The 52,166-nt window shown below is 33.1% G+C and carries 48 protein-coding genes and 3 tRNA genes; 23 read left to right on the top strand and 28 right to left on the bottom strand.

Translation table 11 applies throughout. The features are described from left to right. Positions 1–212 precede the first annotated feature (212 nt). Complete coding sequence (locus IV513_RS06105; RefSeq protein WP_317196402.1) at positions 213–1,250, top strand: aldehyde dehydrogenase family protein; 1,038 nt, start codon at positions 213–215, stop codon at positions 1,248–1,250. Positions 1,251–1,392: 142 nt separating this feature from the next. Here the strand turns inward: IV513_RS06105 and IV513_RS06100 are convergent. From IV513_RS06100 to IV513_RS06090, 3 genes are all read right to left on the bottom strand, one after another. Further along, positions 1,393–1,468: transfer RNA gene (locus IV513_RS06100), tRNA-Met, on the bottom strand. 39 nt (positions 1,469–1,507) lie between these two features. Further along, positions 1,508–1,580 (bottom strand) — tRNA-Met (locus tag IV513_RS06095). Positions 1,581–1,612: 32 nt separating this feature from the next. After that, positions 1,613–1,685 (bottom strand) — tRNA-Met (locus IV513_RS06090). A gap of 100 nt (positions 1,686–1,785) precedes the next feature. Here IV513_RS06090 and IV513_RS06085 point away from each other — a divergent pair. From IV513_RS06085 to prmC, 4 genes are all read left to right on the top strand, one after another. Next, entirely contained in the window at positions 1,786–2,397 is a 612-nt protein-coding gene (locus IV513_RS06085) for an L-threonylcarbamoyladenylate synthase (RefSeq protein WP_209389718.1), read from the top strand. A 15-nt stretch (positions 2,398–2,412) separates the two neighbouring features. Further along, positions 2,413–3,114: a CPBP family intramembrane glutamic endopeptidase gene (locus IV513_RS06080; RefSeq protein WP_209389717.1), complete on the top strand. Its 702-nt coding sequence runs from the start codon at positions 2,413–2,415 to the stop codon at positions 3,112–3,114. Positions 3,115–3,181: 67 nt separating this feature from the next. Then, a complete protein-coding gene (gene yaaA, locus IV513_RS06075; protein ID WP_209389716.1) occupies positions 3,182–3,940 on the top strand; it encodes a peroxide stress protein YaaA in 759 nt (252 codons plus the stop codon). Then, positions 3,937–4,788, top strand: coding sequence for a peptide chain release factor N(5)-glutamine methyltransferase (gene prmC, locus IV513_RS06070; protein WP_209389715.1), 852 nt, complete (start codon positions 3,937–3,939; stop codon positions 4,786–4,788). The genes yaaA and prmC overlap by 4 nt, the downstream gene beginning before the upstream one ends. A gap of 1 nt (position 4,789) precedes the next feature. On the opposite strand, the gene IV513_RS06065 is transcribed toward prmC, so the two are convergent. Continuing rightward, positions 4,790–6,070 (bottom strand): replication-associated recombination protein A, encoded by a 1,281-nt coding sequence (locus IV513_RS06065; RefSeq protein WP_209389714.1) that lies wholly within the window; start codon positions 6,068–6,070, stop codon positions 4,790–4,792. Positions 6,071–6,244: 174 nt separating this feature from the next. Here IV513_RS06065 and yidD point away from each other — a divergent pair, with 174 nt between their 5' ends. Both yidD and lgt read left to right on the top strand, forming a co-directional pair. After that, positions 6,245–6,490: a membrane protein insertion efficiency factor YidD gene (gene yidD, locus IV513_RS06060; protein WP_209389713.1), complete on the top strand. Its 246-nt coding sequence runs from the start codon at positions 6,245–6,247 to the stop codon at positions 6,488–6,490. 424 nt (positions 6,491–6,914) lie between these two features. After that, positions 6,915–7,763: a prolipoprotein diacylglyceryl transferase gene (gene lgt / locus IV513_RS15920; RefSeq protein WP_317196403.1), complete on the top strand. Its 849-nt coding sequence runs from the start codon at positions 6,915–6,917 to the stop codon at positions 7,761–7,763. 34 nt (positions 7,764–7,797) lie between these two features. On the opposite strand, the gene IV513_RS06050 is transcribed toward lgt, so the two are convergent. Beyond that, on the bottom strand, positions 7,798–9,315 hold the full coding sequence (locus IV513_RS06050) for an NAD(P)H-hydrate dehydratase (RefSeq protein WP_209389712.1): 1,518 nt from the start codon (positions 9,313–9,315) through the stop codon (positions 7,798–7,800). A gap of 134 nt (positions 9,316–9,449) precedes the next feature. On the opposite strand from IV513_RS06050, the gene mscL reads away from it, so the two are divergent. Further along, positions 9,450–9,890 (top strand): large conductance mechanosensitive channel protein MscL, encoded by a 441-nt coding sequence (gene mscL, locus IV513_RS06045; RefSeq protein ID WP_209389711.1) that lies wholly within the window; start codon positions 9,450–9,452, stop codon positions 9,888–9,890. A gap of 74 nt (positions 9,891–9,964) precedes the next feature. Here mscL and IV513_RS06040 read toward each other — a convergent pair whose 3' ends face one another. Together IV513_RS06040 and IV513_RS06035 are read right to left on the bottom strand one after the other, a co-directional pair. Further along, positions 9,965–10,924 (bottom strand): D-2-hydroxyacid dehydrogenase, encoded by a 960-nt coding sequence (locus IV513_RS06040; protein WP_209389710.1) that lies wholly within the window; start codon positions 10,922–10,924, stop codon positions 9,965–9,967. Between the two features lie 95 nt (positions 10,925–11,019). Continuing rightward, positions 11,020–11,421 (bottom strand): phosphoheptose isomerase, encoded by a 402-nt coding sequence (locus IV513_RS06035; protein WP_209389709.1) that lies wholly within the window; start codon positions 11,419–11,421, stop codon positions 11,020–11,022. A 239-nt stretch (positions 11,422–11,660) separates the two neighbouring features. Between IV513_RS06035 and idi the strand changes: the two genes are divergently transcribed. The 3 genes from idi to gcvT are packed head-to-tail and all read left to right on the top strand — an operon-like array spanning position 11,661 to position 13,788. Continuing rightward, positions 11,661–12,179 (top strand): isopentenyl-diphosphate Delta-isomerase, encoded by a 519-nt coding sequence (gene idi, locus IV513_RS06030; protein WP_209389708.1) that lies wholly within the window; start codon positions 11,661–11,663, stop codon positions 12,177–12,179. After that, the gene (locus IV513_RS06025; protein ID WP_209389707.1) at positions 12,176–12,652 is read left to right on the top strand and encodes a hypothetical protein; all 477 of its coding nucleotides are present in this window, start codon (positions 12,176–12,178) and stop codon (positions 12,650–12,652) included. The genes idi and IV513_RS06025 overlap by 4 nt, the downstream gene beginning before the upstream one ends. A 59-nt stretch (positions 12,653–12,711) precedes the next feature. Beyond that, positions 12,712–13,788 carry a glycine cleavage system aminomethyltransferase GcvT gene (gene gcvT / locus IV513_RS06020; protein ID WP_209389706.1) on the top strand — a complete coding sequence of 359 codons (1,077 nt, stop codon included), beginning with the start codon at positions 12,712–12,714 and terminating at the stop codon, positions 13,786–13,788. Between the two features lie 359 nt (positions 13,789–14,147). Here the strand turns inward: gcvT and IV513_RS06015 are convergent, their stop codons facing one another. Then, positions 14,148–14,501: an arsenate reductase family protein gene (locus tag IV513_RS06015; RefSeq protein ID WP_209389705.1), complete on the bottom strand. Its 354-nt coding sequence runs from the start codon at positions 14,499–14,501 to the stop codon at positions 14,148–14,150. A gap of 98 nt (positions 14,502–14,599) precedes the next feature. Between IV513_RS06015 and IV513_RS06010 the strand changes: the two genes are divergently transcribed. Then, entirely contained in the window at positions 14,600–15,067 is a 468-nt protein-coding gene (locus tag IV513_RS06010; protein WP_209389704.1) for an acyl-CoA thioesterase, read from the top strand. A gap of 65 nt (positions 15,068–15,132) precedes the next feature. Here IV513_RS06010 and rimO read toward each other — a convergent pair whose 3' ends face one another. The 15 genes from rimO to IV513_RS05935 form a co-directional block, all read right to left on the bottom strand. Next, positions 15,133–16,434: a 30S ribosomal protein S12 methylthiotransferase RimO gene (rimO, locus tag IV513_RS06005; RefSeq protein ID WP_209389703.1), complete on the bottom strand. Its 1,302-nt coding sequence runs from the start codon at positions 16,432–16,434 to the stop codon at positions 15,133–15,135. A 129-nt stretch (positions 16,435–16,563) separates the two neighbouring features. Then, on the bottom strand, positions 16,564–17,967 hold the full coding sequence (locus IV513_RS06000; RefSeq protein WP_209389702.1) for an exopolysaccharide biosynthesis polyprenyl glycosylphosphotransferase: 1,404 nt from the start codon (positions 17,965–17,967) through the stop codon (positions 16,564–16,566). Between the two features lie 78 nt (positions 17,968–18,045). Beyond that, positions 18,046–18,591 (bottom strand): dTDP-4-dehydrorhamnose 3,5-epimerase, encoded by a 546-nt coding sequence (gene rfbC, locus IV513_RS05995; RefSeq protein WP_209389701.1) that lies wholly within the window; start codon positions 18,589–18,591, stop codon positions 18,046–18,048. A 66-nt stretch (positions 18,592–18,657) separates the two neighbouring features. Next, positions 18,658–19,626: an NAD(P)-dependent oxidoreductase gene (locus tag IV513_RS05990; protein ID WP_209389700.1), complete on the bottom strand. Its 969-nt coding sequence runs from the start codon at positions 19,624–19,626 to the stop codon at positions 18,658–18,660. A 14-nt stretch (positions 19,627–19,640) separates the two neighbouring features. Beyond that, positions 19,641–20,732: a glycosyltransferase gene (locus tag IV513_RS05985; RefSeq protein WP_209389699.1), complete on the bottom strand. Its 1,092-nt coding sequence runs from the start codon at positions 20,730–20,732 to the stop codon at positions 19,641–19,643. Positions 20,733–20,872: 140 nt separating this feature from the next. Further along, positions 20,873–21,832 carry a glycosyltransferase gene (locus tag IV513_RS05980; RefSeq protein ID WP_209389698.1) on the bottom strand — a complete coding sequence of 320 codons (960 nt, stop codon included), beginning with the start codon at positions 21,830–21,832 and terminating at the stop codon, positions 20,873–20,875. Continuing rightward, entirely contained in the window at positions 21,829–22,875 is a 1,047-nt protein-coding gene (locus IV513_RS05975; protein WP_209389697.1) for an EpsG family protein, read from the bottom strand. The genes IV513_RS05980 and IV513_RS05975 overlap by 4 nt, the downstream gene beginning before the upstream one ends. A 69-nt stretch (positions 22,876–22,944) precedes the next feature. Then, a complete protein-coding gene (locus IV513_RS05970; RefSeq protein ID WP_209389696.1) occupies positions 22,945–23,274 on the bottom strand; it encodes a glycosyltransferase in 330 nt (109 codons plus the stop codon). A gap of 3 nt (positions 23,275–23,277) precedes the next feature. Then, on the bottom strand, positions 23,278–25,626 hold the full coding sequence (locus tag IV513_RS05965; protein WP_209389695.1) for a polysaccharide biosynthesis tyrosine autokinase: 2,349 nt from the start codon (positions 25,624–25,626) through the stop codon (positions 23,278–23,280). 168 nt (positions 25,627–25,794) lie between these two features. Next, entirely contained in the window at positions 25,795–26,439 is a 645-nt protein-coding gene (locus tag IV513_RS05960; protein WP_209389694.1) for a DUF3575 domain-containing protein, read from the bottom strand. A gap of 4 nt (positions 26,440–26,443) precedes the next feature. After that, positions 26,444–27,013, bottom strand: coding sequence for a sugar transferase (locus IV513_RS05955; protein ID WP_317196401.1), 570 nt, complete (start codon positions 27,011–27,013; stop codon positions 26,444–26,446). 162 nt (positions 27,014–27,175) lie between these two features. Then, positions 27,176–28,876, bottom strand: a complete 1,701-nt coding sequence (gene lysS / locus IV513_RS05950; protein WP_209389693.1) for a lysine--tRNA ligase — start codon at positions 28,874–28,876, stop codon at positions 27,176–27,178. Positions 28,877–29,236: 360 nt separating this feature from the next. Continuing rightward, the gene (gene rlmF / locus IV513_RS05945; protein ID WP_209389692.1) at positions 29,237–30,166 is read right to left on the bottom strand and encodes a 23S rRNA (adenine(1618)-N(6))-methyltransferase RlmF; all 930 of its coding nucleotides are present in this window, start codon (positions 30,164–30,166) and stop codon (positions 29,237–29,239) included. Positions 30,167–30,169: 3 nt separating this feature from the next. Then, positions 30,170–30,535 (bottom strand): c-type cytochrome, encoded by a 366-nt coding sequence (locus IV513_RS05940; RefSeq protein WP_209389691.1) that lies wholly within the window; start codon positions 30,533–30,535, stop codon positions 30,170–30,172. Beyond that, a complete protein-coding gene (locus tag IV513_RS05935; RefSeq protein WP_209389690.1) occupies positions 30,535–30,741 on the bottom strand; it encodes a hypothetical protein in 207 nt (68 codons plus the stop codon). The genes IV513_RS05940 and IV513_RS05935 overlap by 1 nt, the downstream gene beginning before the upstream one ends. A 211-nt stretch (positions 30,742–30,952) precedes the next feature. On the opposite strand from IV513_RS05935, the gene IV513_RS05930 reads away from it, so the two are divergent. The 7 genes from IV513_RS05930 (at position 30,953) to lipB (ending at position 40,596) form a co-directional block, all read left to right on the top strand. Further along, complete coding sequence (locus tag IV513_RS05930) at positions 30,953–31,276, top strand: hypothetical protein (RefSeq protein ID WP_209389689.1); 324 nt, start codon at positions 30,953–30,955, stop codon at positions 31,274–31,276. 42 nt (positions 31,277–31,318) lie between these two features. Then, positions 31,319–33,283, top strand: coding sequence for an LTA synthase family protein (locus IV513_RS05925; protein ID WP_209389688.1), 1,965 nt, complete (start codon positions 31,319–31,321; stop codon positions 33,281–33,283). 235 nt (positions 33,284–33,518) lie between these two features. Continuing rightward, positions 33,519–36,677, top strand: a complete 3,159-nt coding sequence (locus IV513_RS05920) for an efflux RND transporter permease subunit (protein WP_209389687.1) — start codon at positions 33,519–33,521, stop codon at positions 36,675–36,677. A gap of 47 nt (positions 36,678–36,724) precedes the next feature. Further along, positions 36,725–37,942 (top strand): TolC family protein, encoded by a 1,218-nt coding sequence (locus tag IV513_RS05915; RefSeq protein ID WP_245168872.1) that lies wholly within the window; start codon positions 36,725–36,727, stop codon positions 37,940–37,942. A gap of 35 nt (positions 37,943–37,977) precedes the next feature. Further along, a complete protein-coding gene (locus tag IV513_RS05910) occupies positions 37,978–39,105 on the top strand; it encodes an efflux RND transporter periplasmic adaptor subunit (RefSeq protein WP_209389686.1) in 1,128 nt (375 codons plus the stop codon). Between the two features lie 61 nt (positions 39,106–39,166). After that, on the top strand, positions 39,167–39,736 hold the full coding sequence (locus IV513_RS05905; RefSeq protein WP_209389685.1) for an aminodeoxychorismate/anthranilate synthase component II: 570 nt from the start codon (positions 39,167–39,169) through the stop codon (positions 39,734–39,736). A gap of 122 nt (positions 39,737–39,858) precedes the next feature. Further along, the gene (gene lipB / locus IV513_RS05900; RefSeq protein WP_209389684.1) at positions 39,859–40,596 is read left to right on the top strand and encodes a lipoyl(octanoyl) transferase LipB; all 738 of its coding nucleotides are present in this window, start codon (positions 39,859–39,861) and stop codon (positions 40,594–40,596) included. A gap of 68 nt (positions 40,597–40,664) precedes the next feature. Here the strand turns inward: lipB and IV513_RS05895 are convergent, their stop codons facing one another. Beyond that, a complete protein-coding gene (locus IV513_RS05895) occupies positions 40,665–41,360 on the bottom strand; it encodes a hypothetical protein (RefSeq protein ID WP_209389683.1) in 696 nt (231 codons plus the stop codon). Positions 41,361–41,537: 177 nt separating this feature from the next. On the opposite strand from IV513_RS05895, the gene IV513_RS05890 reads away from it, so the two are divergent. Continuing rightward, positions 41,538–43,655, top strand: coding sequence for a type IA DNA topoisomerase (locus IV513_RS05890; protein ID WP_209389682.1), 2,118 nt, complete (start codon positions 41,538–41,540; stop codon positions 43,653–43,655). Between the two features lie 5 nt (positions 43,656–43,660). Here IV513_RS05890 and IV513_RS05885 read toward each other — a convergent pair whose 3' ends face one another. Then, positions 43,661–44,950, bottom strand: coding sequence for a hypothetical protein (locus tag IV513_RS05885; RefSeq protein WP_209389681.1), 1,290 nt, complete (start codon positions 44,948–44,950; stop codon positions 43,661–43,663). 81 nt (positions 44,951–45,031) lie between these two features. Next, positions 45,032–45,376 (bottom strand): MerR family transcriptional regulator, encoded by a 345-nt coding sequence (locus IV513_RS05880; protein WP_209389680.1) that lies wholly within the window; start codon positions 45,374–45,376, stop codon positions 45,032–45,034. Positions 45,377–45,459: 83 nt separating this feature from the next. Between IV513_RS05880 and IV513_RS05875 the strand changes: the two genes are divergently transcribed. Further along, the gene (locus IV513_RS05875; RefSeq protein ID WP_209389679.1) at positions 45,460–46,353 is read left to right on the top strand and encodes an SMP-30/gluconolactonase/LRE family protein; all 894 of its coding nucleotides are present in this window, start codon (positions 45,460–45,462) and stop codon (positions 46,351–46,353) included. Positions 46,354–46,357: 4 nt separating this feature from the next. Here the strand turns inward: IV513_RS05875 and IV513_RS05870 are convergent, their stop codons facing one another. Beyond that, positions 46,358–47,887 carry a S41 family peptidase gene (locus IV513_RS05870; RefSeq protein ID WP_209389678.1) on the bottom strand — a complete coding sequence of 510 codons (1,530 nt, stop codon included), beginning with the start codon at positions 47,885–47,887 and terminating at the stop codon, positions 46,358–46,360. A 193-nt stretch (positions 47,888–48,080) separates the two neighbouring features. Between IV513_RS05870 and IV513_RS05865 the strand changes: the two genes are divergently transcribed. Then, positions 48,081–49,172 carry an MBL fold metallo-hydrolase gene (locus tag IV513_RS05865; protein WP_209389677.1) on the top strand — a complete coding sequence of 364 codons (1,092 nt, stop codon included), beginning with the start codon at positions 48,081–48,083 and terminating at the stop codon, positions 49,170–49,172. 3 nt (positions 49,173–49,175) lie between these two features. Here IV513_RS05865 and IV513_RS05860 read toward each other — a convergent pair whose 3' ends face one another. After that, positions 49,176–49,463, bottom strand: a complete 288-nt coding sequence (locus tag IV513_RS05860) for a GNAT family N-acetyltransferase (RefSeq protein WP_209389676.1) — start codon at positions 49,461–49,463, stop codon at positions 49,176–49,178. A gap of 262 nt (positions 49,464–49,725) precedes the next feature. Between IV513_RS05860 and IV513_RS05855 the strand changes: the two genes are divergently transcribed. Continuing rightward, complete coding sequence (locus tag IV513_RS05855) at positions 49,726–52,062, top strand: adenylate/guanylate cyclase domain-containing protein (protein WP_209389675.1); 2,337 nt, start codon at positions 49,726–49,728, stop codon at positions 52,060–52,062. The last annotated feature ends 104 nt before the right edge of the window (positions 52,063–52,166 follow it).

Genomic DNA, 52,166 nt, shown 5'->3' with positions numbered 1-52,166 from the left:
CATCTACAAGCTAAATCGAAGATATTTTGGAGATAGCCTCTTTGAAAGGCTTATTATTGCTAACATTACAGGGTTATGATTAAAAACGGATAATCAAAAAATATTATCTTAAAAATTTAAAATCGCTTTCTAAACCCAAAAAAGTAAAAACAAATTTTACCAATCTATTTGGAAAAAGCCGAATTTACGCTGAACCACTTGGCAATATTCTTGTGATTGGAGCATGGAATTACCCTTATCAGCTTTCGCTCTCACCAATCATCGCTGCCATTGCTGCCGGAAATTGCTGTATTCTGAAGCCTAGTGAAATTGCAGAAAATACAATGCACACAATGGCAAAATTGATTAACGAAAATTTCCCTCCCGATTATCTTTATGTATATGAAGGTGGAATTGAAGAAACCACAGAACTTCTAATACATAAATTTGATAAAATATTTTTTACAGGAAGCAGTCACGTAGGAAAAATTGTATATAAGGCTACCGCAGAAAACTTAACTCCGATAACCTTAGAACTAGGTGGAAAATCGCCTACTATTATTACCCAACACGCAAATTTTGAAGTTGCCGCACGAAGAATTGTCTGGGGGAAATACCTTAATGCCGGACAGACTTGTGTTGCTCCAGATTATCTCTTAGTGGAAGAATCAGTTCGGGAAAAATTTCTTGAAATTTTAGTAAAATATATTAAAGAGTTCGACTATAAGGCAAATTCAGAACATTATACGAAAATTATTAACCACAAAAATTTTCTTCGGCTTACTAAATTAATTGATAAGAATAAATTAATTTTTGGTGGAAATTATGATGAAGAACAATTATATATTCAGCCCACTGTTCTATCAAATATAAATTGGAATGATGAAATTATGAAAGAAGAAATATTTGGCCCCTTACTGCCTGTAATTTCTTTTGCTAATTTCAATACAACTTTGGATAATATCGTTGACAAAGACAAACCTTTAGCGGCTTACCTTTTCAGTGACAATCAAGATGAAAAAGAGAGTTTTCTGGAAAAAATATCTTTTGGCGGAGGTTGTATTAATGATGTGGTAATGCATTTGGGAAATGAAAACCTTCCGTTCGGAGGAGTTGGAAATTCCGGAATGGGCAGTTATCATGGTAAATTTGGTTTTGAAACATTCTCACACCAAAAATCCGTGTTAGAAAAAGCAACTTGGGGAGAGCCTAAAATAAAGTATCCTCCTTATTCTGAAAAGAAATTCAATTGGATTCGAAAATTATTTTGATTTTTTATCATTTAAGGTATGCCTAAAAGTATGCCTCCAAATGCTCAATTTTTACCAAATTGCAAGAATTTTGAATTTCCTGAAAAAGATAATTTATTGATTATCAAACACAAAAAAGGAGAACCGTTTCTGATTCTCCTGTTGGTAGCGGGGACACGACTCGAACGTGCGACCTCCGGGTTATGAGCCCGACGAGCTACCTACTGCTCTACCCCGCGGTATATTTTTTTGAACGTTTACCGAAAACGTTAAATTAGTAGCGGGAACCGGACTCGAACCGATGACCTTCGGGTTATGAGCCCGACGAGCTACCTACTGCTCCATCCCGCGATGTATTGTTATTTCACTAAAAGTGAACTTTGTAGCGGGGACACGACTCGAACGTGCGACCTCCGGGTTATGAGCCCGACGAGCTACCTACTGCTCTACCCCGCGATATTGGACTGCAAATATACGAATTTATTTTACAACTGCAAGTTTTTCTTTTAAATAAGGCATATTCTTTGTTTCAGAGTAAATATTCGTACATTTGTTTATGGCAAAAATTCTAAAAATATACCCCGATAATCCTCAGGAAAGCCTCATTAATGAAGTTATTAAAACATTAAATAACGGAGGATTAATTATTTATCCGTCTGATACGGTTTATGCTTTAGGTTGTAATATTTTTGACATTAAAGCAATGGAAAAACTTGCCCAGATAAAAAAACAAAAACTCGAAAAAGCAAAATTTTCGATTATCTGTAATAATCTCAGCCATCTTTCTGATTTTACAAGACCCATAGACACTTCTGTTTTTAGATTTTTGAAAAGCCATCTTCCGGGACCATATACTTTTATTCTCGAAGCTAATAAAAGTTTGCCGTTAGCTTATAAAAACCACAAAACAATAGGGATAAGAGTTCCCGACCACCCTATACCACAGTTAATTGTTGAAAAATTAGGGCATCCAATAGCTTCAACATCTATTAAAGATGATGATGAAATTATTGAATATTCTACAGATCCCGAATTGATTGCCGAAAAATATGATCATTTGGTGGATATCGTCATAGATTCCGGATATGGAGATAACATGGCATCTACAATTGTAGATTTAACATCTGGAGAACCCGAAATTATCCGTCAGGGAAAAGGAGAAATATAGACTGTTCTGCAAAAAATGAGTGTAAACGGAAGGTATTCTTTAGGAATTATATTGGCATTTGTAATGCTTGCAGCTTCAATGTTGTATTCAATTCCTTTAATTAATCAGTTTTTTCATTATAAAACATTAACTGTAGATTTATTTTTTTACAACAGACTTTCTTTATGGTTGGTTTTAATTATGGTTTTAATCTATAATTTCACCTTTGAGAATCGTTCTTTTTTCGTTTGGGAAGATAAAAAATATTCTATTGTATTTTATTTCGGTGCTGTAGTAGTGCTTTATTTAATATGCGCTTTCGGAGGAGCATTTCTGAATATCATTATTAAACTTTTAACCAAGGAAAAATTTAGCGACAGGCTTTTAGAATTTAAAAATCTGCTTCAAAATAACTATCTTCTCATTGCTTTTACGTGTTTAACTGCCGGTGTAATTGAAGAATTATTGATGAGAGCTTACATTCAGCCAAGAATTGAAAAAATATACAACAGTCCGGTATTGGGTATCGTAATTTCTGCATTGTTATTTGGGATTTTACACAGCACTTACGGAACGGTTAGTCAGGTCGTGATTCCATTTTTTATCGGTATTGTTTTCTCTATATTTTATAAATTATATTCGAATATTAAAATACTGATTATCTGCCACTTTCTTATAGATTTCATCTCATTAATGGCTATGAATCTGTTGGATGCAAAACATTTAACTGTATTCTGAATAAGTAAAACAAGCACAATAATCTCAAAATTTTAAAAATTCAAATAAAATATCCTTCATAAAAACTATGAAAATTGTAACTTCTCCCGCCAAGTTAATGAATATTGATTATACAACGGATTTTTTCAGATCCACAACTCCAAAATTCATTGATGATTCTGCACTCATACAATCTCATCTGAAAGAAAAGTCACCAAAATATCTTTCAGAATTAATGGAGATTTCGCCAAAACTTGCAGACGAAAACTGGGAAAGAAACCAAAAATGGAAAGCAAAACCCTCAGCAAAAGAATCCTGTCCCGCTTTATTCGCCTTTACAGGAGAGGTTTACAGAGGTTTAGATGCTAAAAGTTTAGATAAAAAAGCAGTAGAATATCTTCAAAAGAACTACAGAATGCTTTCGGGTTTGTATGGTCTATTGAAACCTTCGGACAAAGTAATGCTTTACCGATTAGAAATGGGTAGAAACTTCGAATTTGAAGGTCACAAGAATTTATACGAATTCTGGACGGAAAAAGTAACCGACCAACTCAATTCTGAAATGAAAAAGAATGAAATCCTGCTTAATCTGGCAAGTAATGAATATGTAAAAGTAATCGACAGAAAAAAACTTAATCACACAGTTATTGATTTTGATTTTTATGAACTGAAAGACGGAAAACCAAAAACCATCGTAGTTTATACAAAACACGCACGCGGTTTGGTGACAAGATTCTGTGCAGAAACCAATGCTAAAACACTTAATGATGTAAAAGCGTTCAACTACGAAGGCTATAGAATAGATGAAGAGAAATCCACAGAAAAAAAATTGGTTTTTGTAAGATGAAATTCAAGGAAATAAAGGCAATTTTTTCGCAGCAAATTTCAGGTTTATATTCGGAATCTGAAAGTAATTTTATGTTTCAGATTTTTGCTGAAAATATTTTAGATTTAAATGCATTTCAGCAAAGACAATTCCTCAATGAAGAAATTTCAGAAAAAAATAAAGAAAAATTTCTCGAGATTATTTCAGAATTAAAAACAGGAAAACCTTACCAACAAATTTTGGGAGAAACAGAATTTTACGGAATGAAAATTTTTGTTGATGAAAATGTTTTAATTCCACGCCCAGAAACCGAAGAACTTCTGGAGTTCGCCATAAAAACAATTCAAAACACTGACTTTTCTGCTCATAATTTTAAAATATTAGATATCGGAACGGGCAGCGGAATTATTCCTTTGGTTTTAAAAAAACATTTTCCTAATGCCGAGATAATTTCTATTGATTTTTCAGCAAAAGCTTTAGAAATAGCGAAAAAAAATGCCGAATACCATCATTTAAACATCAATTTTATCCATGCAGATTATCTGAATTTACACTTAGATCAAAATTTTGAGGTAATTATCTCCAATCCGCCTTACATCGGAATAGATGAAGAAACCGAAATTGAAGATTCTGTAAAAGAATTCGAGCCCAAAATGGCATTGTTTTCACCAACTTCCGATCCGCTTATTTTTTACAGAAAAATCGCACAAGACAGCAATCATCACCTCATCAAAAACGGACTTGTTTTTTTAGAAATCAATCAAAAATTAGGTAAGGAAACTTTAGCTTTGTATCAAAATAATTTCAGCAATGCAGAACTTATTCAGGATTTAAGTGGAAATGACCGTTTTATTTTCGCCGTAAAGTAAATTACTCGTACTTATTTTGCCATTTCTTCTTCAACTCGTCATAAATCTTTTTTTCGGTAGCATTATTTCCGGGTTGATAAAATTTTACTTCTTTTATTTCTTCAGGTAAAAAATCCTGATCCACAAAATTGCCATCGTAAGAGTGTGCATATTTATAATCTTTTCCGTAGTCTAAATCTTTCATCAGCTTGGTTGGAGCATTCCTAAGATGCAACGGAACCGGAAGATTTCCAGTTTTCTTTACAAACGCCAAAGCTTCATTAATGGCTGCATAAGCAGAATTGCTTTTAGGTGAAACCGCCAGATAAATTGCAGTTTCGCTCAGTAAAATTCTTGCTTCAGGATTTCCGATAACATTAATTGCCTGAAAACAATTGTTAGCCATTATAAGTGCATTCGGATTTGCCAAACCAATATCTTCTGAGGCTAAAATTAGCATTCTTCGGGCGATAAATTTAATATCTTCACCTCCCGCTATCATTCTGGCAAGCCAATATACAGCTCCGTTGGGATCGCTGCCTCTCATAGATTTTATGAATGCCGAAATAATATCATAATGCTGTTCTCCATTTTTATCATACAACGCCATTGTTTCTTGAAGCACAGACATAACATCTTCATTATCAATCTCATTTTTGCCAGAATTTTTAAACTGATTAAGAACCAGCTCAACAGAATTTATCAGTTTTCTGCCATCACCACCCGAATATTGTATAAATGCAGCTTTATCTTTAATGAGAAAACGGGAATTTTCATCATTATTGAATTTTGTAACAGCAATATCAATCAGTTCTTCCAATTTCTCGTAGCTTAATGCTTTCAAAATATAAACCTGACTTCGGGAAAGCAATGCAGACACCACTTCAAAACTCGGATTTTCTGTAGTTGCACCGATTAAAACAACCCAACCTTTTTCTACTGCATGAAGCAAAGAATCTTGCTGAGATTTATTGAAACGGTGAATCTCATCAATAAAAAGAATAGGCGATTTTCCGGAAAAAAGATTTTGTTTTTTGGCATCTTCAATTACATCCCGAACATCTTTAACGCCTGAAGAAACTGCAGAAAGTTTAAAAAATTTCCTCCCCGATTGTTCAGAAATAATTTCGGCCAAAGTGGTTTTACCTGTTCCCGGCGGTCCCCATAAAATAAGAGAATTTAGGGTATCATTTTCCAGCATTTTTCTAATTGTACCTTTTTCTCCGGTAAGATGTTCCTGCCCCAAAACCTCATCCAAAGTTTTTGGTCGTAATCGTTCTGCTAAAGGTATATTCTGAGCCAATTTTTTTTTGAATTTGAATTAAATATAATTAAAGAATGAGTTAGCGGAATAATTATATAACAGACTTGCCTCTGCAAATACAGATTTTGTGTAAAAGGCAAACATTATTCCTTCCCCGAAACTTCTAACAAAATTAAACTAATTTTAAATTTTTTACCCTATTTTTGCAATGTTTTGAAACAAAAATTCAACAAAATAATCACTTTTCCTCTGGTAATTCTCATCAGGTTTTATCAGTGGTTTATCTCGCCTTTACTTCCCAAAAGCTGTCGGTATGAACCCACCTGTTCCCATTATATGGTAGAAGCTTTGCAGGTTCATGGGATTTTTAAAGGGTTTTGGCTGGGTGCGAAGAGAATTTCAAAATGTCATCCTTGGGGAGGAAGCGGTTATGATCCTGTTCCTCATAAAAAAAATTAAGTTTAAAACATTTTTAATAATGAATAATATAATCTTTCGAGTTTATCTTTTAATTCTTGCATTTTTTGTGCAGAATATTTTCGCCCAAAGTTATCCGGATGGCGTTTCTGATGCGGATTTGATGGTGAATAATCAGGCAGTTCCTGTAAAAGTATTCTCCACTACCGATGCAAAAACGTTTGCCGATTTTGCAGGAAAAAATGCTCCTAACAGTCTTGTTATCGTAAATTCTGCCAATCTGGAATCTAAAAACGGTTGGGGTGCTTTTTATGATAATTCTTTTTCTATTCTGAAACAAAATGGGTATCAGTTTTTAGACAAAAATTTTAAACCGACAGAAAACAAATCAGATTACAAATACGTTATTAAAAGCAAACAGCCATTAAAAGAAAGTGACCAGATTTCTTTAAAAACCAGCTACAAAATTTGGGATCCTTCTTTAGGAATACAATTAGGACCTTTTACGCTGCATTTCTACAGTCTTATGTTTGTTTTTGCATTCGGTTTCGGATATATGCTGATGAAAAAAATATTTGATATCGACCACGTAAACCAAAAATATCTGGATCCTCTTTTTACATGGACTTTAATAGGAACCATTCTAGGAGCAAGATTAGGACACGTAATTTTTTATCAGCCAGAGCTTTTCAAGCAAGATTTTTTAAGTGTATTTCTACCGATAAGAACAAAACCGGAATTTGAATTTACAGGGTTTTCAGGGTTGGCAAGTCATGGTGCAACCATTGCGTTAATTCTAACTACGCTTTATTATTCATTTAAGATCATCAAGAAAAATCCTTTTTGGGTTTACGATAGATTAGGAATTGTAGTTGCTTTAGGAGGTGCTTTTGTAAGAATGGGAAATTTTTTCAATTCTGAAATTGTAGGTAAACCTGCAGATCCCAATTCACCGTTTGCGATACTTTTCCCACAGATGAGTGATGAATACGGAGTTACCGTCCCAAGATTCCCAGGACAGTTATTTGAAGCCACCGGATATGTATTATTATTCGTTCTTTTATGGTTTTTGTACAGAAAAACAGACAAAAAATACCAACAGGGATGGCTTTTCGGATTGTTCTTTATTATCCTTTGGGCAATAAGATTTTTTGTTGAATTTTTAAAAGAACCTCAAGGAAAAGAATTTATTTCTATTGCTGGACTTAATACGGGACAGGTATTATCTATCCCTTTCATGATTGCGGGAGTTATCATCATGATTTACTCTAAAAAAATGAAAATTACAGAAGCAGAAAATGCTAAACCCGAATAAGCATTAATGTTTTTTTCATAGAAAATATTTAAAGTCACAACCAAGTTGTGGCTTTTTTATTGAGTTCCAGAAAAACATTTCCCAATTCTGAAATTACATCGGTTGGCTGCATAGATTCTTTAGAATACTTTTCAGCAGCCAAATCGGCAGCTTTTCCATGAAGCCAGACTCCTAAAATGGCTGCTTTTTCCTGAGAATATTTTTGTGCTAAAAGTGAGGTGATAATGCCCGTTAAAACATCTCCACTGCCTCCCTTTGCCAATCCGGAATTTCCTGTAATATTATAAAAAACCTTTTTTTCTGGTGTTATTACCTGAGTATGATGATCTTTGAGCACAATGTAAATATCTAGTTCTTCGGCTTTATTTTTTGCCAAATCTAATCTCTCAAAAGAATTTTGAGTTCTCCCAAAAAGCCTCTCAAATTCTTTGGGATGCGGCGTTATAATAGATCTTGAAGGAATATTTTGAAGATTTTCAGGGTTTTGAGCCAGAATATTTAATGCATCTGCATCTAAAATTAAAGGTTTAGAATAATTTTTCAGAAACTGAATCAATGCTTTAGCTGTTAACGAATCGATATCAAGACCAGGGCCAATTCCATAGATTGCATCATCAACAATATTTATTTCGGTAACATTTTTCTCTCCTCCTTCTATAAACATTGCTTCTGGAGCAAGAGTCTGTAAAATTTCAACTCCACATTTCGGAGCAAGAGCAAAAGTAAGACCTGAACCAGATTTTAAAGCCGATTTTACAGCGAGAGAAATAGCTCCTATTTTACCGTAACTTCCGCCAATCAGAATAGATTTTCCATACGTACCTTTATGAGAAAATTCTTTTCTTGGCTTGAAAATACCATTGATTAGCTCATCATCTATCACAAAATCATCACTTGGAGTTTTAAAGATGAAATCTTCGCTTAATTGGATGTCCAAAACAATAACTTTTCCAGCAAAATTGCCCGATTCGGGATGTAAAAATGCTTTTTTCCAAAACTGAAAACTTAAAGTAACATCAGATTTAAAAATCACATCATTTTCTTCATTCCTAGTATCCGCAAACATTCCGGAGGGAATATCTATGGATATCTTAGTGTTTTTTATCTTATTTAAGTCTTCAACCAGTTTTTGATATTTCCCTTCAAGTTTTCTCGACAAACCTGTTCCGAAAAGGGCATCTATAATAATAACATGACTTTCTAACGTCATTTTTTCAAATTCATCAAAATCTTTGAGTTGAATTTCACTAATATTTTTCAGCCTCTTAAAATTAATTAAAGCATCGTCAGAAAATTTATTTGTTTTCTCATCTGTATAAACCTGAACATTAAAACCTTGAGAAGAAAGTAATCTTGCAATAGCAAAGCCATCGCCTCCATTATTACCATTGCCACAAAATATTGCAAATTTTGTATTCAGCTTAAAATTGATAGAAATCCATTCTGTGCAGCTTATTGCTGCCCTTTCCATTAAATTAACTGATGAAATGGGTTCGTTTTCTATAGTGAATAAGTCTGCTTTTCTGATTAATTCTGCTGAAAAAAATTTCATAGATATTGATTTTCAATAAATTTAAACATAATTATTATGCATAACTAAGGATTTAGATGAAAAAACAGATAAAAAATACAATTTTTTATTTTTATAATAATATTTTTGCACAAAACATTATAAAAATATAAATTATGGGAATTGTAAAAGAGTTTAAGGAATTTGCAATCAAAGGTAATGCTTTTGATTTAGCAGTGGGTGTTATCATCGGAGGTGCATTTGGTAAAATTGTAACCAGTATTATCGATGATTTAATCATGCCAATTGTTGCTGCAATTGTAGGAAAACCAGACTTCAGCAGCATTTATTTTGCAATGGGAAAAGGTGCAGAAAATATTCCTGCAGGTGCAACACTTGCAAAAGCTAAAGAAATTGCTCCTGATGCAGCTATTTTTGCTTACGGAAATTTTATAACTGTTGCGATCAACTTTTTATTGTTGGCATTGGTTGTATTTATGCTTGTAAAAACCATCAATAAAATGAAAAAAGCAGAAGTTGCAGAAGCTCCGGCTCCGGCTCCAACTGCAACAGAACAATTACTTGCTGAAATTCGTGATGAATTGAAGAAAAAATAAGTATTTTGTATCAACAAAAAATAAATCCGCTACAGTTTTTTCTGAAGCGGATTTTTTATTATGAAATAAAAATATTAATGAATTTGCAAAATACTTGAAATCTGTTCTGCCAAAGAAAGACCAATTCTGTCCTGAGCTTCTAACGTAGATGCACCGGTATGCGGCGTTAAAGAGATTTTGGAATGCTGCAAAATTTCTTTTGAAGGCGTAGGTTCTCCCACAAAAACATCCAGCCCTGCAAATCTTACTTTACCAGAATTTAAAGCTGCAATTAATGCATTTTCGTCTATAACTCCACCTCTTGAACAGTTTACGATTGCCACACCGTCTTTCATCATATCAAACTCATTGGTAGAAATCATGTAACCACTTTTTTGAGCAGGAACGTGTAAAGTAATAAAATCTGCATGTTTTAAAACATCGTGTAATGGTTCTGTTTCAATATCTACATTAATAAACTGATTATTGTAAAAGGTTACTTTTATACTCGCTTTCCCAATCATGTTATCCGCTGCAATAACTCTCATACCCAATCCTAAAGCTATTTTTGCAACTTCCTGACCGATTCTTCCCATTCCGACTATACCGATGGTTTTTCCTTTAAGTTCAATTCCGGCAGCGTATGCTTTTTTAAGACCAGCGAAATCTGTATCACCAGATATAGGCATTTTTCTATTAGAATCCTGTAAGAATCTGGCTCCCGAAAACAAATGTGCAAAAACCAATTCGGCTACCGACTCGGAAGACGCAGAAGGTGTATTGATGACATGAATGCCTTTTTCTCTTGCATAATCAACATCAATATTATCCATACCAACTCCTCCTCTACCGATAATTTCCAAAGACGGGCAATTATCTATAATATCTTTTCTTACCTGTGTTGCACTTCTCACTAAGAGAGTACGGATTTTATGCTCGTTAATATAATCCAAAAGCTCTTCCTGAGGTACTTTTGTGGTAATTACTTCAAATCCTTTTTCTGTTAATGCATCAATTCCTGACTGGTCTAAACCATCATTCGCTAAAACTTTCATAAACGTAATACTATTTAAAAATTGAAAGATTTAAAAATTAAAAAACTGAGCGATAAACTTAGCATTCTTAATTTTTAAATCTTTTCTATTAGATTTTAATCTTTAAACACTTCAATGGTTACTTGTTTTTCTACCAAATCTGTAAATTTTCCTTTGTATCTGGTTGCTCTTACAAGGTGGTTATCTATCCAGTGATAATTTCCTCCCCTTGGTTTTCCGCATAATACACTATGGTATTTGAAGCCATGCTTATCGAGCCAGTCGATCGTAATCTGCTTTAAATTTTCTGTACGAGAAGTAAAAAAGCAAATCTGGTGACCTTCATCATACCATTTATTAATGGTTGCCAATGCATCTGGATAAGGCTCGCAAGTGACCATTCTTTCAGGTTCTTCATTGGGAACATCATCCGTAATTGTACCGTCTATATCTATAAGATAATTTTTAGTTCCGTCCTTGAGAATCGGACTGATGTGCTCAATATATTCCAGTTCCATCGTTAAAATTTTTAAAGTGCAAAGTTACGCTTTATCAGGAAAACATAGGTAGTAAAAGTAGTTTATGTTAATTTTTTAACGAAAAATTCATTTTAAAGTTAATAAAACACAAGCAACCTTTATATTTTTCGCAATTTTCATTAAAAATTTCCACTTTTATAATTTATAAATTTCCATTAAAAATAAAAAAACTAAACATTTATTTTACAAAATCGTGTAATAAACTTAAATTTGTAGGAATGGAAGAAATGGTAGTACTGGTAAATCCTAATGATGAAATTTTAGGTTTAATGGAAAAACAACAGGCACATCTCAATGGCTTACTTCATCGTGCTTTTTCGGTATTTTTATTCAACAAGAAAGGCGATATGCTTTTGCAGAAGCGTGCTTCAGGAAAATATCATTCTCCGTTAAAATGGACCAATGCCGTATGTTCTCATCCAAAATCCGGAGAAACTTATCTGGAAGGAGCACAGAGAAGACTTCGAGAAGAGCTGGGAATAGATGCAGATATTTCGGAGAAATTTCATTTTATTTACAAGGCAGATGTAGGAAATGGTTTATGGGAACACGAACTGGATTATGTTTTTACCGGAATTTACGATTCTGAATTTAACCTTAATACCGAGGAAGTAGAAGAAGTTCGGTTTATTTCTCCGGAAAATTTAGATCGAGAAATATCCGAAAATCCTGAACATTTTACAGAATGGTTCAAAATTATTCTTGAAGAATACAAACATCATTTTAAACACAAATGAAAAAATACCTTTTTATTTTCACCATTTTATGGAGCGGATTTACCTTTTCGCAGCAATTACGCACCGAAATCTATGAAACCGAAAATTATTCTATAGAAACACCAGATACCTGGAAGATAACCAATGATGAAGGAATTGTAAACATTTTCCCGACCAATCAAATTGGTGCTATTACTATTTCAGAATATCATCATCTGGATCTTCCTAAAAGTGAAGTTAAAAATTTTATTCTTGCCCTTTATCACTCTTCGGATGATGAAAAAAAAGTAAAAAATACAGGAAGTAAAAAAGGATTTTCAGAATATCAATACGAATATTTTGATGAGAAAGAAAAACTATTCTGGTTCACAAAAGTATATCAAAAGAATACGGATTTATTCCTTCTAACCATCAACTGTCAGCAAAAACACTGGAACGGAAACTATATGAAGTTGTTTAAAGAATCTTTCGACAGTTTCAAAATAAAAAAATAAACGGCTATTAAAATTTCAGTAGAAAATAGAAATAAATAATTCAAAATAAATATCCATATATGAAAAAAACAGCTTTATATGACAGGCACGTTTCTTTGGGAGCGAAAATAGTACCATTTGCAGGATTTGAAATGCCTGTACAATATTCCGGAGTAACGGAAGAGCATTTTGCCGTAAGAGAAAAGGCAGGGTTGTTTGATGTTTCTCACATGGGACAGTTCTTTATTGAAGGAGCTGGTGCAAAAGATCTTTTGCAATATGTAACTACCAATAATGTAGATACTTTGGAAAACGGAAAAGCTCAGTATTCTTGTCTTCCGAACGAAAATGGAGGTATTGTAGACGATCTTATCGTTTACAAAATGGCAGACGAAAAATATTTCGTGGTCGTAAATGCTTCTAACATCGAGAAAGACTGGGATCATATCTCAAAATACAACACTTTCGGAGCAAAAATGACCAATGCATCAGACGAGATGTCTTTATTGGCTGTTCAGGGACCAAAAGCTACCGAAATTCTTCAGAAATTAACTGAAACAAATCTTTCAGAAATACCTTATTATCACTTTACAGTAGGTTCTGTGGCGGGTGTAAATGATATCATTATTTCTAATACCGGTTATACAGGAAGTGGAGGTTTTGAAATTTATTTCAAAAACGAATCTGCAGAAAAACTTTGGGATGCTATTATTGAAGCAGGAAAAGAAGAAGGAATTATCCCTTGCGGACTTGCTGCAAGAGATACTTTGAGATTGGAGAAAGGATTTTGCCTTTACGGAAACGACATCGACGATACTACTTCTCCAATAGAAGCAGGTTTGGGATGGATTACCAAATTCGATAAAGATTTCGTCTCTAAAGAAACTTTCGCTAAGCAAAAAGAAGAAGGTGTAACAAGAAAATTAGTGGGATTCGAACTTACCGATAAAGGAGTTCCTAGACACGATTATCCTGTTGTAGATGCAGAAGGAAAGGTTATAGGAAAAGTAACTTCAGGAACTCAATCTCCAATGAAAAAAATAGGTTTAGGATTGGCTTACGTAGATAAACCACGCTTTAAATTAGGTTCTGAAATTTTTATTCAGATAAGAAATAAAAATATTCCTGCAAAAGTGGTGAAAGCTCCTTTCGTGTAAATATTGCAAAATACTCATAAGATTTATTCAGTTTGATGAATTAAGAATATACTTTTAAAACCTGCACCGTTGCAGGTTTTATTTTTTTAGGAGCTTAATCCGGCTATACACTATATCTTTTTTGTTTTTAGTTATTTTTTGCATTCAATATCAATTTTCATCAAAAAAAACAAAAAAGGATGCCTTTTCTATCCGGGCTAAACTAAGAAAACCTAACGGGTTTCAGAAACCCGTTAGGTTTAGCTCCCCCGCAACTACAGTTTGTTTTCTAATAACTGTTTGGGACTTCCTGCAATTGTATTTTGTTTCTCTCAATCTGTTTGAGACTTCCTACGTACGTAATTTGCATCAATTAGTTTCTAGTGGTAAGATAACAATACTTTCAAAGCTTCTACATTCTTCTTGTCATTTCCTAGAAAAATTGCACTATCAGTAATAAAAACCGGGCGTTTCAAGAAAGTATAGTGATCCAACAGCAAATCTTTAAAATCATTTTCAGTTAACGCTTTTACATCCAAACCTCTTAATTTAATCTGTGTAGATTTTTTGCTGAACAAAGCCTCATAAGATTTTGTTTGCTTGTACATTTCTTCCAATTCTTCAACGGTAATTGGCTGTTTCTTAATTTCACGAAGTTCCCAGTCTGTAAGATCAAATTGGGCTAAAATTTTTCTGCAGGTATCACAGGTATTCAGATAAAATACTTTTTTCATTATAACTTAGACGTTTAATTGCCTATTTCAATTTTCAAAATTAAGATTTAATCTAAACTTTTAAAAATTATAAATACCTTTATTCAAATTTTAAAATAATGGAAAACAAACCGGTTACCTTTCAGTTTATCTCAGAACCTTCAGATGTAAATTATGGAGGAAATGTACATGGCGGAAGTGTAATGAAATGGATTGATCAGGCAGGTTACGCCTGTGCAACAACATGGAGCGGAAATTATTCTGTAACCGTTTATGTTGGCGGAATACGCTTTTACGATCCTATAAAAATTGGAGAAATCGTTAAAGTTGAAGCTCAGGTAATTTATACAGGATCTTCGAGTATGCATATATCGATTAATGTATTTTCCAGAAACCTGAAACAGCCTAATTTCGATAAAAAAACACATTGCATTATCGTTTTTGTCGCAGTAGATGAAAATGGAAAGAAACTTCCTGTTCCAAAATGGATTCCTGAAACCGAAGAGGAAAAACAGAAAGAAAAATACGCCATTCGTCTCATGGAACTGAGAACTCAGATTGAAAACGAAATGAAACCGTTTTTATAGCAACATATTTATAAAAAAAGCCAAAATCTTGTGATTTTGGCTTCATTTATTGAGTTACTCTTTTTTTAAACCAATTCTCCGTAAAGGTCAAATTCCTCGGCAGAAGTAATCTTCACGTTGGCAAATTCACCAATAGAAATATAGGTATTTTCGGCAGAAACAAGTACGGTATTATCTACATCCGGAGAATCGTATTCGGTACGTCCTACGAAATAGTTACCTTCTTTACGGTCGAAAATACATCTGTAAACCTCACCAATTTTTGCTTGATTCTTTTCCCATGAAATCTGCGACTGCAACTCCATAATCTCTTCTACTCTGGCTTCTTTTACTTCTTGCGGAATATTATCTTCCAACACATACGCTGTTGTATTTTCTTCGTGAGAATACGTGAAGCAACCCAATCTATCAAACTTCTGTTCTTTTACCCATTCTTTCAGTTCTTGGAATATTTCTTCAGTTTCTCCAGGATAACCAACAATTAAAGTAGTTCTAATCGCCATATCCGGAACTTTTTCTCTGAATTTACCCAAAAGAGCATCTGTTTTTTCGTGAGTAGTTCCTCTTTTCATCGATTTCAACAAATCTGAATTGATGTGTTGCAAAGGAATATCAATATAATTACAAACCTTTGGTTCTTCACGAATGATATCTAATACATCTTCCGGGAAACCGCTCGGAAATGCATAATGAAGACGAATCCACTCGATTCCTTCTACTTTTACCAATTCTTGAAGAAGGTCTGCCAAAGCTCTTTTTTTGTAAATATCCAGTCCGTAATAAGTAAGATCTTGTGCAATAAGAATAAGTTCTTTTACCCCAACTTTGGCTAATTTCTGTGCTTCCAGTACCAGTTTTTCAATAGGTGTAGAAACGTGACCACCTCTCATTAAAGGTATCGCGCAGAAAGAACATGGTCTGTCGCATCCTTCAGAAATTTTAAGGTAGGCATAATGCTTTGGTGTTGTAGTAAGCCTTTCTCCAACTAATTCGTGCTTATAATCTGCTCCCAAATGCTTTAATAAAATAGGCAAATCTCTAGTCCCGAAATATTGGTCTACATCTGGAATTTCTTTTACCAAATCTGGTTTATATCTTTCTGAAAGACATCCTGTAACGAAAACTTTCTCTACTTCTCCCCTATTTTTAGCTTCAACATAATCTAAAATGGTATTAATAGATTCTTCTTTAGCATTATCTATAAAACCACAAGTATTGATGACTACAATATCTCCTTTATCTTCATGCACAACTTCTTTTCCATTGGCTTTAAGCTGGCTCATCAGTACCTCAGAATCATAGACATTTTTGGAGCAACCCAATGTTACGATATTTATTTTTTTCTTTCCTACAGATTTTGTGCGCATTTTATATAGAATAATAAGTAATTAGTAATCAGCAATTTTTGTGGGTGCAAATTTATGAATAAAAAAAAGAACCGAAGGGATTCGATTCTTTTTATTTGCAAATAAATTTATTAATATCAATTAAGAAGATTAATACGCTTGTTCATCTCCCCTAACTATATTATATAAAGTAAGAAAAATAATTTTCATATCTAAAAAGAAAGACCAATTCTGGATATACCAAATATCTTTTTCTATTCTTCTTTCCATATCTTTATCCGTGAATATTTCTCCTCTCGCACCCATAACCTGAGCCCAGCCTGTAATACCCGGCTTCACCATATGTCTCGTCATATATTTTTTGGTAATTTTTGAATACATATCTGTTTGAGAAAGCATGTGTGGTCTTGGTCCCACCACCGACATATCGCCAAAAAAAACATTAATAAACTGGGGTAATTCATCGATACTCGTTTTCCTCATGAATGCACCAAACTTGGTAACTCTGGCATCATTTTTTTTAGCTGTCTGAAAATCTGCCTGCTTATTGGAAGCCATACTTCTGAATTTAATGCAATTAAAAGGTATATTTTTGTATCCTGACCTTTTTTGAAGAAAAAAAACAGATTCATTACTTTCTATTTTGATAATTATGGCTACCAAAGGAATGAGCCATGACAATAAAAAAACAATAACCAATAGAGAAAATACAATATCAAAAGTTCTTTTTAAAATTTGTTTTTTTGGATCCGAAAGTGGTTCTTTCATTAATTTTAAAAACGGAATATCCTGAACCATTTCAACATAGTAAGAACCTAATTTCGCATACTTAAATTCTGGAACCATATAAATTCTAATCATTTTTTGCTCTGCCGCCTCTACAATATTTTTATATTGTTCAAGATCAATTTTATCATCACAAAAAATAATGCTGCTGATTTTGGTATTATCAAAATCATTCAGCATTTGATGGACATCTCCTAAATATTTATTACAGGTGATTTTTTCTCCACAGGAATAGACTCCTCTTATTCCCATAAGTCTTTTTAAACTTTTGTTGGATAAAAGATAGCCCGACAATTTATTTTCGCCAATTAATACCGTATTGTAATTGTACAGCTTTCTGCCCAATCTTACTCTGTTCTTTTTTCGGTAAAGAAACAGTGTAAATCTTACCAAGGTCATAATAATTCCAATTACAAGAAAATATCTTAATACATTTCCATAATTAATTTTAATGGATAAAATCTGGCTTAAATAAATAGCTGTGAAGACAACTAATAAAGAATAAGCTTTAAGAAGAGCATTAAAATGAAGTGAAGATTCTTTTATTTTAATGCTTGTATATGGCTTTGTAATAACGGTAGCAATAAACCAAGAAAGATTGAGAAGTACAAATTGAGCTTTGTAATCTTGGTAAAAATAATTCTCGTCTGCTTCAAAAAAATAATATTTACCAATAAAAAAAACAAAATTGATAGTAAAATAATCTACTATCCTAAAAAACCTCGACAAATGTTTAATAAGATATACCAGCATACCTTCCGCAGTCATTTATAAATCTATCTAATATGCTATCTAAAATTAACATGGTTATAGGAGAAATCTTAATAATTTCATTTTCTAAATATATTAAAAATTTCTTAAAGCAAAAGTTTCTAAAACTTTATCTTTATCAGAAAGTATTATATCTTCTACAGGAAGCTGCCAATCTACATTTAAGTCTTTATCATTCCATAAAATACCTCCTTCAGAAGATTTGTCATAAAAATTATCACACTTATATGCAAAAACAGCAGTCTTGCTGAGCACAGCAAATCCGTGAGCAAACCCTCTTGGAATATATAATTGACGTTTATTTTCTCCAGATAATTCAATCGAAAACCACTGACCAAAAGTTGCTGAATTTTCTCTTACATCTACTGCAACATCCAAAACATTTCCTTCAATACAAGAAACCAATTTCGCCTGAGCACTATCTCCTTTTTGCAAATGCAGACCTCTTAAAACGCCATAAGATGATTTTGAAATGTTATCCTGAACAAAATGACCATTCATGCCGGTTAATTCTTCAAACTTTTTTTCATTGAATTTTTCAAAAAAATACCCTCTTTCATCTTCAAATATTGTTGGTTCTATAATGTAGCAGTCTTTTAAAGGTGTTTCAATTATTTTCATGGAGTTTCGTAATCGTTTTTAAGCAAATATTTTTGAAAATTTATCCTTAGAATTTTATATTGGTGACTATTCTAAATGCAAATTATTATTATCGTTATACCAATCTTTCAGAGCTTCGCTAAATGTATAATGAAACTGGTATCCACTATTATGCATTTTTTTTCCGCTGACGTTGGTTGAAGTCATTAGTTTTTTTACTCTGTCGGGATGAATTCCGATAGATTTACCACCCATCATTCCAATTATAGTAGCTGCAAACTGAAGCAAACCACCGGGAATCATGTAAATTTTACGCTGTACCTGAATGGTTTTCATCATTTGGTCTGCTATATTTTCTATTGTGAAAGCAGGTTCGTAAGTACAGTTGAAAATTTCGTATCGCGGTTCTGAAATAGACAATCTAAAGAGCATAAAACGTATCAGTTCTTTTACATAGATACTGGCTTTAACCGTATCCTTTCTTCCCGGATAGAAAAATCTGTTTTTCTTAATTCCCCAATAGAGTCTTGTAAAATTTCCGTTTTCTCCCTTTCCAAAAACAACACCGGGTCTTAAAATCGTTAGTTGTCTTTTATTTCTTTCTTTAACCTGCCAATTGATATGAATTTTCTCTGCTACCAGTTTAGAAATCCCGTAAGGAGTATTTGGCATCGGAAGTGTTTCTTCATCCTTCAAATCTTCTGACGCTCCATATGGTGCGATGGAGGAAGTAAATATCAATTTTTCAATTCCAAACTTTTCGGCAAAAGCCGTTACGTTTTCTGCACCTTTCATATTGGTTTCGAAATATTCGTGATCTGGATGTCCCGGTGTAGTATGAACAGCCGCAAAATTAAATATAACGAAATCGTTATTTACAGGAATATTCAGTTCTATTGCCAATCTTACATCACAATAAATAAACTCAGATTTTCCCTGATGATTATTTTCAACAATATCGAGATTATAAATCTTAGATACAGCATCAATATCATTCAAATGCTCTATTAAATGGGTTCCTATAAAACCTGAGCCACCAAATATTAAATAATTCATATTTATGCCTAAAATTATGCTCGTTTATAAATTTTTACTAATTCATCAAAATTTTTGTCTTTATCAAAAAACTCTTTGCAATGTTTATAGGAGGCTTTTCCCATTTGAGCTCTAAGGGAATTATCCTGTAATTTTTTAATTGCTAACACAGCCTCATCCATACTATTGACCAAAAATCCAGTTTTACTGTCTACAACAGAATCTTTGTTGCCAACAATATTACTAGCTACAATTGGTTTACCAAGAGCCATTGCTTCAAGAATCGCAATAGAAAGTCCCTCCCATAAAGAAACTTGTAAATAAACATCAAATGTTGATGTGATGGATAACAATTCTTCTCTTGATCCGATCCATCCAGTAATTTTTACATTGGGTGCCGTAATCTGATTCCTCAATTCACCGTCACCAATCCAAATAAAATTGACTTCCGGCAATTTTTGAGCAATTTCATTAAAACCAGACGGATTTTTTTGAGCGTGCAAAACCCCAATTGTCCCAACAGTAAAATTATTTTTTAAAATACTATCTTCAATGAATTTTTGATTTTTAAAATCGATACCATTTCGTACAAAATAGGTTTTACCAATTTTTCTTGCAAATTCTAATTCTGTTTCGCCAGAGCCTATTGTAGTTCCACCGAAGAAAAACTGAACATACTTCTCTATTAACTGGTATATCTTTTGTGCAGTTGGAGATATATCCTGACGAAGAAATGCATAGCCATGAGGCGAATAGAAAATATGACTTTTTTTAACGATTCCTGTGGCAGCAATTCTCCCCAAAACGCCAGCTTTTGAAGAATGCAAATGTAGAATATCAGGACGCTCCATTTTCAATATACCTCTAAGCTTTAACAAAGACTTAAAATCACTTTTAGGGCTTATGTTACGAGTCATCTGAACTTTTATAAATCTTACATTTTGTGAGAAATCATTTGCAATCTTAGATTCATCTAAAACATCTCTTTTACTATAAATAATAACAATTTCAAAATCATCAGAATTAGGCAATCCTATCATATAAGACGTCAAATCTTTGAGATAAGTATAAATCCCTGTACTGAAAGCTTCAGCGATATGTACTATTTTTATTTTTTTCTCAACCAAAATAATTGTATTTAATTGATATTGCTAATATACAAAGTACTGAATTTTTAACCACAATTCCCATATAATACTCAATTCCGTATCTATTTTTTTTAACAGTTTTATTTACACTTTACACTCTCTATAAAAACCTTTTTAGTTTAAGCTCTTGATTTTCCAAATCTATAGAAAAACCTAAGTACATCTGTCCCAAAATACGAAACAAACGCGGCTAATCTAGCTTTTTTTCTAGCTTTATTATCTACTAAAACTTCTTTGCGATATTTTTGTGCTAATAGAAACAGTTCTTTTTCTTCTGAACTTTTCACTTTCGTTTCTACCAAAAGATGAAAAATAAAACTGAGCAATCTGCAATTAATACCTTTAGCCAAAACAGGATATTGCTTCTTTGTATTCTCGAAATCGTCTACAATAAAACGCATACTGTTCATTTTTTTTGCAGAAAATGGAGCTCCTTCTATACTATCAGTTCTAATTAAGTAATAATATGTCTTTTTACTAGAAATTGCCACGTCCGAATCTGATGAAAGCAAAATTTTGTATGTGGTAAACATATCTTCATAAAGCAAATCTACGGGAAATTTTAAACTATCAAAAAGGCTTCTGTGAAATAATTTTGCAGTCGCATTATGATCGAAATAATCTTGATAAAACATATTCTCTAATGCCTCAAGAGTTGGCAAAAAAAAGTCTTTTTCATTATCGTTATCATCCTTTTCAATATGTTCATTAGAAACATATCTAAATTGAGAAACTGCAATTTTCACATTATAGTTCAGCACTAAATCCAGTAAAGTCTGTACATAATCTGCTCTTACATAATCGTCGCTATCTACAAAAGTAACATACTCCCCTTTAAATATTGACAAACCAGAATTTCTTGCTTCAGACAAGCCTCCATTGGTTCGGTGAACAACTTTTATTCTGGAATCTTTTTCCGCAAACTCATCACATATATTTGCTGAATGATCCGTAGAACCATCATTTACCAAAATAATTTCTAACTGATTATAGCTCTGATTCAGTAAGCTATCTACACACTTATGAAGATATTTCTCCATATTATAAACCGGAACAACAATCGAGATCAATGGTCTCATAAATTAAGGATTTTAGATTGATATGGATATGTTTCTCCAAGATTTGCGTAAGGTATTGTAAGTCCCCAATACAGAATAAATAAAACAGCACAGATAAACCCCGTTACCAACTGTATTTTTTTATCTTCTATCGAATTAATCAATAAAGGAATAATGATAATCGAAAGATAAGAAAAGTAATACATTCCTCTAATAGCAAAGGTAGACTGTATAGCCGCAAAACATAAAATTATAGAAATGAGAAAAACTGTCTGGAAAAGGTTTTTTTGAGAAGTTTCTAGCTGCGAAAATTTTCTAAAGGTGATTAATAGAGAAAAAAAGACTATACATAGAAATAAATCGGACAATGGAAGATTAGACCCATAAAGTCCTCCAGATTTATAGTTTTCAAAACCTTCTTTTACCGCTCCTAGACCTACAATCCCAATAATAATGTAATCTAATAGAAAAACCACCAAAATAAAGGAAACTCCAACAATGAACTGAAACAACCAAAAGTTTTTAATAAATTTTGATGTATAAAAGTATATAGGAAAAATTGCAAAAAAGATAAATGCACTAAAGTGAAATGTACTTGCTAATCCAACTAAAATTAATGCTTTAATCCTGTTTCCCGTTATTAAATTCGAGAATGAATAGAGACATACAGCTAACGCCATCATCTGTCTGGTCATATTTAGCGAATTTGAAAAATAAAGCAGAAAATAAACTAAAAAAGCCCAAGTCAGAAGATTAGTTTTTTTCAGCTGAAGTATCGCTAATGCTATAAACGTAACAATAAAAGCCTGAATAAAAAAGAGTAAAAAAGAAAAATCGTTGAAGATTTTTGTAATAATATAATTAAAATAAGAATAACCCACATCGGTACTCACATCTTCATTATATCTGAAAAAGGATTTTGCCTGTCTTGCTTCTCTGAAATAATCCCGAACGTATGAGCTTGTATCGGTACCAATATTCAAATCTCTGCAACCTGCAAAAATACTGGGTATAAGAATCGCTATAATCAGAAATAAAATCCCCAATACTTTTTTTTTATCCAAGAAAAAATCTGATAACTTAAAAAATATTAATGAAACAAAAAATACAAATAGATAGATCATATTATTTTCTCAACTAAGGCTACTCCCAACTTTATTGTTTTGGTTATAAATAGATTCTATTGCATTAAAAAATAATTCGCCAGAATGTTTCCAGCTTTTTATTCCTTCAAAATATTCTTTATTGATAGCTTCACTCATATTCTCCAACAATTTAGGATTATTATACAACATAAGAAAAGCATTTTTTAATTCATCTTGATTATTTTTCTCAATGATAATTCCTGTTTCCATGTGGGTAACCATTTCCGGCAAACCACCTACATTGGTTGCTATAACGGGTTTTTTAAATGCAAATGCAGACATAATTACCCAACTTTGGGTAGCGTCTGTAATTTTCAACTGTTATTTTCTCTTCCACCAGCTGGTTTTTGTAGCTTGATAGCCATATCCGAATTTATTTCCATATCCGAAATTAGATTCTTCAACCCCATTCAGTACAATTCCTACATTAGCGATTTTTTTATCTTCAACAGCATTTTTCAAGAATTCCAAATAATCTTTTTCTGTAACACCGGCTCTTGTAACGTAAACAATAACGTCAGATTTATTGGCAATAAGAATAGAATCTGTCACAAGCATTAATGGAGCGGTATCTAAAACAATAAATTTATATTTATTCTGATTTTTAAGTTGAGAAAACAATTCGTCTAATCTTCCATTCTGCAAAAGTTCTGTCGGATTAGGCGGTATAGACCCTGAATATATAAAATCGCAGTTTTCATTATATCCGCTTGGATGTATGATATTTTCAAGGGTTGCAGAATCATCACCTGCCAAAAATTCTGTTAATCCTTTAGCAGTTCTCATCGATGGATTATATCTCTGCAACTGCGGGTTTCTGATATCGGCTCCAATTACCAAAACCTTATCTCGTGAAGATGCTAAAATTAACGATAGGTTGGATGAGATAAATGTCTTTCCTTCACCTTTTACAGAAGAAGTTACCATAATAATTTTCTGTGCATCTTTTACAGGTAAAAGGAATTTCAGATTCGTTACAAAAATCCTGAATGCCTCTGCCATAGGCGAAACATCGTTAAAAGAAAGTAACGCATTTTCAGATTTCTTCAAAATAGGTATTTCGGCCAAAACAGGTACATCTGTAAGTTTTGTAATATCTGATCTTCTGGAAATCGTAGTGGTTAAAATATTCTTTAAATAAATTATTAAAAAAGGAATAAAAACCGCAAAAACAAGGCAAACTGCTAATATTAATGGTTTTTTAGGAGCTACAGGATTGCTGAATACAAATGCTTTATCTATAACTCTTGCTTTGTCTGCTGTAATTTCCAAACTAATTGCAGCTTCTTCACGTTTCTGAAGTAATAAAAGATAAAGATTTTCCTTAATCTGTTGTTGACGTTCTATGCTTCTGAATAATTTTTCCTGAAAAGGAATTTTACTAATCATAGATTCGGATCCGCCTAACTGAGTTTCTACTTTTCTTCTTGCTAATTCCAGACTGGTAACATTTCTTTGTAAAGATTCAGAAAGAGAAGATTTCATCTGATCTATCTGCTCATTCATATCTTTTACAATAGGGTTATTTGGAGTTGCTTCCTGCAAATATTTGTTACGCTGAACCACCAATGCATTGTATTGCTGAATAGCATTTAAAGCTGCTTCATTCTCCAATCCTATATTAAGTGGCAATACATCACCCGTACCCTTTTTATTCAGGGAACTTCTTAGGAATTTACTCAACTCCATTTGGGTTGCCAGTTCAAGCATCTGAACTTTACTCTGTTCCTTGGTCTGAAGGTTGATTCTGGCTTCTGTAGGAAGATCTACAATATTATTTCCGGATTTAAAGTCTTGTTTCTGAGATTCAACATCTCCAAGTTCTTTGGATATTAAAACAATTCTTTGATCTATAAAATCTTTTGTCTTCTTAGATTCTATATTTTTATCATTAATTGCATACACGTTATATTGTCTTACCAAACGATCAAGAAAATCTTTTGCTTTCGCAGTATTTTCGAAATCTACAGATAATGTAATTATAGTTCCATCTTTATCCAACAAATCTACTTTTAAAGCGCGTTGATAACCGTCTACAGCACCATCAAAACTCGTGTAGTAGAATATAATATCCGACATATCTACTTTAAAAGGAGCTTTATATTTAGGATTTTTTGAGATGATAATAATCCCAAATGGCAGACTTGTGGTTTTATTAAAAGAAGTAACAATGTCTTTGTCGAACTCTTCCGAAGATAATGTTATTGTATTTCCTTTTGTTTTAATGGAAATAGGCTTTTTCGGAAGGAGAACATTTTCTTTTTCCTGAACTACATTTATTATATATGGATTTGTTTCTCCGTACAGTTCGATATCTTTCAGAGTCTGCCTTGCATAAAATACAGTTTGAAAATTAAGTTCTTTCAAAACATCCTCTACAATAGTTTTGGATGCAAATACGCCAACTTCATTTTCAATACTGTTGGTTCCCATTCCACCAAATCCTCCGAGACTTTGCAAAACACCAACATCTCCCGATGCGGCAGACATTTTTTTCGCATCTTTTATAAGAACTGAGGTCTGAACTTTAAAAACAGGAGACTTAGATTTTATGTAAAAAACAGCACCAACTAAAGCTAAAAAAACAGTCGTAACGAAATACTTCCAGTTTCTTAAATATGGTGATAAAAGTTCCTTTATATTGATTTCCTTCTTGCTATTATGATCCATTTTTTTGGATTAATTATATTTTTGTAAACGATTGCAAATATATCTATTATTTAGTTAAAAAGGCAGTTTTTGAGTATCTATATTTTGTTAAAAGTCGGTTTTGAAGTACATTTTTTATCAGCAAAAGAACAAAAAAACAAGTATATATAGAATAATTTATTTTTAGATTTATAATTTATAGGTAAACATAACTCCTACTCGCGTTGGTATCATTTCTCCGCTTTTATTCCATTTTTTTGCGCCATCATATCTCTCATAATTATCTTTAAGATATCCTTTATAAATCGATTGTGATGTTCCAATTCCTGCAAAAACATCTAACCCTAGCTTTGAATTAATCTCAAAACGATAACCACCACTTATCCCAAATATAAAAGACACACCTTTTTGAAATCTCTCTGTCATTCTAATACTTCCATCCGGTAATCGTTGTGGATTTCCATTTTCATCCGGAACCGTAGAGGCATTATAATAATTCCATTTTTGAAGATTAAATAATGCTATTGATCCGTAGGCTCCCACATACCATTTCTTCATCACTTCATCAAAATAGTACCGCCCTTCCAATGTCCCCATATATATCTGAAGATTTTTTCCAGCAAATGATTTCCAGGGGGAAACAAAAACTTCAGCCTGAACCGATATTTTCTCAGATATTGCTTTTTCTACTGCACCATTGAAAATCCCTATTGGAATAAATGGAGCATTAATTTTAACTTCAGTTTGAGCAGAACACCACAAAAAACAAAATGAAACCGCTACTATTAAAACTTTAAATGTTAAATATCTGAAAATCTGTTTATAAACTAACATAAAATTATTTGCTTAATACGAAAAAGGTTTTAAGCAAAATTTGTGCATCTTTTTTGAAAGATAGGTGATAATAGTAATCCAGATTCATTTTTACTTTTTCTGGAAAGAGAATATTATCATTGTAAGATAAAGGATCTTCCTGCTCTTCAAGCAATTTCTCTTCATTTCTGAATTTAATTCCAGCTTCACTCGTAAGTCCAGGTTTTAATTCTAAAATCAGGCGATTTTCTCCTTCCAATAAATCATAATAACCTGGCAAATCGGGTCTCGGACCTACAAAAGACATATCGCCATTCAGAACATTGAATAATTGTGGAAGTTCGTCTAATTTTGTTTTACGCATCCAGTTGCCCACAGATGATTTTTGTGATGTTTCAGAATGATAAGTTCGGAATTTATAAATTACAAACAATTTCCCGTTTCTTCCAACCCTTTTTTGAGTAAAAATCCCCGGAAAACCAGTATCGAAAGATGAAACGAGTAGAAGAATCAGGAACAGTGGTAACAAAAAAATAATGGCTGCAGAGCTTAGTCCAAAATCAATTAAAGCTTTCCACCACGGGTATTTTTTCACGTTGCATTTATTGTCTTGTAAATATAGGTAAAGATATTTTAATTAAAAATTTTCTATCGTTATGAATATCCTATAAATTCATAAACACAATGTAAATTGCTATAAAACAAAAAAAACTGCTTTATAATTATAAAACAGTTTTTCTATATACTTTTTAAAGGCTTATGCCATTTTCATCCATAGAACTTCATCAATTTTTTCCACTTTAGCTATTCCGGCTTTAGTTAAAGTTTTTGATGCTTTATCCCATTTTTTACCCGAAAGGTGAGAACGGTTTTTCACTTCATTCAACTCCATTGGCTCTTCCTGCGAGCCTATAATTTCTAAAATCACCTTTTCATCATCACCCAGTTCAATTTGCGGAGTTGCTTTTTCCGGCTTCATTTGAGGGAAAAATAACACTTCCTGAATGGAAGGATTATTGGTTAAGAACATAATCAATCTATCCATCCCAATTCCTAAACCAGAAGTTGGCGGCATACCATATTCTAAGGCTCTAAGGAAATCTTCATCAATAAATCCGGTAGCTTCATCATCTCCTTTTTCAGATAATTTCAGCTGCTCTTCAAAACGCTCTCTTTGGTCGATAGGATCATTCAACTCAGAATAGGCATTGGCAATTTCTTTACCACAAACCATCAATTCAAAACGCTCCGTTAAACCTTCTTTGCTTCTGTGCTTTTTGGTTAATGGAGACATTTCAACCGGATAATCTGTAATAAAAGTTGGCTGAATGAAGTTTCCTTCACATTTTTCACCAAAAATCTCATCAATCAGTTTGCCTTTCCCCATGGTTTCGTTCACTTCAATGCCGATAGATTTAGCGAAGTCGAACAATTCCTGCTCCGATTTTCCTGTGATATCAAAACCTGTGTACTTAAGAATTGCTTCCGTCATAGAAACTCTAGGATAAGGGGCTTTCCAGCTGATGGTATGCTCTCCGAAAACAGATTCTGAAGAACCGTTTACAGAAGTTGCACAGAACTCCAGCAATTTTTCGGTAAAATCCATCATCCAGTTGTAATCTTTGTAGGCTACATAGATTTCCATGGCGGTAAATTCCGGGTTATGGGTTCTGTCCATCCCTTCATTTCTGAAGTTTTTGGAGAATTCATATACGCCGTCAAAACCACCAACAATCAATCTTTTAAGATACAATTCGTTGGCTATTCTTAAATATAAAGGAATATCTAAAGCGTTATGATGTGTAATAAACGGTCTTGCTGCCGCTCCACCGGGAATTGACTGTAAAATAGGAGTTTCTACCTCAAAATATCCTGCGTCATTAAAGAAAGTTCTCATTGCATTAAACAGCTTTGTTCTTTTCACGAAAATTTCCTTTACGTGAGGATTTACTGTTAAATCTACGTAACGCTGTCTGTATCTTAATTCTGCATCATTAAATGCATCGTGCACTACCCCATTTTCATCGGTTTTTGCCTGTGGAAGCGGTCTCAATGCTTTGGTTAAAAGCGTAAAATTCTTCACTAAAACAGTTTTTTCCCCAACCTGAGTGGTAAAAAGCTCACCTTCAATACCGATGATGTCACCAATGTCTAAAAGATGTTTATAAACTTCATTATACAAAGTTTTATCTTCTCCTGTACAGATTTCGTCTCTGTTGAAGTAGATCTGAATTCTTCCTGTAGAATCCTGCAACTCAGCAAAAGAAGCTTTACCCTGAATACGGCGGGACATTAATCTTCCCGCAATTTTCACCTGTTTACTTTCAGAAAAATTCTGTTTTATAGATTCTGTAGTATCTGTAATTACATATTCTTCTGCCGGGAATGCATTGATTCCCATTTCAACAAGCTTATTCAGCTTTTCTCTTCTAATGATTTCCTGTTCTGATAATTGCATTTGTAAATTCAATTTTTTTTCGACTTGCAAAAATAGGGATTTTTAAGCGTTTATGAAACCTGAATTTTATTTAAAGCATAAAAGTCACAAAAGTTTCATATTGAATTGAAGTTGAGCGGTTTTATTTTTAAACTTTATAAAAAGAATATCTACTAAACCACCCCGTCAAAAATTTCTTTGAAATTTTCGCCACCCCTCCATAGGAGGGGAATTTTTCAAAACCGAATCCCCGCATGAGTAGAGCTCTTTTCGCGAGGAGACACGACGAGCAAAAAAGCGTGAACGGAGGGCATAAATGAGAAAAAGCGAAGGCTTTTATCGAAGTTTACGAACGAAGTTCTAAGCTGCCAAATAAAAAAATTAATCTAAAAAGTTCTTCCTATCTGATTGGCGAATGAAAGTCCACGCTAAAATTCTGCTTATTTTCTGACCTTGTGCCATATCTATGGTTTTAATTTCGATGGCATTTGCCTTCTTTAAAAGCGAATAAAGCTTGGGCAGATTTTCTTTTTTAGAAACCAGACACGTAAACCATAAAATTTGTGATGAAAAAGCTGCACTTTCTTCAATCATCTTAGAAATAAAAGCAATTTCGCCGCCTTCGCACCAAAGTTCAGAATCTTTTCCTGCAAAGTTTAGCTTTGGATTGTGAATTTTATTTTTGTGGAGATTTTTTGTTTTTCTGAGATTTCCTTTGATGGCTGCTTCTTCAGAATCGTGAAATGGCGGATTGCAAATGGAGAATGCAAACTGATCTTCGGAACCAAGAACATTCTTAAAGATAAACCCCGAATCTGGCTGAAATTTCAGATGAATTTTAGATGAAAACTCCGGATTTCCCTCTAAAATACTCTGTGCATTTTGCAAAGACTTCCTGCTGATATCGGTTCCCCACATTTTCCATCCGTAGGATGTATGAGCCAAAAGAGGATACACGAGGTTGGCTCCTGTACCAATGTCTAATCCTTTTATAGAAGAGCCTTGCGGAATTTCATTTCTGTTTTCGGACAAAAGATCGGCAATATAATGAACATAATCTGCTCTTCCGGGAATGGGCGGACAAAGATTTTCGTCTGGAATATCCCAGTTTTGAACTCCATAAAATTGCTTCAGCAACGCTTTATTAAGTAATTTTACAGCTTTGGGAATACTGAAATTAATGGTAAGGTTTCCAAAAGAATTTTTGAAAACGTAATGTTTTAAATCTGGCACACAAGAAATCAGCTTCTCAAAATCGTAAGAATTTCTGTGCAGATTTCTTGGGTGCAGATTTAGTTTTTCCTCAGGCATTCATTACTTTTTCAGACTGAGAATATATTCTACCATTTTTTTGGCATCATCTTTAGAAAACTGAGAATGTGGCGCCATAGGAATTTCTCCCCAAACTCCACTTCCGCCTTCTATAATTTTTGAAGCGAGCTTCTCAATATCTTTATCAGAGTATTTGGCTGCAATTTCCTGGTAAGAAGGTCCTATCATTTTTTCGTTGATGTTATGACAAGACATACAGTCTGAAGATTCCATTAAGGTTTGTCCTGACACATTTTTTACAACAGGAGAAGGCAAATTACCCGAATCTTGCTGAATTTCTGAATTTTCTTTTTTAGAACAGGAAACCGATAAAAATGCTAGAATCCCTGTTAAAAATAAATACTTCATTATTTTTTAGCTGTAGAATCTACTTTTGCAGGAGCTGGAGTTGCAGCAGGAGCAGTATCTTTTTTTGCTGATGTGGTATCGGTAACGGTTGTTGCAGCAGGTTCTTCGAGCATAACATTACTGTCTTGCAAAGATTTGTCTGCTTTCTTTGAGCAGCTAACTGCGAATAAACCTCCGATGAATGCGATTGCTAAAACTTTTTTCATTTTTTCTAATAATTTGCCTCAAAAATACAGCTTTTTCAGTAACGTAAAAAAAATCTCTCCTTAAAATCATTCTAAATTTTAATTTAAATACAATAAGCAAGTCTATTTTTTACTTATTTTTGCAGTTCAAAATAAGTATTGATTTTTGAAGCGATTTATCATTTACTTTTGTATTGTTACGTATCTTTTTTCATTTAGTGAAATAAGACAGATGATTAAATTGCCTAATCTTATAGAGCATTACTATAAGCATAAGAATGAAAATTCTAATATTACAATTTTCTCTTTCCTTAAAATGCATTATCTTGATGAAACTGTAAAAGACGCAGATTACCAACAAGATATGAGTTTGCCTTTTAAAACTCACGACCATTCGGTAGTTTCATTTTTCAGTACACCTCCTCCAAAACTTTTAGAAATTTCTTTTGATATTCATTTTAATTTTACAGAAATCAAGAAGAATTTTTCTTATTCCGACCATTTTACTGTTTTGGAATATTCTCGTATTTTTCATCCACCTAAAGTAATTGGATAAGTTATTAATTATTCGTTCATTTTACTTAAAAGTTTACTTTTTATGAAAAACAAATTTAAAAACAGATATGCTTCTTTATTTGCATTTCTATTATTATATATTACTTTAGGATTTTTAGTAAGATTATCTCTTACACTGCTTTCTGCCACCAATATCTCAGATAATTTTTTAAAACTTTTTATCGTTTTCGGAAAAGGTTTTCTATTCGATCTTTCTGTAGGATTAAGCTTTGTGATGATCTACTCTATTTACCTTTTATTTTTTCCTTCAAGATGGATCGGGAAAAAAGCAGATCAGATTATTACCTATTTTTTGGTAACCCTTATGCTTTTTATAGCATTTTTCTCCTTTGCAGCAGAATTTCCGTTTTGGGATGAATTCAAAACAAGGTTCAACTTTATTGCGGTAGATTATCTTATTTACACTTACGAAGTTTTCGAAAATATTAACGAGTCTTATCCTATTCCTGTTATTATTTTAGGAATGACAGCGTGCATCGTTTGTGTATTTTTTCTTTTCAGAAAAAAGAAAGTTTTCAGCTACACTTTTTCAGACCGAATGAGATTCGGAAAAAGGCTGATCTACACTTCAGTTATTGTGATTTTTGGAGTTGGATTACTCAGTTTGTTAAAAAACAGACAGGCAGAATTCAGCAACAACACTTACATTAATGAATTGTCTAAAAATGGCGTATTTTCATTTTTTACTGCATTCAAGGCAAATCAGTTAGATTATACACAGTTTTATAATACCATCCCAGAAAAAGAAGCTTATTCTATACTGAAAAAAGAACTTTTACAGGATAAACAAACATATACCAATTCTAAATTTGATAATATTACCCGAAATTTTGAAGGCGACAGCACCAAAAACCCAAACATTATCCTTATTTGTATTGAAAGTTTCAGTGCAGAATTTTTACAAAAATTCGGAAATACTCAAAATCTGACTCCCAATTACGAAAATCTTGCGTCTGAAGGCGTTTTCTTTACCAATATGTTTGCTACAGGAACAAGAACGGTACGAGGCATGGAAGCTTTAACACTGAGCGTTCCTCCAACTCCGGGAAACAGCATTGTAAGAAGACCAGATAACGATCATCTTTTTTCTATTGCAACCATTTTAAGAAAAAGAAATTACGATCTTAAATTTATTTACGGTGGTGATGGATATTTTGATAATATGAATTCTTTTTTTGGAGGTCAGGGTTTTAGCATTGTAGACAGAGATCGTGGAAATCCTCTTCCCGATAATATTAAAACTGAAAGAATCAACATCGAAGATAATGAGGTAACTTTCGAAAATGCTTGGGGAATTTGTGATGAAGACATCTACAATCAGTCCATAAAAATGGCCGATAAAGAAAGCAAAAAAAACAAACCGTTTTTTCAGTTTGTTATGACGACTTCCAATCATAAACCTTATACATTCCCGGATCACAAAATCAATATGGAACAGGGAAGCCGCGAAGCAGCAGTAAGATATACCGATTTTGCTTTGGGAGAATTCATGAAAAAAGCCAGAAAAAAAGCATGGTTTAAGAATACCACTTTTGTTATTGTAGCAGATCATTGTGCAAGTAGTGCCGGAAAATGGGAAATAAATACCGAAAAACATCATATTCCTGCAGTTATTTATAATGCTGAAACTCCAAAAATGGAAGTAGGTAAATTAGTTTCTCAGATTGATTTGATGCCTACTGTATTTTCTTTATTCGGATGGAACTTCAATAATGCAACCTATGGGAAAAATATCATGGCAATGAAACCTGAAGAAGAACGTGCACTGATTGGGAATTACAGAACATTAGGATTACTGAAGAACAATATTTTCACGCAGATTAATGACCGTAAAAAAACGCAGCAGTTTATTTATAATCCTGAAAATAAAACTATTTCTAAAGAGTTAAAATCCGAGCAAAAGCCACTTAAGGATCTGACGGTTTCATACTATCAGACTGCAAGTGAACGCTTTGCCAAAGGATTAATGAAAGAGAAAAACAACTAATTTTCATCCCTTTTATCTTATTGAAAATAATCACTGCTATTTAAATTAAAAATTTGCCTAAAACTACAATTATTGATTACCGAACGGTTTTCAATAACTTGAGCTGATATCTGCATCTTTTATCTTAATATTTTGATGCAGTAATCTTGAAGTAAAAAGCATTTTTACCATTTAAATTCATTTAAAAAAAGAAAATTTATTCTTTTTTAAAGTGCCGTATCACAATCTTATAAAAATGTTAAACAAAATCATACATTTTTCCATAAAAAATAAGTTCATTATTATTTTAATGACTTTAGGACTAATCGTTTATGGAATTTTCGACTTAAGAAAACTGCCTATTGATGCAGTACCCGATATTACAGATAATCAGGTTCAGATTATTACCGTTTCCCCAAGTTTAGGAGCTCCAGACGTGGAAAGATTCATTACTTTTCCTTTAGAACAGGCAAACTACAACATACAGGGAATTAAACAGATGAGAAGTTTTTCAAGATTCGGTTTATCTGTTATTACCATTGTCTTTCATGATGATGTAGATTTGTACTTAGCCCGTCAACAGGTTTCTGAAAGGCTTCAACAGGTTTCCAAAGACATTCCACAAAGTCTTGGAACGCCATTTATGGCTCCTATTTCTACCGGTTTGGGAGAAATTTACCAGTATACGATCCGTCCGAAAGCTGGCTATGAACACCGTTACAACTCAATGCAGCTGAGAACCATACAAGACTGGATAGTGCGTCGACAGCTACTCGGAACTGAAGGCGTTGCCGATGTCGCAAGTTTTGGTGGAGATTTAAAGCAATATGAAATAGCAATTAATCCTGCCCAGCTAAAATCTATGGGCGTAACCATGTCGGAGGTTTTTGATGCTCTTCAAAAGAACAATCAAAATACAGGAGGTGCATATATCGAGAAAGGACCAAGTGTATTATTCATTAGAACCGAAGGATTAATGGGGAAAATTCCCGACATCGAAAATACTGTTGTAAAAAATTTACCAGACGGAACCCCTATTCTCATTAAAAACTTAGCAAAAGTACAATACGGAAAGGCAATAAGATATGGTGCCATGACATACAACGGAAAAGGTGAAGTTGCCGGTGCCGTGGTAATGATGATGAAGGGTGCCAATTCTAACGATGTCATCAAAAAAGTAAAAACCAAAATAGACGAAATACAGCAAACTTTACCTGAAGGAGTAAAAATAGATGCATTCTTAGACCGGACTAAAATGGTTAACAATGCCATTGGTACTGTGGAAAAAAACTTAATTGAGGGTGCATTAATTGTGGTATTTGTACTGGTTTTATTTCTTGGAAACTTCCGTGCAGGGATTTTAGTTGCTTCCATCATTCCGCTTTCTATGCTGTTTGCAATTATCATGATGAATATTTTTGGAGTTTCCGGGAACTTGATGAGTTTAGGAGCATTAGATTTCGGGTTGATTGTGGACGGAGCCGTTATTATTGTAGAAGCTGTATTACACCGTCTTCATCATCTTAAAAATATTCATAATAAGAAGTTTTCTCAATCTTTTATGGATAATGAAGTCTACAATTCGGCAAGTAAAATGATGAATTCTGCGGTTTTTGGGCAAATCATCATTCTGGTTGTTTACCTTCCGATTCTTACGCTTCAGGGAATTGAAGGAAAGATGTTTAAACCTATGGCTCAGACTGTTATATTTGCGCTTTTAGGAGCATTTATTCTTTCTTTAACATACGTACCGATGATGAGTTCTCTGTTTTTATCGAAAAAAAGCAGTCATAAAAAGAATTTTTCAGACCGGATGATGGAAAAAGCAGAAGCATACTACCATGCAAGTCTTCATAAAATTCTGAGAATTCCTAATCTTATCTTTTTTAGTGTAGTAGGTATATTTTTTATTGCCATTTTCGTAATGTCTAGATTAGGCGGAGAATTTATCCCAAGTCTTCCGGAAGGAGATTTTGCAGTAGAAACACGGGTTTTACCTGGAAGCAACCTGAAAACAACCACGGAAGCAGTATTAAAATCTCAACAGATTTTGCTTAAAAAATTCCCTGAAATTGAAGAAATAGTAGGAAAAACCGGAAGCTCCGAAATACCTACCGATCCTATGCCCATTGATGCAAGCGATATGATGGTAATTCTAAAGCCAAGATCCGAATGGACTTCTGCCAAATCTTACGATGAACTTTCAGAAAAAATGTCTGCAGAACTCAAGAAAAATATGCTTGGGGTAACTTACTCTTTTCAATATCCTGTGGCAATGCGTTTCAATGAGCTTATGACAGGAGCAAGACAAGATGTTGTCTGCAAAATTTTCGGAGAAAATCTGGATACGTTAAAGATATATGCAGAAAAATTGGGAGCAATATCTAAAAAAATCAACGGAGCACAAAATATTTATGTAGAACCTATCTCCGGATTGCCTCAAATTGTTATTTCTTATAAAAGAGAAGCAATGTCTCAGTTTGGTTTAAGCGTAAATGATGTTAATAATATTGTAAATACTGCATTTGCTGGTCAGTCCACAGGTTCTGTTTTCGAAGGCGAGAAAAAGTTTGATTTGGTAGTTCGGCTAGACGGAAATCAAAGAAAAAATGTTGAAGATGTTAATAATCTTCTCATTCCGACCTCAACAGGAATAGAAATACCTTTAAGTAGTGTTGCAGATGTTCAGCTTAAAGAAAGTGTCAATCAAATTCAAAGAGAAAATGCACAAAGAAGAATTATTGTAGGCTTTAATGTAAAAAACAGAGACATACAGTCTACCGTAGAAGATTTACAGAAAAAGGTCGAAAAAGAACTAAAACTTCCTGCGGGTTATTCTATTAAATATGGCGGAACATTCGAAAATCTTCAGCAAGCTAAATCCCGTCTTGCAATAGCCGTTCCTGTTAGTTTACTTTTAATTTTACTGATGTTGTATTTTTCTTTCAGATCCATTAAATACGGTTTATTAATTTTTTCTGCCATTCCACTTTCGGCAATCGGAGGAATATTTTCTCTTTGGTTAAGAGATATGAATTTCAGTATTTCTGCCGGAGTTGGTTTTATTGCTCTTTTCGGTGTAGCGGTGCTTAACGGAATAGTTCTGATTGCAGAATTTAACCGCCAAAAAGAAAAACATTCGGATTTGAACGATGTTGTAAAAATTGGTGGGAAAACCAGACTAAGACCTGTTTTAATGACTGCCTTTGTTGCGTCTCTCGGTTTTTTACCAATGGCACTCAGCAATGGTGAAGGTGCAGAAGTACAAAGACCTTTGGCAACTGTGGTAATTGGCGGACTTCTCTTGGCAACTTTCCTCACCTTGTACCTTTTACCCATAATGTACATTTGGTTTGAAAGACATTTTCCTGCTAAAAAAAGAAAATTGGCAGAAACAGATGAACCAAAAATTTAAAATTCCAACCTTAATTAAAACATTTTGCCTTGAGCAAAACCTAAAATATGAACAATAAATTCTTAAAAATAATAATACTGCTGATCTTCGGAAACGCAGTCTGCCAAACTCCAGTATCATTAGAAACTGCTATAGATAAGGCTTTCAAGAATAATTTGAATCTTAAAAGCGGTACATTGCAAATTACTTATCAGGAAAAAATGAAAAAATCTGCCGTAGTAATTGATCCGCTAAATATTTCGGCGGAAGTTGGACAGATGAATTCATTTTACATGGATAACAAATTCTCTGTAAGCCAAAGCATTCGTCTTCCGAAATTTTATAATGCACAGAAAAATTTATTGCTAGAAGAATGGAAAAGCTCTGTAATTAATTTAGAACTTCAAAAATGGCAGCTTAAACGAGAAATTTCATTGGTTTATAATGAACTGAGTTATTTTACAGAAAAAAGAGAACTGCTTAAAAAAGTTGAAAATATTTTTACTCAATATTTCAAAAGAGCAGATTTACGCCTAAAAAAGGGAGAAAGTAACATATTGGAAAAATCTACCGCCGAAAATTTGAGAAGTCAGGCAGAAATACAGTTGAATGCTTTAGAAAAAGACCGGGAAATTGCTATTCAAAAGCTGAGTTTTCTGATTAATGACGGGAATCTTTATGAAAATGAACCGTTAAAATATTCCAGCTTGAATTTTAACTTATTGAATTCTGACTTTCAGGGAAACCCGATTGTTCTAAAACAGCTTGAACAGGAAAAAAACATCCAAAATGCAAAACTGAGAACCGAAAAAGCAAAACTAAGCCCTACATTCAACATTGCTTACAACAATATGAGCATGTACGGAAATGGTGCAGACAATAAATTCTACGAACGTTCTGCAAGATTTCATTCGGGAATGATTGGGATTGGAGTACCCATTTTCAATTCTGCACAGAAATCGGTGATTGAAGCACAAAAAGTCAATCAGCAAATCGCAGAAAACAATTATCAGTTCGGTTTGATAAATCTTAAAAATCAGTATGCACAAACTTTCGGACAATATCAAAAAATCAATACAGAAATCGCTTACTATCAAAAAACAGGGCTTCAGAACAGTGAAACTATTTTGAAAACTGCCAATGACCAATATTATAACGGAGAAATTAATTATCTGGAATGGACAATTTTAGTTAATCAGTCATTCGAAATTCAAAACAAATACATCGACAGATTGAAAGATCTGAATGATAAAATTATTGAACTGAATGCATTAGCAACTGAATAAAAATAAAACTGTCTTTAAAAAAAATTAAGATTACAATGAAAAATATATTCTTATTATCAACCCTATTTCTCATCTTTTCTTGTGGAAAGGAAGAGGTAAAAAAAGAAAAATTCGAAACTGTAGCTGCCGAAAACCAGATTACTTTAAACGATGCTCAGATGAAAAATGCGGGAATAGAAACCGGAATTTTAGGTAAAGAAGAAATCTCGGCAAAAATTACCATCAACGGAACGGTAGATGTACCTCCACAGAATCTGGCAAGTGTTTCTTCACCAAGCGGAGGCTATGTAAAATTCACCAAATTTATGCCCGGAATGCATGTAAATAAAGGAGAAACTCTTGCAATTTTAGAAGATCCACAAATTGTGCAACTGCAACAAGATTATCTTTTGGCAAAATCTAATTTGAGCTATGCTAAAAAAGATTACAGCAGACAAAGCGACCTTAACAAGAGTAAAGCTTCCTCCGATAAAGTAATGCAGCAAGCTCAAACAGAAGCTCAAAACCAGAATATTATGATGCGAGGAATGGCAGAAAAACTAAGAACAATGGGCATTAATCCCGAAAATCTAAATGCCGGAAACATCAGAAGAAGTATTTCTGTTTCTTCGCCGGTTTCGGGTTATATTTCCAGTGTAAACGTGAAAATCGGGCAATACGTTTCGCCAACGGATAAACTTTTCGAAATCGTTAATACCGACGATGTTCATTTGGCTCTTACGGTTTTTGAGAAAGATCTGAACAAAATTTCTGTAGGACAAATGGTTTATGCCTACACCAATCAGAATCCCGACAAGAAATACGCTGCTAAAATTATTCTAATCGGAAAAGATTTTCAGCCGGACAGAAGCGTTATTATACATTGTCATTTTATAGATTATGATAAAAATCTAATCCCCGGAACATACATGAATGCAGAAATAGAAACCCATAGTGAAACTGGCAATACCGTTCCTGATGATGCCGTTATTACCTGGGAAAGCAAGCAATATATTTTCCAACAAATTAAGCCAAAAACTTACAAAATGACAGAGGTAAAAATTGGTAATTCTGAAAATGGAAGAACAGAAATTTTTATGCTAAATCCTAATCTAATGAACCAAAAATTTGTTACAAAAGGTGCCTATAACCTTTTGATGGGACTGAAAAATGTAGAAGAATAACGGTGCAAAATAGTATATAAAAATTGATTGCTATTTTATAAATTCGCATCCAAATTGAACGATGAAAATTTTAGTTCTAGACAATTACGACAGCTTTACCTATAATCTTGTTCAGATGGTGGAACAGATTGTGGGTAAAACTGTTACGGTTGCCAAAAATGACTCCATACAACTCCCGGAAATTGAGGAATTTGATAAAATCATTCTTTCTCCTGGTCCCGGAATTCCCTCAGAAGCCGGAATTTTACTGGAACTGATAAAAAAATATGCTTCTAAAAAAAGTATTTTGGGTGTTTGCTTAGGTCAACAAGCAATTGCTGAAGCATTTGGTGGAAGTTTAATGAACCTTAGCCAAATTTTTCACGGCGTCTCTACTCCTACCCATATTTTAAAGAAAGATTCTCAACTTTTCAGAAATATCCCTGATAAATTTGAAGCCGGAAGATATCACAGTTGGGTAGTAAACCGAGAAAATTTCCCCCAAGAGCTGGAAATAACTGCCGATGACGAAAATGGGATGATTATGGCACTTCAGCATAAACAATATCCTGTTTTTGGGGTACAGTTTCACCCGGAAAGCATCTTGACTCCACAGGGAAAAAACATCATCCGTAATTTTGTTTTAGATTGATACATCAAAATATTTATGAATTACACATTTGAGAATCTACACTTTAGATAAATACTACTAAATGATATTAATGAATTTAAGAACGGTTAAAAAACGCTAAATTTGTACTATCGAAATCGCTTATGAACACACATCAAAATAAAATAGTAGAATTTGAAGATTTAGGAACAAGAGAATATCAGTCTTCCTGGGATTATCAGGAGTCGCTGATGAAAAATATTATCGATCTTAAAATAAAAAACCGCGATCTTCCTGAAGAGGATCACATCATAACTCCCAATCATTTTCTTTTGGTAGAACATCCGCATGTTTATACTTTAGGAAAAAGTGGACACGAAGAAAATATGCTCGCAGGAATAGATAAACTAAAGGAAATTGATGCAACATTTGTAAAAGTAAACCGAGGCGGAGATATTACTTACCACGGATACGGACAAATTGTAGGCTACCCTATTCTCGATCTTGAAAATTTCTTCACAGACATCCATAAGTATATGAGGAATTTGGAAGAAGTTATTATTCGTACCATCGCAGAATTTGGATTGAAAGGAGAAAGATCCGAAGGAGAAACCGGTGTTTGGCTGGATGTGGGAAAACCTTACGCGAGAAAAATCTGTGCAATGGGTGTAAAAGCTTCCCGCTGGGTAACGTTACATGGTTTTGCCCTGAATGTAAATACAGATATGCGTTACTTCGAATACATTATCCCTTGTGGAATTAAAGATAAACAGGTAACTTCTCTAAAAAGAGAATTGGAAAGAGAACTTAGTGCTGAAGAAATGGAAAGCATTAAAACTAAAATTAAAAAACATTTTACCGATGTTTTTGAAGCCGAACTAACGGATAAAAAAGCAATTTAAAAAAATAAAAAAGCCTTGCACAAAATTGTACAAGGCTTTTTTATCTTAGTAACATCTTTAAAAAATAATTATTGCTGTCCTGAGATATTAACATTGTCGAAATAAAAGTCTGTAAGATTCGTTACCAATACGGACGGATCTCCATTGTAATAATAGGTTTTACCATCTTGTTCACCTGCATAAAGATCAAACTCTTGTTCTGTAGTAATCGTACGGGAAGCATTTTTTAGTTTATCAGTCATTGTTACCAAAAGCTTCTTTAATAATTCTGGTTTAACGGTTTTTAGATTTTTAAAATCGAACTGTTTTTTTTCTTCATCATTTAATTGCTCCGGAACTTTGAAAGTTACATCATAAACATAGTGAGCAATTTTTTGGTTTTCTACATATTCATTATCCACCATCTTTACAGATTTCAATTTGTACACTGGATTTCTGAAATTATGCAGCATTGCATCAAAATAAGCTTTTGTTTCAGCTTTATTGGCAGATGCAGTGGCTTTAGAAAACATAGACAAAAAATTATCAACCATAGCGTTATCATTTTCAGACATTAGGCTGGGATCGAACTGATACATATCTTGTCCCTCAACAGTTGGTCTTTGGTAATCGTTAAGTGCTTTTTGTGCTGTTACATCATTTTTAACCCAAGAATTAAAATAGAGATCGAAAACTTCTTTTGCAGGTTTTGCTTCTTTCTGAGCACTTACTAACTGAAAAGCCAATGTGATGATGGCAACGAATAGAAATCTTGTTTTTTTCATTATTTATAGTTTGGGCAAAAATAAATTAAATAGTTTAAAAGACAAAAAATTTAAGTATTTGAAGAGGTATTTCTAAATCTGATTAACTTCTTTTTTAACTATATAAAAATCTAAAAATGATATTCAAATTCAAAAAAAATCCCGAATTTTGCAGCCCTTCCAATAATCTCATTATTCATGAAACTTTGTATTGCCGAAAAACCTAGCGTTGCCAAAGATATTGCCAAAGTTTTAGGAGCCACCATGCCTAAACAGGGATACATGGAAGGAAACGGATATTGTGTTACATGGACCTTCGGGCATCTCTGTACCTTGAAAGAACCCCACGATTATGGGCCGCAATACAAATCCTGGAATCTTTTTCTGCTCCCCATCATTCCTAACAATTTCGGAATTAAACTTATTTCCAATAAAGGCGTAGAAAACCAATTTAAAGTAATCGAAAAATTAGTGGCAGAATGTGATGAAGTTATTAATTGCGGGGATGCCGGACAAGAAGGAGAACTCATCCAAAGATGGGTTTTACAGAAATCGAAATGCAACAAACCGATAAAAAGATTATGGATTTCTTCTCTTACGGAAGAAGCTATAAAAGAAGGATTTGCAAGTTTAAAACCCGCCGAAGATTATAAAAATTTATATCTTGCAGGAAATGCAAGGGCTATTGGAGATTGGCTTTTGGGAATAAATGCAACACGTCTTTTCACTAAAAAATTTGGTGGAAATAAAGCTGTACTTTCTATTGGAAGAGTTCAGACCCCTACTCTTGCAATGCTAGTTCAGCGTCAGAAAGAAATTGATGCTTTTACTACTGAAGAATATTGGGAACTCAAAACCAAATACCGTGAAGTTATTTTTAATGCCGCAATAGACAGACTAAAAAATTTAGATCGTGCAGAAAAAGGACTGGAATATTTAAAACAAAATTCTTTTGAGATTGTTTCGTTCGAAATTAAAGAAGGGAAAGAAAAAAATCCCCGACTTTTCGATTTGACGGGACTTCAGGTAGAAGCCAACAAAAAATACGGATATTCTGCAGAAAATACTTTAAATTATATCCAAAGCCTTTACGAAAAGAAACACGTTACTTATCCCCGTGTAGATACCACTTATTTATCTGAAAGTCTATATCCTAAAATAGAAGGAATTCTAAGGAACATGAAATTTTATCAGGAACTGATAGCTCCTTTACTTCAAGCTCCTATTCCTAAGTCTAAAGCAGTTTTTGACAATACTAAAGTTACCGATCACCATGCGATTATTCCTACCGAAATACCGCCTTCACAGAATTTAAGCAGAGAAGAAAAACTGATTTATGATTTAATTGCCAAAAGATTTATTTCGGTTTTTTATCCTGAATGTAAAATATCTAATACTCTTGTAGAGGCAAAAGTAGGAACTATACCTTTTAAAACCAGCGGAAAACAAATTCTAGAACCGGGTTGGAGAGCAGTTTACGCAAAAGAACCAAAAGAAGAAACATCAGAAAAAGATAAGGAAGAAGAACAGACCATCCCAGAATTTGTAGCAGGAGAAACAGGACCGCATGATCCTATCATTCATCAGGGAAAAACATCTCCACCCAAGCCTTATACAGAAGCCACCCTTCTAAGAGCCATGGAAACCGCAGGAAAACAAGTGGATGATGAAGAACTTCGAGAAATGATGAAAAATAACGGAATAGGAAGACCTTCTACCCGTGCCAATATTATCGAAACTCTTTTTAAAAGGAAATATATTGAGAAAAAAAGAAAAAATCTCATTGCAACACCTACAGGAATACAGCTAATTGATACTATTGAAGATGAGTTACTTAAAAGCCCGGAACTTACGGGAGAATGGGAACTTAAACTCCGCAAAATAGAAAAAGGAGAATACGAAGCCAACCAGTTTAAAGACGAACTTATCCAAATGGTTACCGAACTTACAAAAAAGGTAGTCGATGGTAAAGGCAAAGTTATCACTTTAGAAGAAGAAAAAACGGAACCTAAAGAAAAGAAAAAACGAGAACCTGCTGTAAAAAAAGAACAGCAATCTTGGGAAGAAACCCTATGCCCTAAATGCCAAAATCATCATTTAATGAAAGGCAAAACAGCGGTAGGCTGTTCCGATTTTAAAAATTGTGGTTTTAAAATCTCTTTTGAAATTTTCGGAAAAAAGCTTTCAGAAAAACAGTTGATGGATCTGGTTATTAAAGGAAAAACTTCAAAACTGAAAGGTTTTACTGCTCATCCTGAAAATTTAACCGAAGGGGTTATTGCTTTGTCGCCCGAATTCATCACCACTCTGTCCTAATGCTATTATTTCAGATAAAGTTTCATTCTCGCTTCGTATTCCGGCTTGGTTTTCAATAACTTCCAAATTTTACGGTCATCGGGATTGCTTATTCGGTAATAGATAATTTTGTCAGCAGAATATTTAAAGTAAGGATGATTTTTCAGCCAATCTTCGGGTGCATCCACCAAAGTATATCTTTCCACTTTTGAATTGTCCAAAGGAGCGATGCTTAAAAGTTTCTGTACCAATTCTTTATCAATATTATAGGTTTCCAGAATTTGTTCTTTTGTCATGAATCCGCCAAGCTTTTTACGAAAACCAATCATAGAACCGGCACTTTTTTCATCCAACCCGAATTCCAAAAGTTGTTTAAAAGTGATAGAATTCATATCTGTTTTAGAAAAATCTGTTTTTTCCTGTTTCAGTTCTGTCTTTGCTGAAGGTTTATTATTTATTGTTGAAGGATCTAGTCTGATAAAACTTTTCAGCACATCGAATTTCTCTTTAGAAATTACAAAGCAGTTTTTAATATCATCCAAACTTCTGAAATTTCCTTTGAGATTTCTGTCGCGGTAATTAACAATTACAGTTGCCTGTTTTTCGGAAAATCCTAAACCTATCCAACCTTTAACATCCAAAGAATTAGGATTAAATGGCTCTAAACGAACATTTGATGCAGATTTTGAAGCGTAAGAATTAAAATTGACAGGAGTTTTAGCAGGCAGAATAAGAAAAGGTTCCAATTTTTTATAGTTTTCATCATTAATAATGAAACAGTCCTTAAATTTTTCTTTGCTTACAAAACTTCCGCCCAAATAATCTTTGTATTTTAAAATTGCAGCAGACTGTTTTTCAGAAAAGCCCATTTTGCGCCAATCGGCTTCGGAAAAATGATCCGGATTGAATTTTCCGCTGATTATAAGAGATTTTTTATCTGCAAAACTGTTACTGAAATTAGATGTAGATTTCCCATTATCCGGAAGCAGTAAAAATGGTTCAAGCTGGGCATATTTTTCTTTAGAAACAGCAAAACATTTCCTGAATTGTTCTTTGGAAATAAAATTTCCTCCGACAATATCTTTATATTTTAAAATTGTTCGGCTCTGATTTTCAGAAAATCCCAATTTCTGCCATTCTTCAGAATCTAAATCATTAGGATTGAATTCGGACAAAATGATATTGGAGGAAGCATCTTCTACAAAACTTATTTCAGGAAATTTGCTTTCCTTATGGTCCGTATATTTTTTAAAAGCAAGCAAAGTAAGGAAAGAAACTCCAAGAATTGCCATTTTACGGTAATAATTATTTCTCATCTTTAGTGTGTTTTTATTACATTAAAGATAAAAAATAATTGAATCGGATTTAAAAAAAATAAAAATTTTAATAAAAAAACACTAATCTTGATCTTTCTCCACCAAAGAATCTTTAAGTTTGAGAAGTTCTGCCTTTACAAATTCTAGTCGGTCTATAAGGGTAACGGTTTCAGAAATTTTACTGTTTGTAGTGAGTGCAATTCTTGCTCCATCCAACGTATATCCCTTTTCTTTTACCAAATGGTAAATAATTTTGAAATTTTTAATGTCTTCCGGAGTAAAATAACGGTTGCCTTTTTTATTTTTCTTAGGTTTAATAATAGGAAACTCCTGCTCCCAATATCTTATTAATGAAGCATTTACATCGAATGCTTTGGCTACTTCTCCTATAGAATAATACAGTTTGTCGGGTAAATTTGTCTTCATTACATTAAATCCTGAAAATTCAAAGATAAAATTTTTGAAACTACATCACAAATCGTAAATTGTCTGCCATTAAATTTTATGAAATGAATAACGGAAAAGTTTTGTCTTTTGTTGGTTTGGTTTTGGTATTATTCAGTTGCCAATCAACAAAATATAAAAATATGTTTAAAGAAAATACTGAGCCAAAATTAATTTCAAACCATTTCAGTTTTACTGAAGGACCTGCAACAGACAAAACGGGAAACGTTTATTTCACAGATCAGCCCAACGACAAAATATATTTTTGGGACTGGAAAACAGATAAAATCGAATTATTTTTAGACAAAACAGGTCGTGCGAATGGTACTTTTTTCGATAAAAACGACAATCTTATTACCTGTTCCGATAACAAAGGAGAAATATGGAAAATCGGCAAAGATAAATCTGTAGAAATTTTATCTAAAGGTTTTGAAGGAAAAAGACTGAACGGTCCCAATGATCTTTGGATTGATGAATTGGGCGGAATGTATTTTACAGATCCTTTGTACAACCGAGAATACTGGACTGATTTCAAAGTTGAAATCCCAGAAAAACACCTGTATTACCGTAATAAAAACGGTAAAATATCAAGGCTTGAAAAATTTGTTCAACCCAACGGAATTATTGGCAGCCAAATCTTAAAAAAACTTTATGTTTCTGATATTGATGCCAATAAAACATACGTTTATGATATTTTAGGGGAAGGAAAACTTTCAGAAAAAAAGCTCTTCTGTGAAATGGGCTCAGATGGAATGACTCTTGATGAAGAAGGAAATCTTTACCTTACAGGTGATGGCGTTACCGTTTTTAACCGTAAAGGAGAAAAAATTCACCACATTAAAGTTCCCGAAAAATGGACGGCAAATGTAACTTTCGGAGGAGAAAAAAACAATATCCTTTTTATTACGGCTTCAAATTCGGTATATACTTTGGAAACCCATACAAAAGGAATTAAATAATGTTTTAGTTTTTATCCGCAGAAATTTTATTTAAAATCCATTGCAGCTGAACATCTTTTTTATCTATAATATCCTGTAAACTTTCTGTAACGGGAATATTCGGGAATACTCCTCTATGCTTTTCGTCGAAATTTATATTGGGCTGTACTAAAAGCAAACCGATTGGCAGGTCTATCTTAGAATGCGGAAGTTTTTGGTAAGAATAAAATCCGGCAACAGTTCCGTCATTGGCTCCGCCGGTTTCCTCTCCTACCAAAACAGCCCTTTCATCATTCTTCAGTTTTGATGAGAAAACTGAGGAAGCCGAAAAGCTGCTGCCATTAATCAAAACATATATTTTCCCCTTAAAACAATCTTCTTTTGGCTTTGTAGGCTTATTTTCTTTCATTTTATAATAGGAAATTCCATCTTTACCTTTATAAACACTCAATAAATGATGAAAAAAGAAACCTGGATAAGCAAATGTCTTGAAAGTATAATTAATAGGATTTGTTTTTCGGAAATAATTGGTTCTGAAAGGACTCATTCTTGAGGTAAGCTGAGATGGTTTTATCAGTACAAAAGGTTTTTGAACAAGATACGAATACAAATCGTTAATTTCTGATAGAGAACCACCATAATTATCCCTGACATCAATAATCAGATAAGAGGAACGGGCTTTTTTTATTTCTGAAAATGTCTGTTTGTAAAATTTCTCAGAATAAGTTCCGGAAAAACTTTTAATCTTGATATAAGCAATCGCACTGTCTTTATCTAAAAATCTGAAACTTCTGTTGTAAGAATTACTGAATGCTACATAATCGTTCACCTTTTTTTCGGGTGTTCTTTTAGAATCTATTTTCTCTTTTGCCAGTTCTTTTTCATTTTTAACATCTCTTTTTAATGTGATGAGTTTTACTTCTTTATTATAAAGAGTTTTTATTTTTGCACTGTCTAAAATCCCTTTTTCGGCTACATAAAAATTAAAAAAAGTATCACTGAGAAAATACCGCTGAAAAGTCTTATTATCGCCGTCACTATTAATAAGTGCACTGTATTTTTTTATATATTTGGATACCGGTTCATTATTTATTTCAAGCAGTTCGGTTCCGGGTACAATATTTTTAATAGAATCTTTATTCTCCGTAAAGTAGAGATGATTATTTTCTATACGGTATTCGAATCTCCCAAAAAGACCTTTTTTGTTTTTTAAAGTTTTAATTTCTTTTCTTGATAGCCTTCTGGACGGAATTTTAAGAGAAAGATGTCCTTCTTTGATTTGAGCGATAATTGGCTGCAATTTAAAATAAAACTGAACAGAATTGAGTGGTTTATTAATGGTAGCTTTAAGACTGTCGAACTTAAAATCGAGTTGTTCTTTTGAAATATACCAGTAAAGTTTCGGATGAAGTTGTTGAAGTTTAGAATAGGTAAAATCTACATCTTCTCTGAGATTTTCCGGCGAAATCATTTCCAACATTTGTTCGTTATGGTTTTTCACAGAACTGCAGGAAGTCATAATGAAAACAAGAGCCGTAATACAGAAATATTTCAAGGTCGGTTTTTTGTTAACGAATGTAGTAAACTTTATTTAAATTTTGAAAGTTATCTTAACATACAATAGCTTTCCGTTTTTTAAATCCTTATCCCGAATTCATGGAATATTAATCATTTCGGATGTTCAAATAAAGTAAAACAGAAATTCATTCGTCAGAATAAAAAGTTGATTATCTAAAAAAAAAATATAAATGATTTATTTTCTTGCGGTTTTAGTTGTATTAGCAATTTCTGCATATTTCATTCTTTCGTCCGAAGTTTTTGGTGCAAAGCCCAGTGGTAAACGTCTGGAAAGAATTTTAAAGTCTGAAAACTATCGTGATAAACAATTTCAGAACCAAAGTTTTACTCCTCAGTTTGCCGAAGGTTATTCCATGCCGAAAGTGATGAAAGATTTTTTTTTCGGAAAGAAAGATCCTTTGCTTAAGCCGAATAAAGCAATTCCAATAATAAAGACTGATCTTAAAAATCTCCCTCATGATAAAAATATGTTCATTTGGCTAGGACATTCATCTTATTTTCTGAAAATTGATGGTATTTCTTTTTTAATTGACCCTGTTTTGAGTAAATATGGTTCTCCGTTTCCTATATTCAACAAAGCTTTTGAAGGTTCAGATTTTTTTAAACCACAAGACGTACCGAATATTGATTATCTTGTGATTACTCATGACCATTACGATCATTTGGATTACCCTACGGTAAAGGCAATTCGCAATAGAGTGGATAAAGTTATTGTACCTCTTGGAGTGGGTTCTCATTTCGAAAAATGGGGATATTCTGAAAATCAGATTATTGAGGAAGATTGGGGAGCAACGGTTCAACTTAAAAATAATTTCAGGATTTCTTATACTCCTGCAAGACATTTTTCGGGGAGAAAATTCAGCAGAAACAATACTTTATGGACTTCTTATGTGCTGGAATCTCCATCTTTAAAAATATTTTTGGGCGGTGACAGCGGTTATGATGCTCATTTCAAAAATATAGGAGAAAAATTCGGACCTTTTGATTTTGCCATTCTTGAAAATGGACAGTATAATGAAGCTTGGAAATACATTCACGCACTTCCTGAAGATGTGGTTCAGGCAAGTTTAGATATTAATGCAAAAAATATTATTCCTGTACATTCGGGGAAATTTGCTTTGGCACTACATCCTTGGAATGAACCGCTACAAAAAATAACCGATTTATCTAATGGTTTGAACATCAAAATCTCAACTCCAAAAATTGGCGAAATTCTGGATCTAAATAATACTGAAAATGAATTTGAAGCTTGGTGGAAATAAAAACTAATCGTGCCAAATGCCTTTATATCTTTTCGGATGATTTTCCAGTTGTTGTCTTACAAAATCACACTCAGGATCTATCATTAAATCTTTATCTTCTGCATAATTTACCAGTTTATCTAAAAGAAGTTTGGCAAAACCATGACCTTCGTACTTTTCGTCTATTTTGGTAAAATGCACATTCAGCAATCTTCCATCCAATGATATAGACATAAAACCGACTTTTTCATCATCTATGTAAAGTTGCAGTTCGTCCTGATAAGGAGATATTTCAAATTTTATATTATTCATAATAATTATTTTTATGTTGGTGAATTGGTAAATATTTCATCTTAGAAATACGAAAAATAAATTAAAGAAGAATATTATCATTAAGAATTTACAAAAAACCGGTATTAAAGAAAATACTAGTTATTTAGAATTTAAAACTGTTTTTTAATAAATTTCACCTTTTTATGATTAAAAATCCTTCACAATTTAAAACTTTGAAGGATTTTTATTTATAGAGGTTAAACTTTTCTTATTTTTGTGAAAACCTAATAAAACCGCTGTCTTGAAGAAGCAATATTCTCTCTTTTTCTTAATATTCCTTTTTTCTTTTGGTATCAATTTTTATCATGCTCAGGATTCAAAAGAAATTACAAGTCTAAAAAACAAATTAAACGCGGCAAAAATTGATATTGACCGGGCAAAACTGTCAGAAGAAATAGCCAATACTTATATTGATACCAAAAATATAGATAGTGCTTTAGTCTATGGGAAAATTAGTTTATCTAGCTATAAAAAGTTAAATAATATCGAACAAATAGGCAGATCTAATCTTTTCATCGGTAATCTTCTCACCCAAAAAATGAATATAGCCGAGAGCGAAAAGTACCTCATTGAAGCCGAAAAATATCTGAATAAAACTGAAAATTACGATAAAAGAGCTTTAAATTACTATTTGTTAGCATCCGTAAATTCAATAAACAAAAATTCTAAAGTAGCGAATGAATATTGCAATCTTATTTTAAATCTTGACCAGCAAAAAAAGATAAAAGATAAAAAACTGGTGCTTTTAGCCTATCAAAGATTATTTCAAAATAATTTTGCACAAGAAAATCCGGTACAGGGCTACAAATCTTTAAACACTTACATAGAATTCACCAAAGCAAATTTCCCTGAATATTTATACCAAGCATATAATTTGGCGGGTATATTTTACCTTTCAAACAAAGATTTCAGAAAATCATTAAAGTATTTTGACGAAAGTTTAACTCTAGCCAATAAAAGTAAAGACGACTTTAAAATTGCCAATTCTAAAATGTTTATAGGAAACATTTATTCTGAAACGAAGCAATACGAAAAAGCACGCACTTTCCTGGAAGATTCTAAGCAGTATTTTGAAAAAAACAAACTGAACGACAACTTAAAAATGATTTACTATTATCTTTCGGATATAGATTTCAAACAAAAAAAATATGAAAAAGCTGAAACCGAAATCAATAAATCCTTAGCATTAAGTTCGGACAAAGACCCGATGTATAATTACTATGTATGTCAGAAAGGACTTATTAATCTGAATGGATTATTAGACGAAAATATCGATTTTAAAACGAATCTCGAAAAACAGAACGAACTAAAAAATCTCATTCGTCTTCAATCTCAAAATTTAGACTATTTTGAAAACCAAAAAACGATTGTTGCATCAGAAATCTTTATTCAAAATTATGAGGCGTTGTACAAAGCCTACGAAAAGCTTGGAAATTATGAAAAAGCATTATTTTATCTGAAAAAATTTGATGCAAAAAATGAGGAAACGTATGGCTTAGAAAAAATGAAATCTTTTGCCGACACTCAGTCAGATTTTGAATTGCAGGAACAAAAGGCAAAAATAGAATTACAAGAGCAAACCAAAAGATTTCAGCTTCAAAAAGAAATAGAGCTCAAAGCTTTGAAATTCGAATACGAAAAGAAACAAGCTGCCGCCAAAACCGAAGAAGAACGAAGAAGATTGCTTTTGGAGGAAGATTTAAAGCGAAAAGAAATTCAGATAAAATATGAAGAACAGCAAAAAGCTGTCAATCTGAAGTTTTTAAAAGAAAAAGAAATTTCTAAAATAAATCAGGAGAAAAAAGATGCCGTTGCCAAAGCAGAGTTAGAGACTTCAAAGTCTGAAAAAAATATGTGGGCAATAGGAGCCGCTTTATCGCTTCTTTTGCTTGGTTTTGCCGGTTATTCTTACAACCAAAAGCGTAAAGACAATAAAAAAATCGCAGAAGAAAAGCAAAAATCAGAAAATCTGTTATTAAATATCCTTCCTCATGAAGTTGCAGAAGAACTGAAAGAAAAAGGTACTACAAGTGCAAAACATTTTGATGAAGTTTCTGTCATCTTTACAGATTTTGTAAATTTTACTGCAAATTCCGAAAAAATAGGCGTACAGGAAGTTTTGAATGAACTGAATATCTGCTTTACCGAATTCGACAGCATTATGGAAAAACATGGTCTGGAGAAAATAAAAACCATTGGAGATGCCTATTTGGCGGTGAGCGGTTTACCTGTTTCCAACAAAGAACATGCAAAAAATGCCATAAAGGCAAGTTTGGAAATTCTTTCTTATATTCAGCAACGTAAACTACAGCATCCTAATGCTTTGGACATTCGGATTGGTATTCATTCAGGACCTTTAATTGCGGGAATTGTTGGCGTGAAAAAATTTGCCTATGATATTTGGGGAGATACCGTGAATACCGCTGCAAGAATGGAACAAAACAGTGCTTCCGGAAAATTGAATATTTCCGAAGCCACGTACCAACTGGTAAAAGATGATTTCGTTTTTGAGTATCGGGGAAAAATTGAAACCAAAGGCAAAGGTGCAATGGATATGTATTTTGTAAGCCCATCGTAATTTAAATTATGAATATCCGTAATTTATCATAACTTTTGTATATTTGTAGTAATCAAACAATTAGATATGAATTTATTCAGTTTTTCAGCACATTTTGGGACAGA

Origin of the sequence: Chryseobacterium sp. RR2-3-20, from assembly GCF_017808115.1 — a bacterium.
Lineage (GTDB): Bacteria > Bacteroidota > Bacteroidia > Flavobacteriales > Weeksellaceae > Chryseobacterium > Chryseobacterium oryzae.
Note: the sequence above shows the minus strand (reverse complement) of the source record. Positions and strands in the feature narration are given on the sequence as shown.

Excerpts from the sequence above, each read along its gene's own strand:
- IV513_RS06085 (WP_209389718.1), top strand. The coding sequence starts at position 1,786 with ATGGCAAAAATTCTAAAAATATACCCCGATAATCCTCAGGAAAGCCTC.
- IV513_RS06080 (WP_209389717.1), top strand. The coding sequence starts at position 2,413 with ATGAGTGTAAACGGAAGGTATTCTTTAGGAATTATATTGGCATTTGTA.
- yaaA (WP_209389716.1), top strand. The coding sequence starts at position 3,182 with ATGAAAATTGTAACTTCTCCCGCCAAGTTAATGAATATTGATTATACA.
- prmC (WP_209389715.1), top strand. The coding sequence starts at position 3,937 with ATGAAATTCAAGGAAATAAAGGCAATTTTTTCGCAGCAAATTTCAGGT.
- IV513_RS06050 (WP_209389712.1), bottom strand. The coding sequence starts at position 9,315 with ATGAAATTTTTTTCAGCAGAATTAATCAGAAAAGCAGACTTATTCACT.
- mscL (WP_209389711.1), top strand. The coding sequence starts at position 9,450 with ATGGGAATTGTAAAAGAGTTTAAGGAATTTGCAATCAAAGGTAATGCT.
- IV513_RS06040 (WP_209389710.1), bottom strand. The coding sequence starts at position 10,924 with ATGAAAGTTTTAGCGAATGATGGTTTAGACCAGTCAGGAATTGATGCA.
- IV513_RS06035 (WP_209389709.1), bottom strand. The coding sequence starts at position 11,421 with ATGGAACTGGAATATATTGAGCACATCAGTCCGATTCTCAAGGACGGA.
- idi (WP_209389708.1), top strand. The coding sequence starts at position 11,661 with ATGGAAGAAATGGTAGTACTGGTAAATCCTAATGATGAAATTTTAGGT.
- IV513_RS06025 (WP_209389707.1), top strand. The coding sequence starts at position 12,176 with ATGAAAAAATACCTTTTTATTTTCACCATTTTATGGAGCGGATTTACC.
- gcvT (WP_209389706.1), top strand. The coding sequence starts at position 12,712 with ATGAAAAAAACAGCTTTATATGACAGGCACGTTTCTTTGGGAGCGAAA.
- IV513_RS06015 (WP_209389705.1), bottom strand. The coding sequence starts at position 14,501 with ATGAAAAAAGTATTTTATCTGAATACCTGTGATACCTGCAGAAAAATT.
- IV513_RS06010 (WP_209389704.1), top strand. The coding sequence starts at position 14,600 with ATGGAAAACAAACCGGTTACCTTTCAGTTTATCTCAGAACCTTCAGAT.
- rimO (WP_209389703.1), bottom strand. The coding sequence starts at position 16,434 with ATGCGCACAAAATCTGTAGGAAAGAAAAAAATAAATATCGTAACATTG.
- IV513_RS06000 (WP_209389702.1), bottom strand. The coding sequence starts at position 17,967 with ATGACTGCGGAAGGTATGCTGGTATATCTTATTAAACATTTGTCGAGG.
- rfbC (WP_209389701.1), bottom strand. The coding sequence starts at position 18,591 with ATGAAAATAATTGAAACACCTTTAAAAGACTGCTACATTATAGAACCA.
- IV513_RS05990 (WP_209389700.1), bottom strand. The coding sequence starts at position 19,626 with ATGAATTATTTAATATTTGGTGGCTCAGGTTTTATAGGAACCCATTTA.
- IV513_RS05980 (WP_209389698.1), bottom strand. The coding sequence starts at position 21,832 with ATGAGACCATTGATCTCGATTGTTGTTCCGGTTTATAATATGGAGAAA.
- IV513_RS05965 (WP_209389695.1), bottom strand. The coding sequence starts at position 25,626 with ATGGATCATAATAGCAAGAAGGAAATCAATATAAAGGAACTTTTATCA.
- IV513_RS05960 (WP_209389694.1), bottom strand. The coding sequence starts at position 26,439 with ATGTTAGTTTATAAACAGATTTTCAGATATTTAACATTTAAAGTTTTA.
- lysS (WP_209389693.1), bottom strand. The coding sequence starts at position 28,876 with ATGCAATTATCAGAACAGGAAATCATTAGAAGAGAAAAGCTGAATAAG.
- rlmF (WP_209389692.1), bottom strand. The coding sequence starts at position 30,166 with ATGCCTGAGGAAAAACTAAATCTGCACCCAAGAAATCTGCACAGAAAT.
- IV513_RS05940 (WP_209389691.1), bottom strand. The coding sequence starts at position 30,535 with ATGAAGTATTTATTTTTAACAGGGATTCTAGCATTTTTATCGGTTTCC.
- IV513_RS05935 (WP_209389690.1), bottom strand. The coding sequence starts at position 30,741 with ATGAAAAAAGTTTTAGCAATCGCATTCATCGGAGGTTTATTCGCAGTT.
- IV513_RS05930 (WP_209389689.1), top strand. The coding sequence starts at position 30,953 with ATGATTAAATTGCCTAATCTTATAGAGCATTACTATAAGCATAAGAAT.
- IV513_RS05925 (WP_209389688.1), top strand. The coding sequence starts at position 31,319 with ATGAAAAACAAATTTAAAAACAGATATGCTTCTTTATTTGCATTTCTA.
- IV513_RS05920 (WP_209389687.1), top strand. The coding sequence starts at position 33,519 with ATGTTAAACAAAATCATACATTTTTCCATAAAAAATAAGTTCATTATT.
- IV513_RS05915 (WP_245168872.1), top strand. The coding sequence starts at position 36,725 with ATGAACAATAAATTCTTAAAAATAATAATACTGCTGATCTTCGGAAAC.
- IV513_RS05910 (WP_209389686.1), top strand. The coding sequence starts at position 37,978 with ATGAAAAATATATTCTTATTATCAACCCTATTTCTCATCTTTTCTTGT.
- IV513_RS05905 (WP_209389685.1), top strand. The coding sequence starts at position 39,167 with ATGAAAATTTTAGTTCTAGACAATTACGACAGCTTTACCTATAATCTT.
- lipB (WP_209389684.1), top strand. The coding sequence starts at position 39,859 with ATGAACACACATCAAAATAAAATAGTAGAATTTGAAGATTTAGGAACA.
- IV513_RS05895 (WP_209389683.1), bottom strand. The coding sequence starts at position 41,360 with ATGAAAAAAACAAGATTTCTATTCGTTGCCATCATCACATTGGCTTTT.
- IV513_RS05890 (WP_209389682.1), top strand. The coding sequence starts at position 41,538 with ATGAAACTTTGTATTGCCGAAAAACCTAGCGTTGCCAAAGATATTGCC.
- IV513_RS05885 (WP_209389681.1), bottom strand. The coding sequence starts at position 44,950 with ATGAGAAATAATTATTACCGTAAAATGGCAATTCTTGGAGTTTCTTTC.
- IV513_RS05880 (WP_209389680.1), bottom strand. The coding sequence starts at position 45,376 with ATGAAGACAAATTTACCCGACAAACTGTATTATTCTATAGGAGAAGTA.
- IV513_RS05875 (WP_209389679.1), top strand. The coding sequence starts at position 45,460 with ATGAATAACGGAAAAGTTTTGTCTTTTGTTGGTTTGGTTTTGGTATTA.
- IV513_RS05865 (WP_209389677.1), top strand. The coding sequence starts at position 48,081 with ATGATTTATTTTCTTGCGGTTTTAGTTGTATTAGCAATTTCTGCATAT.
- IV513_RS05860 (WP_209389676.1), bottom strand. The coding sequence starts at position 49,463 with ATGAATAATATAAAATTTGAAATATCTCCTTATCAGGACGAACTGCAA.